At 38.0% G+C, this 57,671-nt stretch carries 37 protein-coding genes, 1 tRNA gene and 1 pseudogene (1 of these 39 running past the window's edge); 20 read left to right on the top strand and 19 right to left on the bottom strand.

The genetic code is table 11. From position 1 onward, the window contains the following. From NEOC95_RS06640 to NEOC95_RS09880, 3 genes and pseudogenes are all read left to right on the top strand, one after another. Nucleotides 1-183, top strand: a pseudogene (locus NEOC95_RS06640) (hypothetical protein); the annotation flags it as partial. A gap of 252 nt (nucleotides 184-435) precedes the next feature. Continuing rightward, a complete protein-coding gene (locus NEOC95_RS06645; RefSeq protein ID WP_213152239.1) occupies nucleotides 436-6,150 on the top strand; it encodes a hypothetical protein in 5,715 nt (1,904 codons plus the stop codon). 867 nt (nucleotides 6,151-7,017) lie between these two features. Next, a complete protein-coding gene (locus tag NEOC95_RS09880; protein WP_502710278.1) occupies nucleotides 7,018-7,152 on the top strand; it encodes a transposase in 135 nt (44 codons plus the stop codon). A 199-nt stretch (nucleotides 7,153-7,351) separates the two neighbouring features. Here the strand turns inward: NEOC95_RS09880 and NEOC95_RS06655 are convergent, their stop codons facing one another. From NEOC95_RS06655 to NEOC95_RS06665, 3 genes are all read right to left on the bottom strand, one after another. Next, the gene (locus NEOC95_RS06655; RefSeq protein ID WP_213152240.1) at nucleotides 7,352-8,689 is read right to left on the bottom strand and encodes a leucine-rich repeat domain-containing protein; all 1,338 of its coding nucleotides are present in this window, start codon (nucleotides 8,687-8,689) and stop codon (nucleotides 7,352-7,354) included. Between the two features lie 529 nt (nucleotides 8,690-9,218). Beyond that, nucleotides 9,219-11,117, bottom strand: coding sequence for a leucine-rich repeat domain-containing protein (locus NEOC95_RS06660; RefSeq protein WP_213152241.1), 1,899 nt, complete (start codon nucleotides 11,115-11,117; stop codon nucleotides 9,219-9,221). Nucleotides 11,118-12,270: 1,153 nt separating this feature from the next. Continuing rightward, nucleotides 12,271-13,053, bottom strand: coding sequence for a class I SAM-dependent methyltransferase (locus NEOC95_RS06665; protein WP_213152242.1), 783 nt, complete (start codon nucleotides 13,051-13,053; stop codon nucleotides 12,271-12,273). A gap of 742 nt (nucleotides 13,054-13,795) precedes the next feature. Between NEOC95_RS06665 and NEOC95_RS06670 the strand changes: the two genes are divergently transcribed. Together NEOC95_RS06670 and NEOC95_RS06675 are read left to right on the top strand one after the other, a co-directional pair. After that, nucleotides 13,796-14,206, top strand: coding sequence for an OsmC family protein (locus NEOC95_RS06670; RefSeq protein ID WP_166154956.1), 411 nt, complete (start codon nucleotides 13,796-13,798; stop codon nucleotides 14,204-14,206). A gap of 117 nt (nucleotides 14,207-14,323) precedes the next feature. Next, nucleotides 14,324-16,063 (top strand): hypothetical protein, encoded by a 1,740-nt coding sequence (locus tag NEOC95_RS06675; RefSeq protein ID WP_213152243.1) that lies wholly within the window; start codon nucleotides 14,324-14,326, stop codon nucleotides 16,061-16,063. A gap of 174 nt (nucleotides 16,064-16,237) precedes the next feature. On the opposite strand, the gene NEOC95_RS06680 is transcribed toward NEOC95_RS06675, so the two are convergent. The 5 genes from NEOC95_RS06680 to NEOC95_RS06700 form a co-directional block, all read right to left on the bottom strand. Continuing rightward, nucleotides 16,238-17,788, bottom strand: coding sequence for a DHA2 family efflux MFS transporter permease subunit (locus NEOC95_RS06680; protein ID WP_166154960.1), 1,551 nt, complete (start codon nucleotides 17,786-17,788; stop codon nucleotides 16,238-16,240). 2 nt (nucleotides 17,789-17,790) lie between these two features. Next, a complete protein-coding gene (locus NEOC95_RS06685; RefSeq protein WP_213152244.1) occupies nucleotides 17,791-19,083 on the bottom strand; it encodes an HlyD family secretion protein in 1,293 nt (430 codons plus the stop codon). Continuing rightward, nucleotides 19,070-20,575: an efflux transporter outer membrane subunit gene (locus NEOC95_RS06690; protein ID WP_213152245.1), complete on the bottom strand. Its 1,506-nt coding sequence runs from the start codon at nucleotides 20,573-20,575 to the stop codon at nucleotides 19,070-19,072. Before NEOC95_RS06690 ends, NEOC95_RS06685 begins: the two co-directional genes overlap by 14 nt. 510 nt (nucleotides 20,576-21,085) lie before the next feature. After that, nucleotides 21,086-22,585, bottom strand: a complete 1,500-nt coding sequence (locus NEOC95_RS06695; protein ID WP_213152246.1) for a hypothetical protein — start codon at nucleotides 22,583-22,585, stop codon at nucleotides 21,086-21,088. 346 nt (nucleotides 22,586-22,931) lie between these two features. After that, nucleotides 22,932-24,398, bottom strand: coding sequence for a hypothetical protein (locus tag NEOC95_RS06700; RefSeq protein WP_213152247.1), 1,467 nt, complete (start codon nucleotides 24,396-24,398; stop codon nucleotides 22,932-22,934). Nucleotides 24,399-24,741: 343 nt separating this feature from the next. Between NEOC95_RS06700 and kdoO the strand changes: the two genes are divergently transcribed. Then, the gene (gene kdoO, locus NEOC95_RS06705) at nucleotides 24,742-25,632 is read left to right on the top strand and encodes a Kdo hydroxylase KdoO (RefSeq protein ID WP_213152248.1); all 891 of its coding nucleotides are present in this window, start codon (nucleotides 24,742-24,744) and stop codon (nucleotides 25,630-25,632) included. A 109-nt stretch (nucleotides 25,633-25,741) separates the two neighbouring features. On the opposite strand, the gene NEOC95_RS06710 is transcribed toward kdoO, so the two are convergent. The 6 genes from NEOC95_RS06710 to yidC form a co-directional block, all read right to left on the bottom strand. Beyond that, the gene (locus NEOC95_RS06710; protein WP_166154972.1) at nucleotides 25,742-26,323 is read right to left on the bottom strand and encodes an iron-sulfur cluster assembly accessory protein; all 582 of its coding nucleotides are present in this window, start codon (nucleotides 26,321-26,323) and stop codon (nucleotides 25,742-25,744) included. A gap of 16 nt (nucleotides 26,324-26,339) precedes the next feature. Then, on the bottom strand, nucleotides 26,340-26,606 hold the full coding sequence (locus tag NEOC95_RS06715) for a 2Fe-2S iron-sulfur cluster-binding protein (RefSeq protein ID WP_166154974.1): 267 nt from the start codon (nucleotides 26,604-26,606) through the stop codon (nucleotides 26,340-26,342). 69 nt (nucleotides 26,607-26,675) lie between these two features. Beyond that, entirely contained in the window at nucleotides 26,676-27,572 is an 897-nt protein-coding gene (gene lgt, locus NEOC95_RS06720) for a prolipoprotein diacylglyceryl transferase (protein ID WP_213152249.1), read from the bottom strand. Between the two features lie 55 nt (nucleotides 27,573-27,627). After that, a tRNA-Pro gene (locus tag NEOC95_RS06725) sits at nucleotides 27,628-27,702 on the bottom strand. A gap of 547 nt (nucleotides 27,703-28,249) precedes the next feature. Beyond that, on the bottom strand, nucleotides 28,250-29,653 hold the full coding sequence (locus NEOC95_RS06730; protein WP_213152250.1) for a DnaA ATPase domain-containing protein: 1,404 nt from the start codon (nucleotides 29,651-29,653) through the stop codon (nucleotides 28,250-28,252). An 81-nt stretch (nucleotides 29,654-29,734) separates the two neighbouring features. Continuing rightward, nucleotides 29,735-32,251, bottom strand: a complete 2,517-nt coding sequence (yidC, locus tag NEOC95_RS06735) for a membrane protein insertase YidC (protein ID WP_213152251.1) — start codon at nucleotides 32,249-32,251, stop codon at nucleotides 29,735-29,737. Nucleotides 32,252-32,758: 507 nt separating this feature from the next. Here yidC and NEOC95_RS06740 point away from each other — a divergent pair. From NEOC95_RS06740 to NEOC95_RS06780, 9 genes are all read left to right on the top strand, one after another. Beyond that, entirely contained in the window at nucleotides 32,759-33,664 is a 906-nt protein-coding gene (locus tag NEOC95_RS06740; RefSeq protein WP_213152252.1) for a tetratricopeptide repeat protein, read from the top strand. Between the two features lie 10 nt (nucleotides 33,665-33,674). Beyond that, nucleotides 33,675-35,576: a bifunctional serine/threonine-protein kinase/formylglycine-generating enzyme family protein gene (locus tag NEOC95_RS06745; RefSeq protein WP_213152253.1), complete on the top strand. Its 1,902-nt coding sequence runs from the start codon at nucleotides 33,675-33,677 to the stop codon at nucleotides 35,574-35,576. 12 nt (nucleotides 35,577-35,588) lie between these two features. Beyond that, a complete protein-coding gene (locus NEOC95_RS06750) occupies nucleotides 35,589-36,077 on the top strand; it encodes a low molecular weight protein-tyrosine-phosphatase (RefSeq protein ID WP_166154986.1) in 489 nt (162 codons plus the stop codon). 152 nt (nucleotides 36,078-36,229) lie between these two features. After that, nucleotides 36,230-37,168 carry a 4-hydroxy-3-methylbut-2-enyl diphosphate reductase gene (ispH, locus tag NEOC95_RS06755; protein WP_213152254.1) on the top strand — a complete coding sequence of 313 codons (939 nt, stop codon included), beginning with the start codon at nucleotides 36,230-36,232 and terminating at the stop codon, nucleotides 37,166-37,168. A gap of 232 nt (nucleotides 37,169-37,400) precedes the next feature. Further along, entirely contained in the window at nucleotides 37,401-37,739 is a 339-nt protein-coding gene (locus tag NEOC95_RS09445) for a DciA family protein (RefSeq protein ID WP_213152255.1), read from the top strand. Between the two features lie 21 nt (nucleotides 37,740-37,760). Beyond that, nucleotides 37,761-40,265 (top strand): DNA topoisomerase (ATP-hydrolyzing) subunit B, encoded by a 2,505-nt coding sequence (gene gyrB, locus NEOC95_RS06765; protein WP_213152256.1) that lies wholly within the window; start codon nucleotides 37,761-37,763, stop codon nucleotides 40,263-40,265. 29 nt (nucleotides 40,266-40,294) lie between these two features. After that, entirely contained in the window at nucleotides 40,295-42,877 is a 2,583-nt protein-coding gene (gyrA, locus tag NEOC95_RS06770) for a DNA topoisomerase (ATP-hydrolyzing) subunit A (protein ID WP_213152257.1), read from the top strand. Next, nucleotides 42,874-43,530, top strand: a complete 657-nt coding sequence (gene tmk, locus NEOC95_RS06775) for a dTMP kinase (RefSeq protein ID WP_213152258.1) — start codon at nucleotides 42,874-42,876, stop codon at nucleotides 43,528-43,530. Before gyrA ends, tmk begins: the two co-directional genes overlap by 4 nt. Before the next feature lie 68 nt (nucleotides 43,531-43,598). Beyond that, a complete protein-coding gene (locus tag NEOC95_RS06780) occupies nucleotides 43,599-44,603 on the top strand; it encodes a DNA polymerase III delta subunit-related protein (protein WP_213152259.1) in 1,005 nt (334 codons plus the stop codon). Nucleotides 44,604-44,857: 254 nt separating this feature from the next. Here NEOC95_RS06780 and NEOC95_RS06785 read toward each other — a convergent pair whose 3' ends face one another. Then, nucleotides 44,858-48,226 carry an NACHT domain-containing protein gene (locus NEOC95_RS06785; RefSeq protein ID WP_213152260.1) on the bottom strand — a complete coding sequence of 1,123 codons (3,369 nt, stop codon included), beginning with the start codon at nucleotides 48,224-48,226 and terminating at the stop codon, nucleotides 44,858-44,860. Between the two features lie 629 nt (nucleotides 48,227-48,855). On the opposite strand from NEOC95_RS06785, the gene NEOC95_RS06790 reads away from it, so the two are divergent. Further along, on the top strand, nucleotides 48,856-49,308 hold the full coding sequence (locus NEOC95_RS06790) for a pentapeptide repeat-containing protein (protein ID WP_207391774.1): 453 nt from the start codon (nucleotides 48,856-48,858) through the stop codon (nucleotides 49,306-49,308). Nucleotides 49,309-49,361: 53 nt separating this feature from the next. On the opposite strand, the gene NEOC95_RS06795 is transcribed toward NEOC95_RS06790, so the two are convergent. Then, nucleotides 49,362-50,834: an RNB domain-containing ribonuclease gene (locus NEOC95_RS06795; protein WP_213152261.1), complete on the bottom strand. Its 1,473-nt coding sequence runs from the start codon at nucleotides 50,832-50,834 to the stop codon at nucleotides 49,362-49,364. A gap of 115 nt (nucleotides 50,835-50,949) precedes the next feature. Between NEOC95_RS06795 and NEOC95_RS06800 the strand changes: the two genes are divergently transcribed. Beyond that, nucleotides 50,950-51,336: a hypothetical protein gene (locus NEOC95_RS06800; RefSeq protein ID WP_166155004.1), complete on the top strand. Its 387-nt coding sequence runs from the start codon at nucleotides 50,950-50,952 to the stop codon at nucleotides 51,334-51,336. Between the two features lie 506 nt (nucleotides 51,337-51,842). Here NEOC95_RS06800 and NEOC95_RS06805 read toward each other — a convergent pair. From NEOC95_RS06805 to NEOC95_RS06815, 3 genes are all read right to left on the bottom strand, one after another. After that, complete coding sequence (locus NEOC95_RS06805) at nucleotides 51,843-52,619, bottom strand: 2'-5' RNA ligase family protein (RefSeq protein ID WP_213152262.1); 777 nt, start codon at nucleotides 52,617-52,619, stop codon at nucleotides 51,843-51,845. Nucleotides 52,620-52,726: 107 nt separating this feature from the next. Then, nucleotides 52,727-53,875 (bottom strand): branched-chain amino acid transport system II carrier protein, encoded by a 1,149-nt coding sequence (locus NEOC95_RS06810; RefSeq protein WP_213152263.1) that lies wholly within the window; start codon nucleotides 53,873-53,875, stop codon nucleotides 52,727-52,729. A gap of 239 nt (nucleotides 53,876-54,114) precedes the next feature. After that, complete coding sequence (locus NEOC95_RS06815; RefSeq protein WP_213152264.1) at nucleotides 54,115-55,113, bottom strand: hypothetical protein; 999 nt, start codon at nucleotides 55,111-55,113, stop codon at nucleotides 54,115-54,117. Between the two features lie 174 nt (nucleotides 55,114-55,287). Here NEOC95_RS06815 and NEOC95_RS06820 point away from each other — a divergent pair, with 174 nt between their 5' ends. The 3 genes from NEOC95_RS06820 to menD form a co-directional block, all read left to right on the top strand. Beyond that, nucleotides 55,288-55,890 (top strand): hypothetical protein, encoded by a 603-nt coding sequence (locus NEOC95_RS06820; RefSeq protein WP_213152265.1) that lies wholly within the window; start codon nucleotides 55,288-55,290, stop codon nucleotides 55,888-55,890. Between the two features lie 63 nt (nucleotides 55,891-55,953). Beyond that, entirely contained in the window at nucleotides 55,954-57,024 is a 1,071-nt protein-coding gene (locus tag NEOC95_RS06825; RefSeq protein WP_213152266.1) for a chorismate-binding protein, read from the top strand. Then, on the top strand, nucleotides 57,021-57,671 hold the beginning of the coding sequence (gene menD, locus NEOC95_RS06830) for a 2-succinyl-5-enolpyruvyl-6-hydroxy-3-cyclohexene-1-carboxylic-acid synthase (protein ID WP_213152267.1). It continues 948 nt past the right edge of the window; 651 of the gene's 1,599 nt are visible here — the first part of the coding sequence; it begins with the start codon at nucleotides 57,021-57,023; its stop codon lies off the right edge, out of view. Before NEOC95_RS06825 ends, menD begins: the two co-directional genes overlap by 4 nt.

Genomic DNA, 57,671 nt, shown 5'->3' on the forward strand with positions numbered 1-57,671 from the left:
CAAGTGCAACAGCACTGCTGCAGTATGTTTTTAGCTGCTGTCAAAAAAGCTGGCTCAAGAAGTAGCTTATGGATGCTTATGCGGGCTTTTTTTGTCTCTTACTTTATCGATAGCTGGCAAGATCTTTATCACTCAATTGCCTATGGATTTAAAGGAGCAAGACTTACTCCGAATACTTCTTAACATAAAAAGCTTGAAAGTGCCCTTTGAACCCTTGAGTGTAGAAATTCTTAAATTTAAACTAAATATTAACTTCGGCAAAGAAAGCTTAAGGTACCCTTTTGCTTTTAGATAAGCAGACCTTAGGATTATCTTTAAATAATGTTAAAATTTTTATTTGCGGGAATGGCTGACTTAATCTACTGTTAATTTACTTTAAAGGTTAAATCTAATATACTACAATGGTAAAACTATAATTTAAATTTAAGTGAATTTATGCATCCTCTTCCTTCTATCAAGCCTGCTAAGCTAGCTGTACCTGCGCCAAGTTCTAATCCTCAAAAAGATCGCCTTCACCCTTCTTTTTCTCAGGGGATTGCTAGAGTATGGCGCCACACTACGCGCTTTTTAAGCTGTGGAAAATTATATAACGTTCCTTTAACTAAAAGAGATTTAAGGATAATTGAGAAATTTAAACACACTCAACTTTATAAATTTCCCCATAAGCTTGAAGTTGTTGCTTGTTCTAATAAAGAAGCTCCCTCACATTTTAATGAGTCATTGGAGGGTATGAGGGATTTTTCCCGCCAACTCGCTCAACTAGCGATGGAATGCATCCATGAACAGTACATCGCTTCCCCTGTAAAATGGGTAAATGAGAAATCGGAAGAAGTACCTCGTATTGTCAGCGATCTAGCCCAACAAGCTATTAAGATTGGCAGTCTTTCCGTAAAGCCTATTTTTGAATTAATTCAAAAATTTGAAGTTAATCAAAAGGCTATAGAGCAAATTGATAAATTGCTGGGCTGGGCAGTGCAGGATGTTCAACCTCTAGATTTTAAGGAGCGTAAAGAGTTTCATCTGGCCTTCGAGGCAGAATTGTTAAATAAGATGGATAGTAAAGTTGATTTTGTGCTTCCACCTGCTTCTGAAAGTTTACCTCAAAAAAATATTAAAGAACACTTAGAGGTTTGCAGTGCTAAAATTGTAGATTGGCTTTTTGAATCTAATCATACACAATCACTTCTTAGCTTGTTTAATGATGAGCCTTACAAGCCTTCAGAAGAGATGATTAATTATGTTTTCCAACAAGCTTTACATTTGCTAGTGGAAAAGAAAATTATTTTTTACAAAAATAAAGCCAATCACATTCTCCAAAACAGGCTCCCTCTCATTGTTGAAGCTTCCCTAAAAGAGAATGCTAGAAATATAACTGATTTGGTCTCTGGGCGCCTAGCTGAAATTTTAGACAATATGGGCGATGAGCAATTTACTGTGCTATTCGATAAGATAGTCGAGGTCATAAGCAATCACCTTACAAATGTGGCTGATAGCTATGAAGAAGCAGAAAAAGCTGCTAGCGAGCATGCAAAACTTGAAAAGTATGCTCAACGGGTTATTACATGCAAGCCTGAAACTCAAAAAGAGATTAGAGACTATAATCTTTGTAAAAAATATTTACAAAAACTTCACGAAATGGGGGGAGTACCTGCAATTGAGGAAGATGTTTTATTTAAAACCTTCCTCGCGCTTAATGGCAGCAAAGAATTTGTAATAGAAAATAACACGACAGAAGAAATTTCTAAGCTTTTTTTAAATACTCTTTTACCTGATGTTATCGAAAATGGTAAGCATGTCAAGGGCTTAGAAAACCTATTATCTACCATAAAACTTCCTGAAGAATTTACTGAGCTGTTCAATGAAGCTAAAGAGATAGCTCAAATGGTTTTAACTCCTGAACAATACACTGAATTGGTTGACTTAGGTAAAACCGCCAGTGATTTTAAAGAGCTAGCTTTAGATGGGTGCTCTGAATTAATCAAAATAGGCTTTAACGAAGCATTAGAGCTCCTTATTAAACAAACGTCGAATCCTGAAGAGCTTAATCTTGTAATGACAAGCAGCATATTACCGGCTACGGTAGATATGATGGTGCAATCTTTTGCAGATGATCTCATTTACCATAATCTTAATAAGCTTGCTCCTTATTTTTACAAGCTTCCCCATGCAGCAGTGGAGAAAAAACTTTTGCAGCTTTTGTTTCAATTGGCTAACGAAGAAGGAAAACTTTACGGATTTTCTAAAGAAAAAGAAGAGGCCTTTTTTAATATTGTTAAAATACGTCTAGATGAAATCGTCAAACTGATCCAAAAAGTAAAGAAAAGAGATCCTAAGAAAGATGGAATAAGATCAGTTGTTGCAATTATCAAAGCCTATTACAAAGAAGAAAATGCAAAAGGCAATAACCCTCATTTTGCCAATTTTATTGACGTAGGTTTGCGTGTAGGCCAATTTGGCAATTTTCTTCCGCGTTTGTTTAACCTAAAAACCATACGCAATATGTCCAGTAAGCTGATTACTAGCTCTTTGCATAATCTTCGTCAATCCTACAGGCCTGGTCTTAATCGCCTAATTCCTTTGATGGAAGAAAAATATCTTGATCGAGAGGTTATGAAGAAATTGATCAAGCAATATCCTTCCTTGGAAGAGCTTGAATTAGATATACAGGCTATAGAAGAACGAATAAAGCAAGTAGAAGAAAAAGTTGGCTTTAATAGCAATGATGACAGATTGCTTAATCAGTTGCTAAGCATGAAAAAACTTTTACAACATAACTTGAAGTTAAAAGAGGAAATATTAGCAGAAGATAATAAGCATCAAAAAGAAGTAATCCAAGCTCAGAAAAATCTTTCTGTAGAAGTAGATAAAGTCGCAAGACTGGGTTACGACATGATGCTTTACAAAGCAAAGAAAAAAATGCCTCTAATTGGCAAATTTATTTTTCGTTACCTGGTAGGAAATACTGCTGATAAGATTGGACAAACAGCTCTCAGAGTCATTGCTAAGGCTATTGGCTGCCAGTCATTTAATGAGCATTTGCTCAATAAAATTCTTTTAACCTCATTATCAGCTATCCATATGACCACGGCGCTCAACCGCGAAGTAAAGCCTTTATTGCATCCCAACAATCAGCTGAAAATTGATCATATCACTGTGCCTGTGACCGCACAATCTCGCCAAACTCCACCCCTAAAGATTGAAATTCCCCTGACAGGGGAAAGATTATCTACATGGGGAAAAATTCGCCGTTTTATAGTTGGAATATTTGCCCGTTTATTTAACTTATTTAGAACAAAGAAAATAAGCTTAAGCGGTAAACAAATTAAACTGATGGAATACATAAATAAGGACAAAGAAGCAACTCCTGCCCCCGCTCTAACTGTTCCCTCTACGCCTTCGGTAGAAGCAGTCAGTGCCATCCAAGAGATAAAAATAGTGGAGAATGAACCAGAGACGGGACAACTAAACTACAACTTCTTTTTTAAGGAAGACATTCATGATTTAAATCCTTCTTTACAAAAAGTAGGCAAGTTTGTTGATGATTTCATGTCACGAATTAGCCAAGAAATCTTTCAGGAGAAAATACGACCCCTTACCCATACCGTAGAAAGGAATGCTCAAAATCTTCCGCAGAGCATCCCTCAAGTATTAGATTGGATAACCAAAATCATTTCTCCGTGGGTCAATACTATTCTTAAAAAAGTTATAAAGCACGGTTATAAGTTTGAGCTTGATACCTCCACCAAAAGCTTTTTTAATATTTTACTTAAAGAGCTAAAAGATAAAGATGGGGCCCTCAAAGAAGGCGTGTTCGATAAGATGGAAGCTTATGTGCGAAAAATGAATCTCGTAACAACGAATGATGATTTACAGCTTTATTTGGAGCCCATTCGCCAATGGGCAAGCCAAAAGTATAACCATTCGGAAGAAATTCATTCTTTAGCAGAATATACCGGTCCTCGTGATGTAAAATATGATATTATGGTTTCTAAATTTTATGTTGCGGCCGTTCAGTGGCTTATTAGATATAAATTGGAAAGTCACATAGATGAATTTCAATACTTTTTAGAAAATAAGCTCTCTGGTATGGTAGAGCGCCATTTAACTAATAATATGCAGCGCTTATCTTCGCTGCTTTTTAATCGTATAGCTACTTTAATTAATCTTATTACTGACGAAGACTATAAAAACCTTTTTGATAATTCAGCGCAAATGATTAATAACCAGTTAGTTAATTTAATTAAAGCAGAAAAAATTTTTGGCGGCAGCTTATCCCTAGTTAAAGGAAAAGAAAATGAAGCTGTTTGGCGCAAGCATATAGCGAGAGAGCTAATAGCTAAGGATACGACGGGAGAGCCTCGATACAATCTACCTGCTTTAGCACGCGCTTTAATTGATATTCCTTCTCATATAAAAAAAGAAGATATAGAAGGGTATAAGGCTGTAGAAGAAAATAAATTTTTCTTACCCCTTGTTGAAAAGCTTCTTAATTATGCTTTACCAACAGGCCATCAAGAACTTGTGGAAGGGAAGGTTATAGTACTAGATGCTTTTGAAGAGCTACTAGACAACATCATTATCGAGCCTGAAATTCAAAATATGGGGAAAGAGCTTCACCAATTTCTTAAATCTTTGCTTCCACCAAAATTTGCTAGCAAAATTGATACCATAAACACCACGGTTGTTAAGATTAGCAAAAAATTTATTCTTAATGTAGTTAGACAAAATGCCACCAAAGTCTTAGCTCAGCAATTGAAAGGAATTTTTACAATTTTATCCGAAGAAAAAAAACGGATGGAGTTCCTGGCAGAAACTTTTTCTCTTATTCATAAAGAAATAATAAGATCTTTTGTTTCTTATACTATGACTATCAATGAACAACACTCCACCTACTTTTTCGCCATGATGCTTGAGAGTCATTTGCAGCCCCGGCTTAAAGGAAGGCTTGTTGAGGAATTATGGGAGTCTTGTTCAAATAGACTTAAATGTTCGTGGAAGGCGCTTAAAATTAGCGAGGTGGATTTTCTAGAAAACCATCTACCTAATATTTTAATTGATTTTACCCTAGCATTTTTAGCAAAGTATCATATTGGAGACATTTCTCACTCCCAACTAAGGCTCTTAATTGAAGATCCAACTAGCGGAGCAGCTGTAAAAAGGATTGCTGAGATCCTGCTGCAGAAAATCTACGAAAAACATCCTGAAATGGAATTAGACCCTGCAAGCCATGAATACTTTCTCATTTATCTTAATCCCCTATTAGAAAAAATAGTTACAGAACTTAGAGAAAAGCAAAAAGTGCTGCGTAAAATCTCTCCTGATGCGACCTTGGAAGCTGTGGATATTGATACTACTTTAAACAACTTCTTCATAGGAGCCAACGATAAACAAACGGTTTACGTAAACATGATTGCTAATATTATCAAAATGGGTAAGCTAGGAGGCGATCCCACCGCATCTAAGATTACGTTCCTAGAGACGTTTATACAGCACATTACACAGACTTCTCGAGTTAGAAATGCGTTAACAGCTGTTTTAGTACCAGCCATGCATCCTGTTCGAGCTTCTATTTTAGGAATTACTGATTTAATGGCTCAAGCTCTTAATAAAAATTATCTAAATGATCAATTTATAAAAAATTTATTAAATCCTGAAACTTTGAATACCTTAAAGGTTAAAAAACAACAATTAAAGCGTCAGATTGAAGATAAAAGAAATCTACTGAAGGCGGCAGAGGATAATCATAAAGCTGAGCAGCACAACAAAAAAATTATAAGACTGAAAGAGGAATTAGAAGAAATTCGGCGAGCGGTAAAGTTTAAAAAAATGGGCACCTCAGCAGAAAAAATAAAAGAGAATGAAGCTAAGATGGAAGGAAAATTTCAGCAGGGTTTATCACTGACTGCCACCATCTTGTACGATTTAATTAATTTCTTTGTTAATGAAAATCAAAGCTTTTGGGCTAATCAATTGGGTAAATGGGGTTTGTGGATGGCAAGCGTGGATGAAATTCATCTCCAAGAAGTATTAAGAACTTTTTACGATAAATTTTTTCATAATGATGATTTAAATGAGGGATTATTTTTAGAAATTATGCAAATGCTTCTAAAACGGATAGAAGAAAAAAGCGCCCTTGCGCTAGAAAGGTAATTCCTACTAAAGGAAAAATAAACCTGTATCCCTTGGATGAGAAAGTAATAAGATTCTATTCCAATAATCTTGCTCATGAAAATACTAGAGAAAGAAATAGAAAAAAAGCTTTAGAGGGTAAAATTTTTTCATTTAGGGCAATTAATTTTGATCATTTTTATTTTTAATAGAAGTAAGAATAAGCTAGGCTGTATTCGTACAAGCTTTAGAAGCTTTCCTTCTTTTTTTAACTTTTTCATCCCTTTAAATTAGCCCTCAGTTGTTTGATTTTTGTATTTGCATCTACTACCTACTCCACCTGCTAAAAACGTCGAAAAGAAATTTTTGGTAAGTTAACACGAGTTATCGAATAAGGAAATAGTTGGAAAAAAGGCCTTCACAGGTTTTAAAAGTATTTTGCACTTAAAAAACTTAAAGCTAGAAGGTCGAAATGTTTGAAAAAGATGTCCATTGATTAATCTCCATTTTTTGCGATAAGGATGATTTTTGTAAGCAATCAGAGGTTAATGGCACACAATATGGTTTGAAAGCTATTTAAGAATCGCTAGTGGGAAAAACAATAAAAGAAATAGAGGGCCAAAATTATCATTAAGCGAGGCGATGAGTAGTGTTATCGTTTCATAAAAGTGGCTATAGAACATTTAAAGATTACCATAGGCGATAAGTCATTCCGTCGCTGAAAAAATATCTTCCTCTTGTTCTTTCCTATCATAAGTTTATCACTTTAAAGAAGACATGCTTGTTTTCCCTTTTTATTTATTCACAAGCTTGTTTAAAGGAGTGTACAGGCATTTAATTTATCACTTCTACTCTATTGGCAGTATGTCATACCCGTCGTATCCACTCCCTTCCTAGTTTTTAAAAAAAATAGCAAAAAGGGAAAAAAATTCTATAGGGCACTTCTATGGATTTAAATTACACTTAGCTATTAATGATAGAGGGGAAATGTTTGGTTTATATGTTAACACCATGAAATGTGGAGACCCAAGTCCCTGTGTCTGATCTGTCGGCAGACATTTTTGGCAAAATGTTTGCCGACAAGGGAGAGATATCCCACCAATTGGATAGCTGCCCGATTTCTGCTGTCAGACTGGTGAACTGGTTTTGATTTAAGTTTGGATGGCTTGTTTAAAGATAAGATGGCTAAAAATTTTTTATTTCATTTTAGCCCTCCCCAAATTAAAAAGTACTTACAACCATTCTACAATGGAAAACGCTGCCTTATTTTTTCAGCAATATCTTTCAAAGGATTTTCTGCTAATTCAAGTTTGGTAAGCTGAGACAGCTGCCCGATTTCTGCTGGCAGACTGGTGAGCTGGTTTTGATTTAAGTCAAGGCATTCCAGCTCAGACAACTGCCCAATTTCTCCAGGCAGGCTGGTAAGCTGGTTTTGAGTTAAATCAAGCCATTGCAGCTGAGACAGCTGCCCGATTTCTGCAGGCAGACTGGTGAGCTGGTTTTGAGTTAAATCAAGCCATTGCAGCTGAGACAGCCGCCCGATTTCTCCAGGAAGGCTGGTGAGCTGGTTTTGAGTTAAGTAAAGCGCTTGTAATCGAGACAGCTGCCCGATTTCTCCAGGAAGGTTGGTGAGCTGATTTTGATTTAAGTAAAGCCAGTGCAGCTGAGATAGCCGCCCGATTTCTGCAGGAAAGCTGGTGAGTTGGTTTTGATTTAATTGAAGCCCTTTCAGCTGAGACAGCTGCCCTATTTCTGCAGGAAGGTTGGTGAGCTGGTTTTGATTTAAGTAAAGCCAGTGCAGCTGAGATAGCTGCCCTATTTCTGCAGGAAAGCTGGAGAGCTGGTTTTGATTTAAGGCCAGCGTTTGCAGCTGAGACAGCTGCCCAATTTCTGCAGGCAGACTGGTGAGCTGGTTTTGAGTTAAGTAAAGCGCTTGTAATCGAGACAGCTGCCCGATTTCTGTAGGCAGACTAGTGAGCTGGTTATGATCTAACATAAGCCATTGCAGATTAGGCAATTGGCCTATCTCCGGGGGTAAATAAGTCAAGCCTACTCTAGATAAATCTAAAGCTGTGGTATTTTTACAATTTTCTTCAATCCAACCTCTAAAAAGCTCCCCTTGTTTTTCTAAAGGTAAATACTTGATTTTTTCTTGACTTAGGTATTTTTTCCCGCTAGGAAGTTTTTTCCAAAGCAAAAGGCGATTAATATTTAAGAGATAAGAAGAGTAGTTAGCTAAAGTAAAATAATTTTTTTCAGTCTTTCCTTTAAATTCTAGAGGAGAAAGAGAACTAGCTAAAGTAAAGATTTGCCTAAAGATTGCATTTACCTTTGCTGTTTCAGAAAGCCTAATTTCTAGCTTATAAATCCTACCTAAGATAAAAGCCTGCTTGTTAATATCCTCTTGGGAAACATGTACTTTACCTATTTGTTTATAAAGAGAAGGCATCACTTCAGAAGCCAGCAGATGATGCCATCTTTTACAGACGCTAAATAAGGAAGGAGCTGCGCAAGCCTCTAAGATAGGGAGCAGCAATTCATTGGGCAAGCTTCCAATAGAGGCTGAAGAGATAAGATACATTTTATTTCCCGGGGTAGTAATGACTTCTCAGCATTATTATTTTTTAAAGGCAATATAAAAAAGTTAAAAAAGCAAGTCAAAACAATTCGTATCCTTATTAAGAAAGACAACTCACAGATAATTTACTATGCTTCTATTTCAGATAGATTAAAGGAAAGGGGGGACCTTCCAAGCACTCAGGAGTAGCCCCAGGTTTTGGAGATTAAGTGACACGGCAATTTTGATTTGGCCAAAAGAATGCCATTGATTCTTTGCCTTATTTGAGAAAAACGGCTTTTTTGGCGCAATGTCTTAATTCTTCTATCGAATGCTGGAATACATACGCCTAGCTTCTCCCTGTCAAGAAAGGTTGTTCTCCCAACCTAGTAATCTGCAGAAAAAGAGAAAAGCTTTTTGTCGTTATAAATCTGTAGGTTAGCTTAAGCTTACTTAGTTGCCGGAAGAACAGCGGATGACTTGTTTAAAGATAAGATGGGTAAAAGTTTTTTTATTTTAGCCCTCCCCAAATTAAAAAGTACTTACAACCATTCTACAATGGAAAACGCTGCCTTATTTTTTCTGCAATATCTTTCAAAGGATTTTCCGCTAATTCAAGTTTGGTAAGCTGAGACAGCTGCCCGATTTCTCCAGGAAGGCTGGTGAGCTGGTTTTGATTTAAGTCAAGGCATTCCAGCTCAGACAACTGCCCAATTTCTGCAGGCAGACTGGTGATCTGGTTTTGATTTAAGTAAAGCCATTGCAGCTGAGACAGTTGCCCGATTTCTACAGGCAGGTTGGTGAGCTGGTTTTGATTTAAGTCAAGCAATTGTAGCTGAGACAGCCCCCCGATTTCTGCAGGCAGACTGGTGAGCTGGTTTTGAGTTAAGTCAAGCACTTGTAGTTGAGACAATTGCCCGATTTCTTCTGGAAGGCTGGTGAACTGGTTTAGATTTAAGTAAAGCTTTTGCAGTCGAGACAACTGCTCGATTGTTTCAGGCAGACTGGTGAGCTGGTTTTGATTTAAGTAAAGGTTTTGCAGCTGAGACAATTGCCCGATTTCTGCAGGCAGACCGGTAAGCTGGTTTTGATTTAATTCAAGCCCTTGCAGCTGAGACAGTTGCCCGATTTCTCCAGGAAGGCTAGTGAGCTGGTTTTGATTTAAGTAAAGCGTTTGCAGCTGAGACAATTGCCCGATTTCTGCAGGCAGGTTGGTGAGCTGGTTTTGATCTAATTCAAGCCATAGCAACTGAGGCAGCTGCCCGATTTCTGCTGGCAGACTGGTGAGCTGGTTGTGATTTAAGCAAAGGTGTTGCAGTCGAGACAGCTGCCTGATTTCTGTAGGCAGGCTGGTGAGCTGGTTTTGAGTTAAGGAAAGCTCTTGCAGCTGAGACAATTGCCCGATTTCTCTAGGCAGGTTGGTGAGCTGGTTTTGATTTAAGTCAAGGCATGCCAGCTCAGACAATTGCCCGATTTCTGCAGGCAGACTGGTGAGCTGGTTTTTGCTTAAATCAAGCCCTTGCAGCTGAGACAATTGCCCGATTTCTGCAGGTAGGCTGGTAAGCTGGTTTTGATTTAATCCAAACCATTGCAGCTGAGACAGTTGCCCGATTTCTCCAGGCAGACTAGTGAGCTGGTTTTGATTTAAGTAAAGCGTTTGCAGCTGAGACAATTGCCCGATTTCTCCAGGCAGACTCGTGAGCTGGTTTTGGCTTAAATCAAGCCATTGCAGCTGAGACAGTTGCCCGATTTCTGCAGGCAGACTGGTGAGCTGGTTTTGATTTAATTCAAGCCATTGCAGCTGAGACAATTGCCCGATTTCTCCTGGAAGGCTGGTGAGCTGATTTTGGTTTAAGTCAAGCGCTTGCAGCTTAGATAACTGGCATATTTCTGAGGGTAAATAAGTCAAGCCAACCCCAGATAAACCTGAAGCAGTGAAGTTTTTACAATTTTCTTCAATCCAACCTTTAAGAAGCTCCCCTTGTTTTTCTAAAGGTAAATACTTGATTTTTTCTTGACTTAAGTATTCTTTCCCGCTAGGAAGTTTTTTCCAAAGCAAAAGGCGATTAATATTCAGCAGATAAGAGGAGTAGCTAGCCAGAGTAAAGCACCTTTTTTCCTGAGTTTTCCATTTAAATTCTAGCTCCGCAGGAGCAAGTGATTTAGCTAGAGTAAAGGCCTTCTTGAAGATTGCCTTAGCTTTTTCTCCTTCAGAAAGCCTATCATCCAGCTTATAAATTCTATCTAAAATAAAAGCCTGCTTGTTAATATCTCCTTGGGAAACATGTACTTTACCTATTTGCTTATAAAGAAAAGGCATCACTTCAGAATTTAGCAGATGATGCCATCTTTTACAGACGCTAAATAAGGAAGGAGCTGCGCACGCCTCTAAGATAGGTAGCAGCAGCTCATTGGGTAAGCTTTCAATAGATGCCGAAGAGATAGGATACATTTTATTTCCCGAGGTAGTAATGACTTTTCAGCCTTTTTATTTTTAAAGGCAATATAAAAAAGCTAGAAAAGCAAGTCAAACGAATTCGTATCCTTATCACCAAGGGGGTATCGGCTAACTTGTTAAGCAAAGAGCAAGCTACTATGCCTTATAGGCGACAGCTAGAGATAGAAGGTTTTGCTCAGCTTTGGCCGACTAAACGCAGTATGCTTTTAAGCTGCAATAAATCTAGGTTCTAGAATCTGTATATATTTAAGCCTTTCTAAAACTTATCTAATTGGCATTTTCAGCATCGTTTGGACATGAAAATTCTTGCCGCATGAGGTTCATAAAGGCTTTGACTTCTTTTGCATTGCCCTTAAGGTAAGGCTTAGCTAAAGTATGGCATTCTCTTTGATAGGTCGCTTGGTTGAGGATCACTACCCATCTTTGTTCAACGCCTACATAGCAAGAGGTAGTCTTAAAAGCTCGATAGCCTTCTACTATCGTTACAGTTTTGTCGTAAGGCTTTTTACCTCTTTACTTTGCAGGGGCACACGCGCAGCAAATAAGCCTTGTTCTCTTTTAAAGGCTTGTAAGGAAGTTGGTGTATAGAGAGCACTATCTCCTACTATATAGTTCAATATGATTTAAAGTATTTTTGCCTTAAAGTAGGATTCTAGGAGCTTTTTTTTTAATGCTATATTTTCTTTACAAGTAAATCATTACAAAGCTCTTAATTTCTTGCAAAGTTTACTATGGAAACAAACAGGCTAGATAGCCAACAAGGCCGCCTTTTTAAATTCCGTCTTAGCGCTGAACTCACTCAAAATCATCCTTTTTATTTAAGCTATCTTAAGTGGATTGGATGGAAGTAGCTAGAAGAAGAATTTGATAAGTTGTTTGTAGAAAAATTAGGCCAACCAGCTAGGCCTGTAATTAGTTGTAGGGCTCCTTCTATCTTGTAACACATCTGCTGGCTTACAGTTTAGGTATAATTGAAGCTGTCTTAGAATGCTTTCTTATCCGATAACTCGTGTTAAGCTAGGTAGCATTTTAGATCTTTTCCTAAAGATAGGGTAGCTTCTTTAAGCAAAAGTTTCCATGCAGCTTTTTTTTACAAACTTAGATAATAAAGTGGAGAAATATGAGACCTCTTTATCAGTAAAGTCTCTTATTTCTGAGCACATAAAGTCATAAAAAGAGGAAATTCTTGGCGACTACGATTTTCCATTTTAGCATTTGCACCTGTGCTAATCTTATTAGAGCACCACTCTTCCATATCGTATACGCTAAAACCAGCTTCTCTTAACCAATGAAAATAGTTACAGAGAGGGAAATGGTAAGAGGTGAGCTGCGCAGAGTGTTGTCCCTTACTAGGATGGGCACAGATAGGAATTTCTAGAGGAGACATGTATCTATCTACGCGACGGTATTGAAGCTTTTTGTCCTTATCTATCTGCCAGGAAGTCTGGCGAGGAAGCCGAAAATAAGGGTGATTAAGAACCATTATTAATACACCTTGCTTTTCCAAGTGTCTATAAGCATTGTGGAATACTTGCAGAGGAGATGAAATATTTTGCAGAGCTAAAATAATGGTAGCATGAGTAAATTTCTTGTCATCTAAAGAAAGGTTTTTTGTAACATCCGCTACCTTGTAATGATGCTGAAGGTTAGTATCCAATTTTTTGGCTTCTTTGATCAAAGTAGGAGAAAGATCTATACCCATATAGTTTGTATGGGTAGGAAGATGACGAGCTAACACGCCTGATCCGCAAGCAATATCTAATATAGCAGGAGAGGAGCAAGCTTGAAGGTTTAGCAACCGCAACAAATTTGGAATGATAATTTGCTGGTGATAGTAATGACCTTCTGCGCCGACAAGGCTTTTATACCATTGGCTGGCAGGCTCCCATGAGGCAGCTTTTGGATGCGGTAATTTGGTAGGTGTTTTCATGAAAAAATCAACTCTCTAGGATTAAGTAAACATAAATTTTTAAGATAACTTCTTGTGTTTCCTTTAAAGGGGGACAATAGGAATTTAACTTGTTATGCGAAGAGTTTACAAGGTAGCAGATTTTACTTTCTACAGATATGATGAACTAGTAGCTTGATAGGACAGTACAAAAGTAGTCTCTTAGGCTCAAGAAAATTAAAGTGTATACGTTTTTTAATCTAATCCTTATGCAGTCACGTACTTTATGAAATCCTTTTTGTTAAGCAGAGGGACATCTTTCAGAGGCTTAGGTATACAGACTAAGTTTTTTTAAACGCACTATTAGGAAAATTATTTTTACCAAAAGTGGAAATGCTTGGAGGAAATTTAACCAAGAGACAAGAAAACTTTTAACATCCTACTCATTGGACCCCATTTTTTTAAAGTGACAACATTAACCGCTTTTAATAGAGCACATCTTCAAGAGAGAAAGAAAAAGTTAAAGCCAAAGGAATGCATGGCGTGAACAAGAAGAAGGCAGAGATTGCGAGGGATAAGAAATTTTAAGAGTTGTAATACTTGTAAATTGTAAAAGGATTATTAAATTTTAAATAATAGAGAATTGATCAATCATTTGAAAAAGTCCTACCTTCTTTATCTGATGGCCTGTTTGAAAGAAACTAAGAGGAAAAATAGTGAAAAATGTTATAAGAAAGCAAGCTAGGAAGATATCAAGTTAATGAATGCATATTAGAGGATGTCCATGGTTAAAGTGACTGTTTTATATACGGGTGAGCTTCACTGCCAAGTAATTCGTGAGAATCCACGAGCTACGCTGGAAACAGATGCTCCTGTAGATAGTGGGGGAACAGGGGTATCATTCTCTCCTACAGATTTGATGGCAAGTGCTTTAGCAACTTGCATAGCGACAACTCTAGCTTTATACGCGCAGAGAAAAAGCTGGGATGTAACAGGGATGCGACTGGAAGTAGAAAAAAGCATGACTACTCAACCCATTCGCCGCATTGGAAAAATTATAATCAAGATAGGGATTCCTCAGAATTTTTCTTTCGAGCAAAAGCAAACTTTAGAAAGGATAGCTGCTAGTTGCCCTGTTCATCATAGCTTACATCCCGAGGTAAAAGTAGAGCTTATTTTTTGCTGGGGTAGCTAGAACTTTATCAAGGATGGCTGTAAAAAATTATAAATTTTTTTAAGCTCCTCTGAAGTTTTGGGATAGGCTAAAAGTAGTAAATAAAATATAGAAAAGGATATCTTATGGAGAAAGCAAATGCTTAATAGCCTGAATCCTTTTGAAGATCCTTTTCTGATCCAAAAACTAAATCCTCTTCTAATTGAATCGCTACATAGTTACTGGATAGCTTTAAAAGAGGCAAAAGTTTCTGCTGAAGAAAAGTTACAAGTAGAGGATGCCTTATATAATTTGGTAGGCTTTGCTTTTCTTCACCTGTTCCAACCTCTTTATCACCAACATCCTCCTAAAATTTCTGGGTCAGTTTTTTTACTTTCTGCCGTGCATTCTGATGGAATAGGCGATTATATAACATTATTTAAATGCGCTAAAATTTTAAAAGAACATCACCCTGCTTTAGAGGTTTATCTTGCTTATACTCATAAGCAATCTTTGCCTTCCATCGATCCTTACCTTTATCATATAAAAAAAGAAAATATTTATGCTTTTAAAGAAACCGAGGAAGCTTGCAGTGTTATCTTAGAACCTATTTTAGAGGGAAAAAAAAGTTTTTTATGTGAAGCGCAGCTTGACCAATTACTACTAGAGCACGATAGGCTTTTAGCTGAGTATGAAGCTTTGCAAGAAACCCACCCTCAGATAGCCCTAGCTATTCAGGAGCTTTCTAATGAAGTGGATCGATCTATTCAATCGCACTATTATTATCAGCAAAAAAAAGTAGAAGCGGAAAAGCTTTATCTTTTAATGAAAAAAAGCTTAGCTATTGTGCACATCGCATTGGCTTTGAACACGTTTGATAATCCTGAGTTAGCCTCGAAATCTCTTTATTTTGCAGAAGCGGGAAATTTTCAGGGGATAGCGAACTATCTTCAACGCCATTGGTTTAGCATAGGATTAAACGCCTTTGAAGAAGGGGTTTTCCTTAATAATCATCATACAACCTCTCATTGGAGCTGCACAGCTTTATGTCAATATCTATGGCAAGTTGATCAGCCCCTTGCTGAGCATCTTGAAAATTATTTAAAGGATTATGCTATAGAAGTTGCCTACTTGCCGCATTCTTCTGCTCATCAAGAGGTTTTTATCGAGATGATGTGCCGCTTTCATCTACATGATAGCCGCCATCTTACCATTATTCTTCCTCAGCACAAAAAAGAGCAACTTCTTCACTTTAGCGATAGTTGGATGCTTGCTTACGGATTTTCTAAAATCCTTGTAGTCGATTTTGTACCTTCTGCCCGAGAAACAGTATTAAATCAAATTAATTTGGCGAAAAGAAAAATTTTACGGCTAGTTTACGTTCTTCCTTTACCAGCTTCAGATTTTACCAAACTAATAAATCTGAGTGGAGAAATTATAGGCTGTACGGGTGATGGATCATTAAGTGATTGCATTCAATCAGGCAAAATTCCTTTTTATGAAGTGCGCCGACATAAAACAGGAACTTTAGAGGCTTTTATACAGTTAGCGCAAAAATTAATGCTGCCGGAGGTTTTGAAGTATTGCGAGCTCTTAAAGCAGTTTGCAGATTGGCCCGTCCCTTCCTTTCTAGAAAAATTTGAAGCAATACTTCAGGATAGCTCTTTTAGAAAGCAGTGGAAGACGTTAGTGGAGTTTATTAAACATTATTATTGCTTAGAAGATTCCTATCTTGCTCTTATCAATCGCTTTTTGTGGATGTCTCTATCTAAGGAAGTTAAAGAAAAAGAAAAAAGCCTGATCAATAGCTATTTCGAAGGAACAATTGGTGCAGAAAGTGTTTATCTAAGCTTAGAAGAAACATTAAAAAGCCAACTGCCTAAAATTGTGGAAAGTTAAGGAGTAGTTAGCTTTATTTCTAACGTTTATAAGAGCAATATACAGAGGATAGCATCGAGCTTGTAGACATCCCTCTGGCGCTCATTAGCAACAGGTAGTTTTTAGCAGGCGCTCAGCAGGTTCCTTTATTAGGATAAGGCTAAATAAAGTTTGATTAGAGCCAACCATCTTGCTTTAATGAGCAGTCGTAGTAGAGGATCTACTATTAGACATCTTAACTTTTTTACACAAAAAAATTAAAGGGATCATAGCTAAAAAGCCCCAAGCTGCTAGCCAAGCTAAATCATTGGTAGAAAGCATATAGCTTTGCTGCTCAATCAGCTTTTCTAAAAGTTGATTAGAAACATCTGATGTAAAGGAAGGATGATAATTTGCTAGAGTTTCATAAAATTTTTCTGTAGAAGAGTTGAAAATTGTTAAAGCCTCTGTAAGGCGAGCACGATGAAAGGTTTTAAGGCGCGTCCATATTTCAATAGACAAAGATGTTCCCAATCCACTTCCGACAAGAATACGGATAAAATTGTAAAGACCCGAGGCGCTTGCATAGCGGTCTTTGGGAATATTACCCAAAGAGAGTTGTACAAGAGGTAAAAAGAAAATAGCTACCCCCAATCCTTGGAGAAAACGAGCGAGCATAATCGCTTGCAAGCTAATAGCCGTAGTAAAATGAGCTTGGTAGAAAAAACTTAAAGCAAAAAACAGAAAACTTAATGACGAAATCAAGCGAAGATCAAAGCGGTTCATATATCTTCCTACGAGAGTAGAGAGTAGAAAAGGGATAATCCCTACAGGAGCTACCGCCAAACCTGCCCAAAAAGGAGTATAGCCTTGTTCTGTTTGCAGCCAGAGAGGAATGGTTACAGTACTTCCAAAATAAAATAAAAAGCCGATCGTAGTTGCAAGGCAGCCCAAAGCAAAATTGATATTTCTAAAAAAAGAAAGATCGACTATAGGATATGGTTGATAATAAGTCCATATAATAAAATAGCTTAAGGCGATGATAGAAGCAATTGCGAGTGCGAGAATAGTGTTGGACTTAAACCAATCCAAATCTTTGCCTTTATCTAACATAATCTGTAAGCATCCTACTCCTAGCGATAACAAAGCAACCCCAATCCAATCGATTGGATTTCTTACCACTTGGCTGTCTTTATCTTTAAGTAAATACCAGGTTACACTGGCAGAAAATAAGCCAATAGGAACATTCATATAAAATATCCACGGCCAACTATAAAAATCCGTCAAATAACCTCCTAGAATAGGTCCTAGAATTGGAGCTATAATGACAATCATTCCCCAAAAACCTAAAGCGTTCCCCTGCTTTTCCGGAGGATGATTAGCTAATAACAAAGTTTGGGATAAGGGAATTAACGAGCCCGCCACAGCGCCTTGCAATACACGAAAAAAAACAAGCATGCTAAGAGATGAAGAAAGTCCACAAAAGAAAGAGGTAATGGTAAATAAAGCGATAGACCAGCAAAAAAGGCGTACTCGGCCAAAATAATCAGATAGCCAACCCGTAAGGGGAAGAATGATAGCATTGCTAGCAGAAAATGAAGTGATCACCCAAGTACCTTCCTCAGTACTTACATTTAAATTGCCAGCAATATAGGGAATGGCTACATTTGCAATCGAAGTATCTAGCACTTGGATAAATGTTCCTAAGCCTAGTGCTACATTAAGCAAAGTAAGCCTATATCCTTGCTCGTATTGTTCACTCTTCATTGCTAATCATCTTTTTTCTTTAAGTTTGCTTGAATTACTTCTTCGATTACATGATCGATGGGTTCTAAATGAACATTAAACACTGTAGTAGTAGCTAGAGGGCGGCTAGGAGAGGTGCTAGCAAGCATAGGTAAATCTTGATTGCTAATATCTACTTTAACTTCAGCAGAAATTCCTAAGCGCAAAGGATATTTTTTCATTTGCTCCGGCTCAACGCTTATACGTACAGGTAGGCGTTGAACAATCTTGATCCAATTTCCTGTCGCATTTTGAGGAGGGATTAAAGAGAACTTACTGCCGCTACCTGAAGCTATGCCCACCACTTTTCCTCTATATTCTATCTTTGAACCATACATATCAAAACTAATCGTAGCCGGTTGGCCAATACGCATAAATTTTAATTGAGTTTCTTTAAAGTTTGCTTCTACCCAATAATCATTCTGGGAAATGATAGCCATAAGAGGCGTTTGCGGCCGTACGGATTGTCCTACGTTAACGGTACGTTGCGCTACATAACCTGTAGCGGGTGCATAAATGTAGCAATGCTGTAAATCATAATAGGTTTTACGGACTTGAGATTTGGCTTCAATAAGCAGAGGATGGCATTCTAAAGATGTATTTCCGACAGCTGCTATAGCTGCCGCTAGCTCTGCCTCAGCAATTTGGTGAGCCGCTTTTGCCATAGATAAGCCGGCTTTAGAATGAGTATATTCTTCTTTAGAGACAGCTTGTATTTCTACAAGGTGCAAGCGATTTTCATAGTCATAATTTGCTTTTGACAAAGCAATCTTGCGTGCTTCTAGGGTCGACTGGCTTGCTTTTACTTTCTCATAAAGCTGACGTACTTTTAAGACCGTGGAAGCCAAGGAGGCCAGAGAGTGCTCGTGTTTAAGTAAATATTCTGTTGGGTCGAGTTTTACTAAAAGTTGGCCTTCGGTCACAAAATCCGTATCATCCACATAGTAAGCAATTACAGAGCCGGTGATAGCAGGATTGACGTTAATCATATTCCCACTCGCGTAAGCATCATCTGTGGTTTCATAACCTTGAAGGTAGAGTACATAGAGTAAACCCCAGCTTAGGCTTGCTAAAGCCAAGATTAATGTAAATCCCCAAAGCTTTTTATTTCTCTTGATAATATTAGAGGAAGATAGAGGGGAAGAGGAGGGCTCTTGGCTATCTAGACTATCGGGATTAGGCGATTTTTCAGAGGATTTATTAGCCTTTTGCGGCCGGGCTACTAAATCTTTTATTGTATCTACTCTCATTCTGGGCGTTTCTTTATTGGCTTTCATTGTCGTATCCACCCCCTAATGCACTGATTAAACTTGTAAATCGCATGTAATAATTTTCTAAGGCCACTAGCTTTTTATTCTCTTTGGAGGTTTTGTCAAATTCGGCGTCTAATACATCTAAGTAAGAAGCTAGATAATATTTAAAGTTTTCTTTAACAAGTAATAAATTTTCTTCTGCTAGCTTGGCAATTTGTACAGAATCTTGCATTTCTTCAAAAGCATATTTTAACTCCGCTATGCTATCTAACACAGTTTGGACTGCTGTAAGAATAGATTGATTATATTGTTCGATGGCAATGTAATATTCTTCATGGGCTGTGCCTAAATTAGCTTGAAGGAGTCCTCCTTCAAAAATGGGCAAATTAATGGCAGGGCTTGCTTGCCCATAAACACTTCTCCATTTAAAAAGGTCATGAGGATGAAGAGTTTGATAGCCAAGAAGCCCCATTATGTTAAAGCTTGGATAGTAAGCTGCTCGTGCGACTTTAATTTTTTTTGCCGCTTCTTCTGCTCGCCAGATGCTTGCTGTCACATCAGGCCTATGCGCTAAAAGGTTAAAGGGTAGATTTGTAGGTAACGAAAAGAGAAAAAGCTCTTGATTTTCAATCGCAATTGCTTCTATGGGTTGGCAGAAATCCCCTGCGATTAAGGCTTGCAGTTGATTTTCATAGGCTTTAATTTGAAGTTGAACTTGCTTGAGTAGCAATTGCGCTTCTAAATGATATGTTTGAGCCTTTTTTAGAACACGTGGGTGCTCAATATCATTTTTAACGCGTTTTTCTACCAATAGTAGGTACTCAGCACGATTATGAAGTTTCTTTAAAGCCAATATTTTTCGCGCATAGGAAACCTGCAAACGGAAATAAGTTTGGGCTATAGAAGTACTTAATATGACGGAGGAAAAAGCTGCATCTGCTTTGCTAGCTAAAATTTCGCCTACAGCAGCTTTAAAGCTATTGAAATTCTGCTGCCATATATCGAGCTGGTAATGGGTGTCTAAATTAATTTCTGTCTGCGTAAAAATAAAGCCTGCGGAACGAGCAGGAGAAGCTGAAGAAGTAGTAAAAGCTGAGGCTGGGGGGGAGGTTGAAGCAATAGAGGCAATTGTACCTGTTTTACTCGTGCGCGACCGCGTTATATCGGTTTCAAGTTCTAGCGTAGGCCATAAAGCAGAACCTGCTGCTCGAGCAGCATAATTGGCTATTTTTACACGAGCCTGAGCAATTTTAATACTTGGATTATCAGATAACCCCTTGCTTATAAGCTTATCAAGTTGGCTATCGCCAAACATTAACCACCAGTGGGCCTGGGGCCATTCACCGGGAGTAAATGGCTCTTCATTAATTGTTGAGAGGAGCGATCCTTCAAAAGCTTTAGTAGGAAATTCATAAACATTGGGCTGGCGTTGTTTTAAACAGCTCGTGAAATTGATTGTGGTAAGGGATAAGAAAGCTAAGGTGCAAATTAAGGAAGGTATCTTATATTTTTTCATAAATATAGCAAGCATGAGATAGATGTGTAATTTTTCAAACCTTCTTTATTTACGTTTTTACTAAAATAAATTCTAGATATTTATTCCTGCCTAAGCAGATTAAAAGATAGACTTGGTCCTTCAGGAAATTTTTTGATGATGCAGGCGCGAAGGAAAAGGCTCTCTTCCTTTAATTGTTGATTAAAAAATCTTCAAAATTTGTTTTAAGCGCTAAAAGGAGACTGTGAAAATTTCTCTTTGAAGAAAAATTGTAGCAAAAGGTTAACCTATAGGGAGGCTTTATTATCAAAAATCACTTTCTATCTGTTGCTCGTGATTGTTTAACGGAGTAGTTTAGGGAAAAATTTTTTTTCTTCTGAAAAGCAGAATTGTTTTTTTAGCAAAAAGCTAAGCTAGCGATAGCTAGCAGTTGAGACGATGTGCCATTTCTACAGCTATTTTCTTAGGGGCTTTTAAAGATGGCAGATAAGTATGTTTAGCCAATTGTAACGGGAAAAAATCCGAGCGATGTTATTGATAAGGTTCATCCACACAGCTTTTAATAATATCGGTACATTTAATAAAAAAATTAATTAAATTCTCATTTTTTTCGATTTCCCTAAGAGCTTCTTGGCAGGCTTCTTGGTGAAGGTTGGTAAAACTTTGCTGTAATAAAGGCCCATGATAAAGGGCTCCAGCTAAGCTTACAATATCTTTAAATAGCTCCTCAATAAGTTTAAGGCGTTCTTCTGCTAGAGGATGCGCATAAAGGTCGTAATTTCCTGTTTTCAAAAGCTTATTAATTAATATATTTTCTTCTTGAACGGAAAGCTGAGCAATCCTTTGTCTAGCACTGGTAATGAGCTGCTTTCTTTTATTAAAAACTTGCAAGGAGGGAGAGTTAAATTTAGCAGGGCATACAATCTGGCTAATGATTTCTTGAAATTGCGCATAATTAGCGACTTGGCTTGTGGCTAAAAAGCTTGCCAAAATTTCACGTCCTTCCGCCAAAGCTTTCTTTTCATCTAATGTTTGACTTAACGTACAAACTAAATCTGGATTTTCGTAAATATTTTTATAGGTAAGTTTGATTAAATATTTAAGGTTGTGTTGATAAGGTGCATCCTTTTCATCCTCAATTAAATTTTTAGGAATAAAAGAGGTAGTTTCATCTTCAAGAATGTTCGTTAAAATAGGTGAAGACTTTAAGATAAGTTTTTGAGTAATCCCTTGCAGGTAAGAAGTTTGGTAAGCATTTAAAAGAAGACTCAATAGATAATGATAGTATTCCCCATTTAACTGGCGCTCGGGAGTGTAATGTCGTAAAAAGGTAGAAGGAAAAGAATCATTTGAAAGAGGGTAGCGGGTAGATAGTTTACCTGCTACAGCATCCATTACATAATCCTTTTTAGCTCCTTGGGTGATATTATCAAGCAGTGAAGGAGCGTAGTCAATAAGGAAACGTAGAGCACGGACTTCTGCGTAAGAGAACAGGTTTGTAGGAGTTTTTTTTACTTTAGACAGTTGGGTTTTGTTACCAAAAGGAAGTACCGATAGCATGGCAAAGATAGGAAGGCCATCATTTAAAAAAGCATTATAGCTATGGTATTTGGAAAACGACAGATTGATTATTTGTAAAAACTGCTTTACCATAATAGCGCTTATGTTTAGTGCATAAGCAAAACTTTTAAGAGTTGTCTTTTGCATAGAAAGGTTATTGTCTTTCCTAAGAGCTTGTAAGGAATAGGCAAGAGTAGAAAAGAACAGGGCTGAAATTAGCTCAATACTAGCAAAAACGGTGTTTAAAAGATAACCACCAATAAGAATCCCTTTAGTTATGCCTCTTTTTAAAGCCCCTTGATCGTTTATGGCATCAAGATGTTGCAACGCATGGGTTCCGAGGTTACTGATTACATAATGGAGACGGTGGCATAAAGGCTTTGGATGCAACATATCCTTTTGACTAGAATCGGCTTGCATAATCTGATGCATTAAAGGAATTGTAGAGTTGATGTCATATAATTTATTCATGAGGTCCCAATATGATTAAAGCTGTGCCTTAATACTAGCCGATTTATTAGTAATAAAGATAGTATAATTATTTACTTAAAATAAATTTTTATTGATAAAAAGAAAGGTTGTGAAAAGGAAAAAAATCTAGCATCCTAAAGAATATTAACAAATAGGAATAAAACTATTTCTCCTAAAAGGCTTTTTTGGTGAAATTTTTACCTCAATGAAAACTTATAACTTTTTTAAAAAGCCAAAGTACATGCGGAAAAAGTATAAGAAGTCAAATTAAGTGGCGGCCCTATAATAAAGAGAGAGCAACAGGTAGAGGCCAAACAGCCTATAAAAAGTTCTGGATAGGGAGATGTTAGGGAGCATCCTTCCTTGTTCTATCTTGAATCTCTTGAATAGCTTTTTGACAAGCTCGGGCAAATAAGTTTTCTGTTCCAAAAGCGTTGTAAACATCCCCTTGATTTAAAAGATTTGTATTAACATAATTTCTACAAAGCAACTTGCCTTGATGTAGCTCTCCTGACAGGGTGCCAATCTTATTGAAAAGTTGCTGAATACATTGGACACGTTGGAGAGAAAGACCCTGCTTTTCTATTTCATAGGAGCCAAGTTGCAGCAATTTTTTCGTAAGAATTGCTTGTTCTTCAGAAGAAAGTTGGCTGAAGCAATTTTTAGCATGCACAAGGCGTTGGTACCTTTCATTATAAGGTTTTAAGGCAACTGCTCTAAATTGGGTGGGGCATACGATTTCACTATGAAGCTCTTGTAATTGAGCGTAATTGGCAAGTTGCAGATTTATATTATAAAGCGTTTCTAACATTTCTCGGCCATCTTCTATTGCTTTTAACTTATCAGCTTCTTTACTAAGTAAGTAAACTAGCTCTTCATTATCATACAAATCTACAAAAGCAGTTTTAATAAGGCTTAAGATGTATGTTTGATATTTTACATCTTCTTTATGAATGCTTACATTATAGTAATGAATATGATGAGCATCTTGATATCCTTCTAAGAAGCTTGTATGCATCAGATAGCTTCCGACTAAAGTTAGCAAGCGTAAACGATAATGCGTATCACGTAAATTAGCAAAATTTAAACGATTCAAAATATCAATGCAATCAGGATTTTGGTGTAGGAATCTTTCTAAAGTGGGGTCATCGGTGAAATTACTTCTAATGTTAGAAGAGAAATCCCTGGCTAGCCCTCGTGCGATATCTTGCAAAGCTGAAGGCGCTAACTCTATAGCTATTCGGGCAATTTTTACTTCAAAAGGCATTAAGCTACCGCCAATAGGTATCCTACCAGCCTGGCAATCAAAAATATGACCTATAAAGAGAGGAATAAAGGCAGAGGCTCCATGGATAGCATGGCTAGCCGTTGCATTGAGACTGTGATACTTCGAAAAAAAGCCTCGCTTTAGGCAGGTCACTTGAAGAGCAATGATAATAGCGCAATTTAAGGAGTGAGCACATAGTTTAAAAGTAATCTTTTGAAAAATGGGCGATCGGGTTTTTAAAAGCAGGTGGCCGGTAAGGGCTATAGCCGATAAAGCTGCCGTTACCAATCCTTCACTTATGGCAAGCGGCGTATTTAATAGATAGCCTGTAGCTACAAAACTTTTACTCAACACAATGACAATCTTTCCATGCCAGCGCTTACTATTGGCGCGTTGCTGCATGGCTGTTCCCACATAGGTGATCCCGTGACAAATCTGATGCACTAAAGGTTTGAGGTGAAGCACGTTTTTATCAGAAGCCGCTGGATACCTTAACTGTCTTAAAATTGGGTCTGTATCTAGTGCATTTATTGCTTGAAAATTCATAAATACTCTCCCCATAAGCTTTTCTAAAAGCTGCTTTAATAAGATTTACACTAATCCTTTATTTTAAAGAAAAGATAAAGATAAGAAATATAGGAGCTTTTAATTTATCCTCCTTAGTAGATTGCTAATATTATCCTGGAACAGATATTTGCTTGCCGCCCAGTCGCCATAAACGCTTGAAGCTCTTTATATGAAAAATGCAAGAAAGAAGAAATGGAGGCCATTGCCTTTCCAATTGATTTGCCTACACCTTAATCTTTTAGCTATAAAGGCCAAAAATAGATTAGCAAATATAATCTCTCTTCTTTAACATCCTTTTTATTCTTATTTATGGAGTGCCAGTATGCAAGAAGTTATAAAAACATTTGAAGTTACCTCTTTTGAAAACGTCATAACTGAAGAAATGAAAAAGGAGGCTATTCAAACTTTAGAGCAGGGTAAAGTAGTCTATTTTCCTCATTTACCTTTTAGCTTACATGAAGATGAGTTCCAATTTCTCTCCCCCCACGTAGTAGCCCCTAATTCAAAAAACATTAGCTATGATGCAATAAAAGATCGATTAGGCGGAACAATTTGTAGAGGAGAGAAAGAGCAAAAGTTAAAAAATATGATGGAGCGTTATGCTTTGCAAAGTCGTCTCTTTATTGAAAAGCTATTTCCTCATTATAAAGAGCATTTAATCCAAGGTCGTACAAGTTTTCGCCCAGCAGAAATAGCAGGAAGATCTAGCTCCTGGCGTAAAGATGATACTCTACTCCATGTGGATGCTTTTCCTTCTTCACCTGTAAAAGGGAAACGAATCATGCGTTTTTTTTCAAATATCAATCCAGCTCAGCAACCTAGAGTTTGGAAATTAGGGGAGCCTTTTGCTGAAGTAGTACAAAAATTTGGAATAAAATTAAGAAAGCCGGTCCCCGGACTAGCTTGGTTATTAAAAGCAGTAGGCATTACCAAAGACTATCGCACTCTTTACGATCATTATATGATCTGTCTGCACGATTTAATGAAAAGAGATAAAGAGTATCAAGAGAATGCTAAACAGCAAGAAATATTGTTTCCACCTGGGAGTAGCTGGATAGTTTATACCGATCAAGCTTCCCATGCAGCGCTTGCAGGTCAATATGTTATGGAGCAAACCTATTACCTTCCTGTAGAAAGTCTACAAAATCCGGAAACCTCACCATTACACGTATTGGAACGCTTTTTTGGACAAAAATTAATTGAAAAGGGTTAAAGCTTAAACGTTTACTTAGCCTAATCTACCTAAAAAAGTAAGCCCTTAACAAGTTAAGGGCTTTTTTTCAAATAATCTTAGAATTTAAGCTAAAAAGCCATGTTACCTTCTAGTAGTTATGCGAGGAGCCGCAGCCACAGGATGAACGTGCATTGGGATTACTGATTTTAAAACCTGCCCCCTGAAGTCCATCCACATAATCAATTTCTGAACCTAAAAGTCGAGGCACTATAGCTTTTTTTACGTGAATTTCGATAGCATGGGAAACAAATATCTCATCATCTTCAGCAGCTTTTTCAGAGAAGTCTAACACATATTCAAAGCCACTGCAGCCTGCCATTTTCTCTTCAAATCTAATGCCCCAGCCGGTTTTACCCTCTTCGGTTAAAATCTCTAGATATTTTTTGGCAGCACGTTCAGTAATGGTAATGGTAGATAAATCTGCTTCTTCTTGTAAAAGGTTGTTAAGTCTTTCTACTAACGTATTAATTTGCTCTTCATTCATCCCATGGCCTAACATGCCAGCTTCTAGAGTTTCCCAAGTGGCTGCATGGCATCCTACGCAATGGAGCCCTGCACGCGTAATTTCTTGCGCTAATTTTTGCGCTTTAAAGGGAAAAAGAGATAAAATTTGTTCAATCGTCATCTGGCGATGGATGATAGTATTTTCTTGATTTTGTGTGCTAGTCATGGGCTTAACCTTTTCATTAAAATGATACTTTTACATTGCCTTTTTTGATGCGACACTGGCAAGCAAGTCGCTCGTCGCAGGTACCTTCTCCAAGAAAATCTTCTTCTTCTTGAGTTGGAGAGGAAAGATTTTCTTTTCCCTCTTTAACAAGGATAACACAGGTTCCGCATACACCCTCTGTACAGGCAAAAGGAACTCCTGCTTCTTCACAAACTTCAGCGATTGGTGAATCATCAGGCAATTCAATTTCTTCGCCATTATGATCAAATATTAACTTGGCCACTTCTAAAGACTCCGCTTATATGATTGCAATAATCATTATAGGCATATATCTAATAAAGAACAATGCCAATTAAATATTCTCCTTTTCTTGTGTAAATGCTCTGGAGACTTTACTAGTATAAATAATAAGAAAAAATCCGCTGAGGATAAAGGGCAGGCTTAAATATTGGCCCATTTGCATTGTTGATTCGTCAATAACAGTACTTTGCGAACTCTTAAAGAATTCTAAAAAAAATCGCGTGGAAAAAAGCAATATAAAAAACAATCCGGTCATGAAGCCAGATCTCTTGCGCACATGAGTTCTTTGCCAAATTAAAATGAGGAGAGCAAAGATAATTAGATAAGCAAAGGCTTCATAAAGTTGGACGGGATGACGAGGTAGAGGCAAGCTATGATCGGCAGGATTTCCAAATATTACTGCCCAGGGCGCTTGAGAAGCTGTCCCTAGTATTTCCTGATTGAAGAAATTGCCTAGGCGAATACAAGCGCCAGCTAAGGCTGTAGGTACGGCTATAATATCTGCAAGTGTTAAAAAAGTTAATTCAGAAAATTTCTTACGGATAGATAAACGATAAATAGCTAGGGCTAATAAAATACCCACAGCACCTCCATGGCTGGCCAAGCCTCCTTCCCAAACTTTTAAAATGTCTAAAGGATAATATTGATAATAAGGCCAATCATAAAAAAAAACGTGACCTAGACGGGCGCCAATAATGATGCCGGTGACAACGTACCATGTGAGGCGATCTGTTAGCCTTAATGCTATCGAGGAGATATCTTTATTGTTTTTTTGAGAGCTATAGCATTCCAGCAACCAAGTGCGCAGAAGATGAAGAACGATGGAATAACTTAATATAAGGCCTAACACGAAAAAGACGCCATACCAGGCGATAGGCCTGTTAACAAGGGGTAGAGTGAAGATATCTTTAGAAGGGTTCCAGTATAGCCAGGCAATCAACAAGTGCATATAAAAGACCTTTAGAAGTCAAAGGCTCCTACTTTTTGCCATAGGAGCCTTTTGATCGGAGTAGAGGGATTCGAACCCCCGACCTACTGCTCCCAAAGCAGCCGCGCTAGCCAAGCTGCGCTATACTCCGAAGAAAAAGTAAACTATAAGCATGAGGGGCTTTTTCAGCAAGAAATTTCTAAGGGACTTGCTGATATTTCGACTTAACAACTTTAAAGTAACCATAGATCGATAGCTTTGATTAGAAGATAAGCTGGATAAGTCCGTAATGACCCAGCTTGGATATTCCCCAAGTTCTCTAGACTCCTTTAAATAAAAATTGAAAGTTTTTTCGAATGAAGAATAGCTTAGTTTAAATCCATTCTAAGAAGGTAGCTCAGTAACTTTTTATGTTAGGTTGTAGGATTATTTTATTGCCTATCTAATCGGTTAGCTAGCTTAGAGAAAACGTTAAGGTGTCCAAAGCTTAAGAGCTGGTTACATATCTTCAGCTAATAAATACAACTTCCGGTCTCATTTTGCTCAGTCAGCTTCTTTTTCTACTTGCCTAACTAAAGTGGCTTGAGAAAGAAAAACTGGAGTGAATGTATTTCATCCACTAAAGCTTTATTAATCGTTAAATTAAAGAGCTCAAGAGAAACAGCTTATATGAAATCATTGTAGATAGAATTCATGTGTTAAAGAACGCCTTCCCCTCCCTCTTTATTGCGATTATTAGGTTCATTGAAATCGATTTTTTTCTGAATAGCTTGATAAGCACTGATAATGTCTTTATCATCGGTCTCTATACCTTTTTTTATCAGGCGTACACTAGACATCACGGTGGAATGATCTTTAGAAAAAATATCGCCAATTTTTGTAAAAGGCATTTGAAGTGTCTGCCGACAGAGATACATCGCTAATTGTCGGGGAAAAACACAATCACGGCTTTGCGCTTTTCCCAAAATATCTTCCGACATAATGCCAAATATTTCTGCAATACTTTTAATTATTTTCTCGGGAGTAAGGACATGTTGTTTTTCCTCAAGCAATAAATCACTTAAAATCTGTTTAGCCATAGGCACAGTAATACCTACTGTGGAGTGCTTTGCCATTTGCTCGTTGAGATGTGAGCGCAAAACTAAAGCTTCTAAAGCACGAATCAATGCTTTACTACTGCTAGGAAAATTATCTAACAGAAATTCAATGATTTTAGCATGAATAGGAAAATTAAAAAATTGAGCTTTTTTACGAATAGCAAGGGCTAATTCTTCCCTAGACAAAGAAAATAGATTAAGGACCACTCCCCATTCAAAACGGCTAACTAGGCGCGGTTCAATATAGGTAAGCTCTGCAGGAGAGCAGTTTGCACTTAAGATAATCTGCTTATTATCAAGATGAAGAGTATTAAAGGTATGAAAAAATTCTTCCTGAGTGGCTCCCTTTTTAGAAAACTCTTGGACACCATCAAGGATGAGGACATCACTATTTCGATAGGCCTGACGAAAAATACTCATCTCTCCTACACGAATAGCTGAGACTACGTGTTCAGTAAAAGTTTCAGCTCGTGAGTAAAGCACATGAAACCCTTGACTACGCAAAGCCTGAACGGTAGCCATCAGTAAATGCGTTTTCCCAGTTCCTGAGCTACCATGGATAAAGATAGGATTAAATATACCCAGCTCCTTTGGTTGGTCAGAATGAGCCAAGCTAAGCAACAATTTTTCTACTAATATATTCTTTTCCGAGGAAACATAATGCTCGAATGTACAGTAAGGATCTAATTCGTCAAAACATAAAGCGAAGGGGGCATGGCCGGATAAAGCTGCACTTTTTAATGAAGAACTTTTTGGTTTACGGGGTAAGCTGTTTGCAACACTTAAGTGAACTTTTATTTTCTTATTATTATTGTTAACAAATTTGGTGAGAATTTTTTGACGCATATGCTCTTCAAACCATAGAGCTTGAAAAGAATCTTTAGCTTCTAGATATAAATTAGCTGCATCAAAGCGAATAATTTTTAAGGATTTTAGCCATTTATGGACGGTTTCACTGCCTAGTTCAATTTCCTGTAAGGCGAGAAATTCATTCCATGCACGCATTTCTTAATTATCCCAGCTATAATTTAATCTCGTGCGAGAGGGCTCGCACGAATGTTGAAGAGGAGTATTAGGCAATCCTTTTTATTTTTTTACAATTTTTTGGCTGACTTCTATAACTTGAGGACGTAAGGCTTTTTTCTGAAGCTGCTTTAAAGTCCACCCTTGCTGTAGAATACCTAGTAGCATAGAAGATAACCAATATAGATTGAGGCCGGAAGGAAAATTATAAAACATTACGGCAAATACCCCCGTCATAATTGTACTCATCGAGCGTTGCTGCCTTTGCTGCTCTGTCATCTGGCTAGGATCTTTAGGGCCGGTAGTCATATAGCGTTGCTGGATGAACATCACCCCGCCTAAAAGAATAGGAAGTAAATGAAATTGATTTCCAATAAAAAAGAGGGGGGTATCCCAACTAAATAGCACATCAGGGGCTGTTAGATTGTCAATCCATCCTGGAATAAAGCTAGCTCCACGTAGCTCAAAAGTGGATTTTAATAAATCGAACATTCCAATAAGAAATGGCATTTGTATCAGTAAAGGAAAGCAACCGGATATAGGGTTAACTCCGCGCTCACGGTACAAAGACATAATTTCAAGCTGAGCTTTTTTAGGATCTTTCTTATATTTCTCTTGAAGAGCTGTTACTTCAGGAGCAATTTGTTGCATCCGTAACATGGATTTTGTAGACCACGCATTGAGGGGATACATCATGATGCGTAAAGCAATGGTTAATAAAATAATTGAAAATGCCCATGAACTAGTGAGGCGATAAAAAAATTTCATTAAGATGAACAAAAACTTAGCAAACGGTTCTGAAATAAAAGCAAACCATCCATGAAAAGTTTGAGAGGCAATGTAGTCAGGATTGTATCCCGTGGTAGAATCACTATACATTGCATCGACTTTCTTCAAAATACTTTCAGCAAACGGGCCGCTGAAGATGCGGAAGTTCATAGAACCGCCATCACTAGCAAGCGGGAGTAGTGCCATGTATCCAGGCATATTAACTGCTTTAAAACGATCATATTGCTGATCCAATTGTACCAAACGTGAAGGAACTATCGTTCCTGGAACTTGCTGCACTCTATACCCTGCATCGATTTTGGATAATGGATCAAGGATTATGCCGAAAAAGCCATTGGAATCCACAATCCAATCTATATAGACAGAACTTACCGTGAGGGCATCTTTAGGTAGGTCAATATTTTCTACTGAGGATTTGCGATTACGTGTAATCCTATATTTTAAAGCAGGTGCTGGACTTCCAGATATCCATTCTACTTCAGGAACCCCTGAAGTTAACCATAAGCCACGACTGTCTCCTTTTATCTCGATTGTCAAGTCAAAAGTGTAGGGGGCTGTTTGCTCGTCGTTTCTTAAAGTATAAGTTTTCGTGATGGTCCGATGGGATTGGCTAGCCTCAAATACGATCGTGTGGCTATCAAATTTTTTCACCTCATAGGTAAGCTCTGCAAATTCCGGATACTCTGAAACGATATTAGTTGCATAAAAGCGAGGCGGCAGGCGCGTAGGCTTTTTCTCTCCTTCTGCTATCAAATCGCGTCTTAAAAGCGGATAATATCCCCCTAACGATCCTTTTTGATGTAACGCCCCATCAGGAGTGTAATAAGGATGGGCAGGAAAATGAGCATTAGAAGGATGGTTTTTAACCATGTCACGATCATACTCAATTTCTTTTACCACAGTGGCTGGATGGCTAGCGCTTTGGAAAGGAAGATTAATTTCTACAATAGAGCCTCCCTGATTAGAAAAAACAAGCTGCTGGTAGGCATTTTCTAACACAAAAAATTTTTCCTCTGCCTTTTGCAGCGAGCTAGACGTTTGTTTAGCTTTAGGCATTGAAATAATATTTTCGGTACCCATAAATTCATTCATCAGCTTAAGACTACCATCCTCTTGCTCATAAATGCCTACAGGTAGATATCCCGCGGCTGTTTTTAATAAAGCAATAGCATTGGAAGGAAGATAATTTCTAACCTGATTTTCATATCTTTGCTCTTTCTGCTTTAGCAGGGCTAATCTGACTAAAGGAATAGATAAGCGCCCATCTTTATATTCTCCCCATAGGATTTTCGGAGCAGTTATTGCATGCTGATTTTTTCCACTTACTTCAACAATTTGCAAATCAAAAGAACCAAAATCAGGAAGTTCGCTTACTTGCAATTTTTTTCCATTTTCTGCTGCATAAATGGCAGGTTGTCCGATAGAGCCTTCTTTAAAAAGAAGGTTAAATGCTTGCGATTTGTTGTTTTCTTGAAATTTTTTGCTATAAACAATTTTCGGGAGCTGCTCATCCCATGCTAAGAGCATGACCACATGATTGATTTCTACCCCGGTAGTGAGAAAATTTGTAGCATTCTCATCCGCATATAAATCAATTAGGGGAAGGTTGCTAGGATTTTCGGTCTTCTGGCTAATCTCTTTCTCTAACTGTTGCTCGATTTGTAGAGCTTTGGCTTTTTGCTGTGCTGTCCATTCCTTTAAGCTTTCTTGATTTTTTCCCTCGAAGTACCAATTAACAGCAAATAAGGTTAAGGTTAGACATAAAACAAATAGCGCGGTTCGCTTATCCATAAGTAGACTTTTTTGTTGAAGTTTAAAGATAAATTAAGAACATTAGCATACATCTCTCTAATCATGCAATTTAAATCCCCTAGGTGAACCCCTGATACGTAAGAAAAGATTATAGAGTTTAATCGGATATTTATAAGGCTTAAGTTTATTCTTGCTTTTGTCTCTTGGGAGGTGTATTTTTTATGATGGCGCCCGATATTTAATTTAAAAAGAATAGGCTATCCTACCCTTTGTGCTCATTCTCATGTTTTTTTACTAACTTTATTAATGGGCAACTTTTGAGCAGATAGATAATAAGGCTTCCAGCTTTTATGGCAGCAAGTGTGCATTAACTGCTAGATAGAACTGATTTAGGTCGATAGGGTTTTAACCATGCTAGACTTTAAATTTTATAATTTTTTAAGAAGCCCTCTAAAATTTTGCACAGTGGGCGAGATGATTTTTCTTTAAAGATAGAGAAATATTTAATAGGTTTTCTAGCCCTGTTTATAATCGACAGAGAAGTTTATGAAAAAAAATTTGCTGAAAGCTCTATTACCTCTTCTTCTGGTAGGGAGAGCCGAAATTGCAGCTATGCCAGAAAAGAAATTAGAGACTTTTAACCGGGCAAGCCCACTGCCAGCTGAAGAACAGCCTCCCCAGATTTCCAAGGAAGATAAAGGGTTGACACATAAAAATTGGGCGGTTGCTTATTATAAAGATCAGGAGCAAGAAAAATCCTTTAAAGTTTTCCTTGAAGCTTTAAAAGAAATCCCTGCTACAGAAACTGCTAATATCTTAGCAGAGGAAAAGATAATCTATGCACAAGCTTTAAAGATCTATCTAGAAGATGCAGGCTATGATTCTGGCAAAACAGCAGCAAAACTAATTTCGCAATTTGAACCCCTTTTTGAAAAGAATCCTAATTTCTATCATCTAAGCTACTTATTGGCAATGAGTAAAGCAAATTTGGGTCTATACGATCAATTTTTTGAGCTATTTTACCATGCCTATCTTCATGATCCCCACCATTTTCTCGCTTATAAAGCCAAAGCTGCCCTATACGTTAAACTTTTCGAAAGAGCTAAAACAGAAGAAGAGCGGCAGGCTGCACGTTTACAAATATTAAGCCATGCTAGGAAAGCAGTCGATATAGAGCCTTATGATACGAGCCTCTATCGGATGATCATAGGATTTACTCAGAAAGATGCCAAGCCACAGGCTTTATCGACTTACCTTAACCGCATAATTGAGCAAAATGTAGTATTGTCGCGCATAGATATCCCCTATTATGTGGAGATAGCTCTTGCTTTTCATCAGTATGATTTAGCCCAAAGATTGTTAGATAAAGCTAAGCAATGGTATGCTTTTAGCCGTGTGATTAATTTGGCCCAGAAGCTTTTAGAAGAAAAGCGTGGCCATTCTCAAAAATAATTAGGAAAGTATGGAACCTAGAACAAAAGAAGCGAAAATATTAGGGGATTATACTGTTGTTAAACAGATAGGCCAAGGGTCGCTAGGGAATGTTTATTTAGCCGAGCATCGCTTTATGAAAAAGCATTATATCCTAAAAGTTCTTCCAGAAGAGCTGAGTGCCGATAGAGCCTTTATTCAACGTTTTGAAGAAGATGTAGCTAATTTATCTGCTTTAGATCACCCGCATTTAGTTAAAATTCATAATGTTTCTTACTCGCATGGACAATACTTTTTAGTTACCGATTGTGTAGTAGATGAGCTGGGTGAAACAACCAATTTAATGCAATATATGGGGGGACGAGGCAAGCGATTAGAAGAGGAAGAATTATTCCGTCTACTCAGGCAGATTGCTGAAGCTTTGGATTATGCGCATGGAAAAAAACTTGTGCATCGCGGTCTTAAACTTAATAATATTTTGGTAAGTAATAGACTAGGAGCGCAAATTGATCTTTATCTTTCGGACTTCGGTCTTTCACGTATCGTCGGGGTAGGTTCCGTTTTAACGCGCATTTATAAGAGTGTAGCTGAATCTTTAGGCATTGGATCTGCCGTAAATCCTCTTAAAGCAGGGCAAGAACGCTATGCCAGCTCGTTAGAAAATTCAAAGTTAATTCCTTTGCACGCTTCTTTTCTACAGACTTACTTTTTTTTAGCTCCTGAGCAAAAACGCTTGGATACAACCAAAATAGTAGATGTACAAGCAGATTGCTATGCTTTTGGAGTGCTTGCTTATTATTTATTGATGAATGAGTTTCCGGAAGGCATTTTTGAAATGCCTTCTGAGCGTTCGGATTTGCGATGGAATTGGGATAAATTAATATCAAGCTGTCTACAAATTGATCCTGTTAAGCGTCCAGAATCGCTTGTGTACGAACTTGATAAAATGCAAGCTTCACCTGCTAAAGCTCTCTCGGCTCATGGTTTAGCCGAGGTTTACATACTCGATCAACCTGTATTAAAAGAGACAGAGAGGGCTACTCAAAAAGTAATTAAACATGACGAAAAGCAAGCTGCTGCATTAAGGCCTATTCTTCGTACGGCTCAATTGGAAAGGCCTCAAACAGACCCCGATCCTGCTGCTGTCTTTCAAATCGATACCAGCGTAAAATCTTATCGACCCGAGTATAAAGAAGTGAAAAATATTCAGCCTCTTCTAACAGATATGGTAATTATAGCAGGAGGAAGTTTTTATCGTGGTAGCAATGATGGAAACCGCGATGAAGTACCTCGCCATCAAGTGATTTTAGCTGGTTTTGCTATTGACATCCATCCTGTCACTAACGAGCAGTTTGTTCGCTTTTTAGAAGTCATGGGTGGAGAAAAAGATAGCAATCATCAAGACATTATCCGTATGCGTGATTCAAGAATCAAACGTAGCGGTGGTAAATTAAGTATTGAATCGGGATATGCTAAACATCCAGTGGTGGGGGTAACCTGGTATGGGGCTGTAGCTTATGCTAAGTGGATAGGAAAACGTCTTCCAACAGAAGCAGAGTGGGAAATTGCAGCCCGAGGAGGACAAGAAAATTCTCTTTATCCTACAGGTGAAGAGATTGAAAAATCCCAAGCTAACTTTTTTAGCTCGGATACTACCGCGGTGATGAGTTACATTCCTAATGGCTATGGCCTCTATGACATGGTAGGAAATGTTTATGAGTGGTGCCAAGATTGGTATGGCTATAACTATTATGAGATATCTATTCAAGAGCCGGAAAATCCTAAAGGGCCTTTACAAGGTGTTTACCGTGTTTTAAGGGGAGGCTGTTGGAAGAGCTTAAAAGAAGACTTGCGTTGTTCAAGACGGCATCGGAATAATCCAGGTACCGTAAATGGAACTTATGGCTTTCGTTGTGCTGCGGATGTCCAATAATAAAGGATACCTATGATTGCTGTATTATTTGTGTGCCTAGGTAATATTTGTCGCTCACCAGCTGCTGAAGGAATTTTACGTCACCTCATTAATCAAGAGGTTGCTTTAAAAAATGTGAAAGTGCAAAGCTGTGGGTTAGGCTCATGGCACGTAGGGCAACTTCCTGATGCACGTATGAGGCAGGCAGCTTCCAGGCGTGGCATTTATCTAACTTCTCAGGCGCAAGCCTTTCATCAAAAATTTTTAGAAAATTTTGATTACATTTTTGCTGCCGATCAGGAAATTTTGCATCATTTATACTTGCAAGCTAAAAGTGTTAAGCAAAAAGAGAAAATTCATCTATTAACTGCCTTTAGCCAAATCTATCATCATCAAAACATCCCTGATCCTTTTTATAAGGGAGATACAGCTTTTGAGCAGGTATTGGATATGATCGAAGAGGCTTGCAAAGGATTTATCGAGCATTTAAAAGCTTCAAATAAGCATACGGAAGTCCCTTAAATAGTGCTTAATCGAGCTCTTTTTTCTCATTTTTTTAAGCAAGTGTAACCATTAAATTGAATTGATTGCCTAGGGGAATAGCCTTTACTCAATATCAAATTTATGGTAAAATAAGCTCTTTTCCAATGCTAGTCTTATAGGAATGAAAGTTTATGAAATTACTGTTATCTAAGCCTCGGGGATTTTGCGCAGGCGTGGAGCGGGCTATTGAGACAGTAGAAAAAGCTCTTTCTTTATGGGGTCGCCCTATTTATGTGAAACACGAAATAGTTCATAATAAATATGTGGTAGAAAGTTTGAAAGCTAAAGGTGCCATCTTTATAGAAGAGGTGAATGAAGTTCCTATGGGTTCGCGCCTCATTTATTCAGCGCATGGCGTATCACCAGCTGTACGTGCCGCGGCTCAAAAACGTAATTTGATTGAAATTGATGCCACTTGTGGCTTAGTCACCAGAGTTCACTCTGCTGTTAAACGCTTTGCTAATTTGGGATATCAGATCATATTAATTGGCCATCGCCATCATGTGGAGATTATCGGAACCGCTGGAGAAGCTCCGGATGTAACCACTATTGTGGAATCTGTGGAAGATGTAGAAAATCTTACCTTTCAAAGCAATGATAAGCTTTTTTACATTACCCAAACAACTTTAAGCCTGGATGATGTGGGAGAAATTACGCAAGCTTTGATAGCAAAATATTCTCATATTGTTACTCTGCCTAGTTCTTCTATCTGTTATGCCACTACAAATAGACAGCTTGCCTTGCGCGAGATTACGGATGCTACTGATTTAGTTTTAGTAGTTGGCGATCCCCAAAGTTCTAATTCAAACCGTTTACGTGAATTAGCAGCTAATAAAGGAATTGCTTCCTATTTAATCAATGATGATAGCGAAATTGATCCCCAGTGGATGAAAGATGTAAAAATTATAGGCCTTACAGCGGGCGCATCTACTCCTGAGGGAATTGTACAAGATTGTATTAAGAAACTTATTACTTTAGGGGTTAAAGAGGTTGAAGATGTAGTGTTTACTACGGAAGATGTTGTTTTTCAACTTCCAAAGCCTATCGTTAATGCGCGTTTTGGAGCTTAAAGTGCATGCTTAGAGAGAGAAAGCTAAAAACTAGTTTGCAAAAATGCTCATATTTATTCTAACTTTTACTTCCTTAAACTTTTTTATTAATTCTGATCATTTAGCGAAGGTAAATGAAGAGTTTACTTTAGCATTGCCTATAAGTTAGGTAGAGGAAAACAAAGCATAAAAAACGCTTGATAAGACGAGACCTTTTATGTTAAAAAGCTTACTTTTTTAAAGGAATTAAAAGGTGCAAAGAGCAATTCGGAGAACTCCTAAGAATTATGATGGCACTGCAATTACCACGCACAAAATTTCGGATGTGCTTTCTCAGCTCGTTTTTCAAATTCGCGAGAATTATCGTCATCGTCCAGATCTTGTGTTAGCAGCATGGCCTGAAGTCATTGGAGCTAAGCTAGCCTCTATGACACAAGCCATGTCTTTTATGGATGGCGTTCTGCATGTTAAAGTAAAAAACTCTACTTTACACAGTCTTTTAAGCCAAAATGATAAAAATCGAATTATAGCTAGTTTAAAAACCAAGTTCCCTCATATTCATCTTAAGAACATCGTTTTTCGGATTGGATGATAAATATTATAGGATATATGCATGACTAACGATACGTTAAGTTCAGAAGGTGCTAAGCAAGTAACTAAAGAGTACGATGCTAGCTCTATCACAGTCTTAGAAGGGTTACAAGCTGTTAGAGAGCGCCCTGGTATGTACGTAGGCGATACCTCTTCTAATGGCTTGCATCAGCTGGTGTATGAAGCCGTAGATAACTGTATTGATGAAGCAATGGCAGGCTATTGCACCGCCATTTGCGTGACCCTTCATAAAGATGGCTCTGCGACTATTGAAGATAATGGCCGGGGTATCCCTGTGGAAAAGCATGAAAAAGAATCGATCAAACAGGGCCGTGATGTTTCAGCTGTAGAAGTGGTGATGACTATTTTACACGCTGGTGGTAAATTTGATAAAAACACTTACAAAGTCTCAGGTGGCTTACATGGTGTAGGCGTTTCTTGTGTCTGTGCCCTTTCTAAAAAGATGATTGTCCAGGTTTACAAAAACAACCAAACTTATGAGATTGAATTTTCTCAAGGGCATGTGGTAAAACCTCTAGAACAAATGGGCGAGACCACAAAGCGGGGAACTAAGATAACATTCTGGCCGGATGATACTATTCTATCAGTCGTAGAATTCGACTATGATATTTTAGCCAAACGTTTAAGAGAATTGGCGTTTCTCAATAAAGGAATCAATATTTATTTTCATGATGAAAGAAATGAAGATAAAGATGATGTGCATTTTTGTTATGGTGGCGGTCTTTCTTCCTTTGTATCTTACCTAAATGAAAACAAAAACGTCCTTTTTCCTGAGCCCTTATACTTTTCTGGATCTAGATCCGGTGACGACGCTCCTATTGAATTTGAAGTAGCGATGCAATGGAACGATACTTATACTGAGTCCATCTTTTCTTATGTCAATAATATTGCTACACGACATGGAGGAACTCATCTTACTGGCTATTCAACGGCTCTTACAAGGGTATTAAATAGCTATATTAAAAGCCATAATCTCCTTAAATCAGATAAAATATCGATTAGTGGGGAAGACATGCGAGAAGGCTTGACAGCTGTCATTTCTGTTAAAGTTGCCAATCCTCAATTTGAAGGCCAGACCAAGCAGCGTTTAGGTAATAGCGATGTAGGCTCAGTCGTCCAGCAAATTGTTGGTGAAGAGTTAGCCATCTACCTTGATGAGCATCCCGCAATCGCCAAAACTATTTCGGACAAAGCCATTCTTGCTGCACAAGCTCGGGAAGCTGCTCGTAAAGCACGAGAATTGACCTTGCGTAAATCTGCTTTAGACAGTGGACGTCTACCTGGAAAGCTTACAGACTGTCAAGAAAAAGATCCTAAACTATGCGAGATTTATATTGTGGAAGGTGATTCAGCAGGAGGCTCTGCTAAAAATGGTAGGGACAGACGTTTCCAGGCTATCTTGCCTATTCGCGGAAAGATTCTTAATGTAGAAAAAGCTCGTTTGGAAAAAATTCTTCAGAACACCGAAGTAGGAACAATCATTTCTGCTTTAGGATGTGGCATTGGCCTTGATGGTTTTCACCTGGAAAAACTGCGTTACCATAAAATTATTATCATGACGGATGCGGATGTGGATGGCTCGCATATCCGTACTCTGCTTCTCACCTTCTTTTATCGTCACATGCCTGCTTTAGTAGAGAATAACTTTATCTACATTGCTCAACCTCCTCTATATAGAGTATCTAGGAAAAAGACTAGCCGCTATATTCACTCCGAAAAAGAGATGGATGAATACTTGTTGGAATTAGGGATTAGCGATGTGAAAATGAGACTTCCTAAAGATCAAGAGCCTATGTCTATTCCCCAGATGAAGGATTTACTTCAGCTGATGGTAGAGCTAGAATCCTTTGTTTTGCGCATGGAGCGTAAAGGAATCACTTTTCGAGAATTTCTTCATGCAAAAAATCCTCAAGGGATGCTACCTCGTTTTCAGGTTACGCTGCCTGATGGTGTACACTTTGCTTATTCATTAGATGAATTTGAAGAGCTTAAAGAACGTAATGAGTGCTTGCAAAAGACTCAGCATGAACAAACCTTAGCCTCTATTCCTGAAGAAGAAATTACTCCGGAAATGAGAATTTTTAGAGCTACGCGTCTTAATTTTATGGAATTATATGAAGAAGAGCATCTTGAACAGCTAAATAATAAGCTGGCAAGCTTTGGGTATGACTTGACTTATTATCTTATTGCTAATGGAACAATTATGGAAATTAAGGAAGATAACCATACCCATAATTTTTCTACCCTTCACGAAATCCTTGATTTTTTAAGGATAAATGGCCGTAAAGGCATTGAAATTCAACGTTATAAAGGCTTAGGTGAAATGAATGCAGATCAGCTTTGGGAGACGACAATGGATCCAATTAAAAGATCATTGCTGCGCGTGACCCTTCCTGATGTGATAGCTGCTGATCACATGTTTACCATGCTGATGGGTGAGGAAGTGCCTCCCCGGCGAGCTTTCATAGAACAGCATGCACTTTCTGTAAAAAACTTAGATATATAATCTAACAAATCGTCAACTTTAAGGTGAATATGTCGTATACGAAAAATGAGGTGATTATCCCTCGTAATGTCGAAGATGAAATGAAAGACAGCTATTTGCGTTATTCGATGTCTGTAATTATTTCACGCGCCTTACCAGATGTTCGCGATGGATTAAAGCCTTCTCAGCGTCGTATTCTTTATGCGATGCGGCAGCTAAACTTGTCGCCAGGCGCTAAACATCGTAAATGCGCAAAAATATCAGGGGATACTTCCGGAGATTATCATCCCCATGGTGAAATGGTCATCTACCCCACTTTAGTGCGTATGGCGCAAGGCTGGGTGATGCGCTACACTTTAATTGATGGCCAAGGGAACTTCGGTTCGATTGATGGCGACCCTCCTGCTGCTATGCGTTATACCGAAGCACGACTCACTCATGCTTCTATGCAATTAATGGAAGATTTGGATAAAGATACGGTAGATCATGTTCCTAACTATGATGAAACCAAGAAAGAACCGGTCGTTTTTCCTGCTAAATTTCCTAATTTGCTATGTAATGGCTCCTCAGGAATTGCGGTAGGTATGGCTACTAATATACCACCCCATAATCTTAATGAGTTAATTAAGGCAACTTTACTTGTGCTAGACCAACCTTTAACTTCTATCGAAGAAATCATGCAAATAATGCCCGGTCCCGATTTTCCTACAGGGGGAATTATTTGTGGATATCGGGGAGTGAAAGAAGCTTTTCATACAGGCCATGGTAAAATCATTCTACGGGGTGTCATCCGTGTAGAAGAAATGGAAGATAACCCGGACCGCCAGCGCTTGGTCATCGATGAAATTCCTTATAATCTTAATAAATCTCGTCTGATTGAACAAATTGCAGACCTGATCAATAGTAAAACTCTGGCAGGAGTATCTGATTTACGCGATGAATCCGATAAAGAGGGGATGCGGATTGTGTTGGAATTGAAACGAAACGAAGTCCCTGAGGTGACCATCAATCAGCTTTATAAATTCAGCGATATGGAAACTACTTTTGGATGCCATATGTTGGCCTTGGATAAAGGTCTACCGCGTATTATGAATGTAAAAAACATTATTAGTGCTTGGATTGAGCATCGCATAGAAGTTATTCGCCGTCGTACCCGTTTTGAATTGGCTAAAGCTGAGGCACGCGCGCATATCTTGGAAGGTTATTTAAAAGCTATTGATCATTTAGATGAAGTTGTGAGATTGATCCGTGCCAGCAATAACCGCGAGGAGGCTAAACAATCTTTAATTGACAGGTTTGCCTTTTCGGATAAGCAAGCTATGGCAATTTTGGATTTACGTTTATATCAATTGACGGCTTTAGAGCATGACAAAATTAATGAAGAGTACCAAAGTTTATTAGAGAAAATCAACTATTTTAAAGCTGTGCTTGCAAGCGAGCTTATGGTCCGCCAAATTATTAAAGATGAACTTAATGAAATCCAAGAAAAGCATAAATCTCCCCGTAAAACTCAGATAATTGCGGCCGAAAGCGAGATGAATATGGAAGATTTGATCGCTAATGAGCCAGTGATCATCACCATTTCGGAAGATGACTACATCAAACGTATGCCCATGGATACTTTCCGCGAACAAAGGCGAGGGGGTCAAGGAGTTGCAGGCATGCAGATGAAGCGTGAGGACGATACAATTAAAGGCTTGTATGTGGCCACCATGCATGACTACCTATTGATTTTTACGAATCTTGGGCGTTGCTATTGGATAAAAGTCTGGCAGATACCCGAATCGAGTCGTAAATCTAAAGGTAAACCGCTCGTTAACTTGCTAGAAGATATTCAACCTAATGAAAAGATTGCCACCATCATGCGTGTTTCTTCTTTTGATGAGCAAGCCTATATATTGATGGCTACACGTCAAGGCGTGGTTAAAAAATCTGAGCTCAGCCACTTTAGCAATCCACGTCGTAAAGGTATATGGGCGCTAGATGTAGATGAAGGTGACGAGGTGGTAGCAGCACGCTTAGTAAAAGAAGAATATCAAGTGATGATATTTACCCATAGGGGTATGGCCGTTCGCTTTGCTGAGAATAAGGTTAGGCCTATGGGTCGCATGGCTCGAGGGGTAAAAGGAGTTAGCCTAAGAGAAGAGAATGATTATGTCGTCAGCTGTGAAGTCGTAAAAGGAGATGAAACCATTCTTGTCGTTTGCGAAAATGGCTTTGGCAAGCGCTCCCTCGTAGAAGACTTTAGGCAAACAAATCGTGGTGGCGTAGGAGTACGTTCAATTGTGACTAGTGAGCGTAATGGAAATGTGGTGGGGGCCCTTTGTGTAGCTGATGGCGATGGCATGGTCATGATGACCGCAAGTGGACAAGCTATCCGTATTAGTATGCGCGAATTACGCGTGCTCGGACGTAATACCCAAGGAGTTAGGCTAGCCAACTTACGTGATAATGATTATCTTGTGGCTATTCAGAAAGTGAAAAGTGCAGAAGAAAGTATAGAAGATGCGAGCGTAGCTGTAGCCATAGAAGAAGAAAATCCTGATAGAACAACAACAGGCACAGAAATCGATTTAGAAGGCCCTACTACTCCTATAGATTCAGAAACTTTGGAAGAAAATAACAGCTTATGACATTATTTATCACAATAGAAGGTGGTGAAGGGGCAGGCAAAACAACTCTTATAGAGAAGCTAGCTGCCGTTTTAACATCACTTGGGTACGAGGTAGTGAAAACTCGGGAACCGGGAGGTTCTCGATTAAGCACTCATATTAGAGAATGGCTTCTTAATCGAAACGCTGATCTGCCGATTGGGTATAAAGCTGAATTGCTACTATTTTTAGCAGCGCGTGCCCAACACCTGGAGGAATTGATTAAGCCTGCTCTTGAAAAAGGAAAAGTGGTGCTCTGCGATCGTTTTAATGATTCTACAATTGTTTATCAGGGCATAGGCCGGGGCCTAGGAATGGCTTATGTTAAGCAAATTTGTGAGTGTGTGAGTGAAAATTTAATTCCCGACCTCACTTTATTTTTAGATGTCGATCCGCAGATTGGCCTCATGCGCACGCGAAAGGCTTCTAAGGAGAATGCAGGGCGAGGAGAAGTAGACCGCATTGAGGCGGAGCGTTTAGATTTCCATAAACGTGTACGCCAAGGATTTTTGAGTTTAGCTAGGCAATCTCCTGAGCGCATTCAGGTCATTGACGCTAATCAAGCCGAAGATGCTGTCTTTCGTCAGGCTAAGCAGTGGTTGGAAGAAAAATTAATCCATTTAAAAAAACTATAAGTTAATTTGCTTAATAATAGTTTAATTATCCTCCTTTTTAATACGAAGGTTGTAAGGTAACCTTAGGTATGACGAGCAATATGAGAGAAATTTTTGACCACATTCTAGGTAATGAGCACGTAAAAGATTATCTAGTGAATATGGTTCAAAAGCAAGCCATTGGGCATTCTCTCTTGTTTGCAGGCCCTGAAGGAGCTTGCAAGGATCAATTTGCCTTTTCCTTGGCAAAATTGCTAATGGGAGAAAACTCTTATTCAAGAATTGATAAAAATGTCCACCCCGATGTTCATATTTACCGCCCTGAGGGTAAAATGGGGATGCATAGTATTGCTTCGATGCGTCAATTCTGTGAAGAGGTCTATTTGCCCCCCTATGAAAGCCCTTGGAAAATCTTTATGCTCTATGATGCCGAAAGGATGTTAAATTATAGTGCAAATGCTTTACTTAAAACATTTGAAGAACCAGCTTTAAATAGCCTTATTATCTTACTTTCTAGTCATGCTCATGCTCTTTTACCTACCATTTTGTCACGATGCCGTACGATTCGTTTTCAATCTCTCAATAAAAATGTTGCTTCCAAGATAAAGGATCAAAGCCGTAATCAAATTTTGTCATTACTGGCTGAAGGCAAAATGGCTACCTATACCAAACTTTCCTCATATGCTTCTCAAATTGCCCATCAAATTGAAGAGGTTCAAAAGGCAGAAGAAAAAGCTAGAATAGCCGAAATTCAAAAAGTATCGACCGATCAGATGAATGCCTATCAGAAGAATTTAGTTGAAAAAGAAACAGAAGGTGCAATAGCTATGCAGGTAAATCAGCAGGCCATAGCGTTATTAAAAAATATTTTATCTTGGTATCGCGATTTACATTTATTACATGCGGGGGGGCGCTTAGAATTGCTGGAAAACCCTGATTTTCATAAACAGCTTCTTCAAGCTTATCAACGAGGCGAAATTTTACCCTTAGAGTTTGTTGAGGAAAAAATTATGAATGTTCAAAAAAGCCTGGAAAGATCAACTTCTTTAAGCTATTGCTTAGAAAGGCTCTTTTTAGAGCTTCAGCTGCTTTAGATAGAGCTCGTGTTGGATAGATGCAAAAGATTTGTCCGCTTCCATCAAAAAGAATTCCCTTTTTCCAGCTGGCTGAAAAATTCCGCAAGAGGTTTAAGGTAAAAAAAAAAGAGCTTCTTTCATAATTTCTGTAGAGGAAAAACAGAAATTTTTTAATGAAATGAAGCTCTTTAAAGATTTTATTTAAAAGTTAGGTACATTAGCTGGAGTTAAGTTTAAAAAGGGGATAAGCTCCTCTCTTGTTTCCTTGTACTTCATCTGTGATGGCTAAAAAGCTCCTTAAATTTATATTCCTTAACGATTCTCTTCACGAACTCCTCTAATTCTGCCGGCGGCTTCTTTCCTAAAAACTCTAGATATTCTTGGTAATCCTTATGAATAAAAGACCATCCTTCATTTCTTTGAATTAGGCATTCTTTATAAAATTTTTCTCTGCTCTTAGCTGGTTCAAAAAAATCTTTAAAGCTATTTCGAATATCGTTTTTTTCCTGCTCTTTAATTCCAATAAAACTTTCGGGTGGCCAAGGAATAAAAGTCCTGTTACAATTTTTCATTTTCAAGGCTAATTGAACAGAATAAGTCAAATATTTTTCGGGGGCTATATAGCTCTCTCCCTCAGATTTGACACTTGATCGATAAGCTGTTACACAAGCAAAAACATCGAATAATTCCTTCAAAACAACGAATTTTTTTCTTCCAAAAAACATGCTTTCCAATTCTAGGTCGGGATATTCGCTTAAATATTTTCTCACAATAATAGGAAGAACCTCCACCGTAATTTTTAGGTGAAAAGGATTGGAAATAACCTTTCCTAAAGAAGAGTCTTTTATTGCTTGAAAGTTATCCAAATACTCTTGTTCGGTCCAAAGAAGGGTTTTATCTTTTTGGCGCTCTGCCACAAATTTTTTTAGATAGGCCACAATTTGGGCTTCGTCAAAGGGAGTAAGACGCAGTCTTTGCAAGCCTTCACCTTGGGGTTTAAAGCATCTTTTCTTTGCTGTTCCTGTTTTACTGACAAAGATAACCTTGGAAATTTCTTTATCTTTAAATCTATTCGTCACATAGATGTTAATTTTTTTAGGGTCTTCAAATCGACGAGAAAATCTGTCAAAGTTAATTTCATCATAAGCATCGCAAATCAATAAAATTTTGCGACCACTTAATTGATTGGCTTGACCTCGATCCACTCCATAAAAATCCAGAGTATGTTCTAGAGCTCGATGAATAGGATTCTTTAACTTGGGAAGATAGGTATAAAGAGGAAAATAACTTCTATCCGAATAGTTTATTAAAAGCTGATCCGCTAGCATTTTCATAGCAAGTGTTTTCCCGGCCCCACCTTCGCCTTCAAGATGAAGAGCATAAGCACTTTCATTCCCGAAAAACTCTTTTAATTCCTCTGCCAGAGGTTGCGGGTTAGAGAATTGCCGTTCGGAATCGCTAGCTTTAGGAGAGATATAATAGGCTCTTTCTTTCTTAAGTTGATCATCTTTCCTTAATTTTTCTGCAATGCGTTGCATAGTTTCAAAAAGAGGAACTTTTTTAATAGCTTCAGTGAAAAGATCGGTTAGTGGAGCAGGCTCAAAAGAGGTAATTGGACTTTTATCCATTGGCAAAGCATTTACAATTCCCTTAGCTAGCTCTCTAATCTCTTGCTGCGGATGAGTTGTGCAAGTTAATAAATAGCGTTTAGTAATTTCTTGAAGTTGTCTTCTATTCCTCTCTTTCTTTAAGCTAAATGCCTCCTGGGGATTATAATTTTTCTGCGTGTCATTGGCTTGGTAAATTTGTTTAAAAACCTGAACAGCTACCTTTTTTAATTCAAGATCTTCTAAAGAAGCAGAAGGGGGAAAATGAAGCCCTTCCCAAAGTAGATTTACAAACCCCATTAGGAAAAAGGGATGATGGAGCGTCTCTTTTTTTTGAATTTCAACATCTGTACTTAAGGTGTTAATGGCCTTGACAAAGATATGGGGATATTCAAAAAGCGTATAGCGCACTTTAAAGAGCACATTAAACCAATCTTCAGGAAACCACTTTTCTTTAACTTTTTTTACAATTCCGGGTCCCTGAAAGGCAAAAGCCTTTTGAAAATCTGCTGGAGCCTCGAAAGCCGAGGCAATATGCCAAGGTTCAAACAGGTCAACTGCATCTGCTATCTTTGCTACCGCTCTTAGGAAGTAAAAGGTACGAGAGCATACATCTTTAACGATGTCTCCGGTAGTTTGGTCATCTGATATTTTGAGAAAAGAATTTTCCCCATACTTGGCAAGATAAGCCACCTCTAAGTCTTTATCTTTAGTAAATTGGCTAATCGCCTCATAGGCGTGTATGTATATTTCTTTATCGACGCCTTCAACCTCCTTGATTAACATAGCTTCAATTAGGGCAATGATTACCCTGAGGTGTTGTTTGACTAAAGAATTTTTCTTAGGTTGAGCTGTCGGCGCAAGATTATCTGTTAAAATTTTCAACATCTTCGCAAAATGCGTAGGCTCAAGCCTTTCTAAAAACTCTGCTGACATAGAAGAAAGCTGACCAGACTTGTGCAAAGAGATTTCTAAATTATCCTGATAGATAAATTTCTGAAAATGAACCAAAATGTCTGTCAAGGCGTGTAAAATTTTCTTATCGGTGAGAGGGTTATCCACAAAATGCGTGATCAAACTTTTGAGAATGCGAAATTGATCATACTCCTCCAACTTATCAAATAGTTTGATAACTTCCTTAATCGCCTCTGCCGAAGGTTGCTGAAGCTGGGTAAAGCTATCCACCATCTTCTTAACAATCTTGCCAACTAAGGGATCTATATAGCCTTCACCAGCCAGATAATTAGCCAAGTCCTGAGTATTGCGGATAGAGAACAAAGGCACAGCTCGGGGAAGTATTTGAGAAGAAGAAATAGATGCAGACGAAGCGACTTGCTGGAATTCTCCTGAGGCGGGAGCTACTTGTGGTGTAAGCGGGGCTAAAGTAGTCAGCCGTAAGCAGGGTCCTTTTGCTTCTTGAACTAAGTTAACTTGATATTTAGAGTTAAAATTAGGTAAAACATTGTTACGGATATCTTTATATCGATAATCCTTAAGAGGTCCTAAGTTGAGGCTAATTTGTACTGGATTTCCCTGTGCATCTTTAATATAAGCTTTGCTATTTTCAAGGTTGTCAGGGCATAGCTTTAAATAGTATTCTTTTCCCTGGTGGGTCGTGCCTTTTATTCCTATTTCTACCTTAACGGGATATTGCCGATCATAGCTTTCAGCTTCTAAATTTAACTGTTCAATGCTCTTTTCTTTAGATACTTTTACCGCAGGATGCTGTCGAATCATCAATTCGGAAATTTGCTTTAAGGTAAATTCTTTAGGGAAATTTATATACTTAACATTCCAATAGTGAGTATGGTGCTTTATCAAAATTGAATCTTTATGTTTAACGCTCGCTATTGCCTCTTTTTTTTCAGCATTTATGCTTACATCGTAGATATATTTTGGTTTATTCGAAATCTGACCAATTAGGCGAAAAATTACTTTAGCAATAGCTTCTCCTTTTGTTGGCGGTAGATGGGTAGTTATGGGGGTAAAAGTTATAGACTGTTGGGGGAAAATTGTAGGACTTGTGCTTGTCATAGCTTCCTCCTCATGGTTTGAAAACTAAAATTGCATCCATCTTGATTGATGGCCTGCTATTTTGTTTTTTTGAGTTTAAAAAACAACCTTCGCATTTCCATTCTTTATAATTATTTTAAATTATGCAATATTTTTTTTCCTTAAACAGCTAAGGCTCTTGATATTTAGCTATAATTTTGCAGGAGAATTTATCTAGAATATGAGTGACTGAATTCTTGAAAGTAGGTTTTTACATGACATGCCTATATCTCTTGCCTGGTTCCATTAATTTTTTCACTAGAGCTAGTCTTAACCCACTCTTGGCTATCTGTTGCCGATCCTAAGAGAAAAGCTCGCCTTATCTTAAAGTAAAAATCTTGATTAGAGTTTAGGTAGATTTGTTAATTAGCTGCCTACTTATTATTTAAATCATACCTGCCTTAATCGGGTGTGCGGAGTAGTGGAAGGGGGATGGCTTACCTTCATGCTTGTAGCTTTCTCTTATAGCTCCCCAATCCCTCACTTTTAAGAAAAGGATTTTACTACCTTCTTCTAATGCTATCACTTCATTTAAAGAAATAGCGGAAAGCGAGCCTCCACGCATTAAATTGGGGCCTTATGCAGAGATTAGCTCAAAAATATTTGCAAAATTGGGCGCAAAAGATCAAGGTCAAGTTAAGCTGGTTTGTAGGGAATGGAAGCAGCTTATTCAAGAGAAAGAGGACGAGTTTACGCAGAAAATCTCTAATAGCGGTCAATTAATGAACTCCCACATAGTCCATCTTTTTGCGGCAGATTATTTACAGCAAGCTTCCGGACTATTAGAAATCCAGCATATGCTTTTAAAGATTATTAAGTTTTCTAAAGATTGCTTAAAGTTAAGCGTTGCCGCAGTCAACGCGATGATGATTTTAAAAAAGACAGACTTCTCTTTTGTAGATCAGAAACTTGAAAGAGTTCAGATTCCGCATATAAAGCTTTCGCATGCGATTTTTGAGGGAGCCGATTTATCAAAGGCTAATTTAAGCTATGCCAAGCTGAGAGATTGCTCATTGACAAAGGATAACCTATCCGAGGCTAATTTAAGCCATATAGAATTATAGGCTTTTGAATAACTCTTTACCTACTCATAAGCTTTTCCTCAAGAGATAAAAGATTAATGCTTTTCTTGTACAAAATCTAAAAAGCCTTTCTCAGCATTGACAGAAACTAGCTTAACTTTCAACCGATCTCCTACCTCAATATTTTGATAGCCATTGATAAGCTTGCCTTCAATAGCGGTGCTAATCAATCGGATCCAGTTACCTTTTTCTCCTTTGCCTGTTAGGAAAGCATCAAAAGTCTTACCGATTGCATCTTCTAAATATAATGCTAAGACAGATTTCATTACACTGCGTTTAGCCTTGTCTGCACATATCTCTTTTTCTGTGCATGTTTGCAGCATGGTTTGCAAAATAGAAAGAGAATAAGGGCAAGCTTGATTTACAAGGCGAGCTTTAATCAGACGTTGGACAATTAGATCAGAGTAACGCCTATTAGGGGCAGTGGCATGCGTGTAGGGCGCTAAGGTCAAGCCAAAATGCTGGCTGGTTTTATCCGTAGGGGCTTGTACAATATATTTCCCCCGTCCTAAAAGCTTCTTAATCACTAAAAAAAGATCGCGCATATTTAAAGAATCCGCCGCTCTCATTTTAATTAAAAAATTTTCAAGAGCTCTTGAATCAGGGTTAAGAGGAAGAGGAAATTTATGTTTCTCAGCAATTTGTACAATGCGCTCCCAGTGTTTGGGGTGGCAAATAACCCGTTTAATTATCGGGCACTTATTTTTTTGTAGAAATGCAGTAATACAGGTATTTGCGGCAATCATTAAATTTTCTATTAACTCACGCGCACGATTAATTTTTACCTCTTGAAGATCTACTACCTGGCCTTCTTTTATAATGGGTTGTGGGTCGTAAGTTTCCCATGTTAAAAAGCCTAAAGATTGGCGATGTTTTTTTAGGCGTTGAGCTACTTCATCTTGCAAGCGTATTTGAGAAGCCAACTCTTTTATTCTTTGAATAGGCTCAGGCGGTAAAGCTCCCGTTTCCAACCACACATCCACACTATTATAAGCAAGTTTAGCATAATTAAAGACGTAGCTTTGAAACAGATGGTAATCCGCTACTCTACCTGATTCATCTACATCCATTTGGACCACAATAGAGGCTCTTTTTTCATTCGGATTAAGCGAGGTTAAATTAGTTGATAACTTCTCTGGCAGCATAGGAAATACGATCATGGGCATATAAACAGAGGTGGTATTTGCCAAAGCATGCCGATCAAGAGAGGTATCTTTTTTAACTAATGCATCTACATCCGCAATGGCTACATACACTCTTATTAAATGATCGTTTATACGCTCGGCATAGGTTAACTGGTCTAAATCTAACGAATCATCATTATCAATTGAAAACCACAGTTTATTAGTCATGTCGCTACGTTCATTAGAGCTATCAAGCATCGGCGCTTGTAGCTTATTTAACTGAGCTTGTACCTTTGAGGGGAAATCAGGAGATAACCCTTTAGCTAGCATGGCTTGGCGAGCAATTTCTAACAAATTTACCCGGGAATTCATTAATTTTTGCATAGCTTTGAAAATTTAAATGAAAAGGTTAAAAAGTTATGATATAACAAGGATGGAATTTCCGTGCTAATTTATTTTGCGGGGATATCAAATAAATTTTTAAGTTAAAGAGATATATATGCTAAAAACAATTTTAAAAGCCTGCTTTTTTCTTATCCCTTTTCTACTATTTTATTCTCCTCCCCTAGAAGCTATTGTTGTAGCCAATAAAGTTGAAGTGCATTTATCTATTGAAGATAGCGCAATGCCACACGTTACCGTTACTTCTGTTAAATTTAATGACGAAGAGGTGGATTTAGCACCAAAAAGCTTTATGAATCGTAGGATATCAAAAGTTTTTAAGCTTTTACCAGGCCAGTATGAGATTCAATGGACCACACAAAAAGCTGGTGATGCATGGGGGGGAGAAAAAGAGACAAAACAGCATCAGCGCATGATTATTATAGAAATTAGTGATGCGGTGGTGTACATAAATGTACGTGGGGAAGTTTTAGCGACATATTAGCTAGCCTCCCTTTTGCACTCATAAAACTTTTTTATAGGCTATAAAAAAATTGAGGGGGTTATAAAGCAACAAATTGTTAAATAGCTTTCTTTGCTTTTTAAACTATTATACGCTTTTGAGCTGCTTTTTATACGAAGGCAACTATTATACAATCATCTTCGCAAAGTAGAGAGTATCTTTTAAAGAATTAGGTAGGCAAGCTCAAGTTTCTTTAAAGTATGTGGCTTAATAAAATTTATACTCTTGGTTATAGCTAAAATATCAAGTAGATGGCCAGAAAAAGCGCTGAGAGATCGCTATTTAATAAAGAGCTGCTTAGAGAGCTAACTTTAACCTCATCATGCAATGAGCATGTGAAAAGATTGAAGCTTATGTGCCTTTGCTTGATTCCTATACCTTTCTTATTTGATAAGATCTTACTGCCCTTTAATCTTTCCATTCTTCCTTGGCTCACATCTGCTCTTTAAATAAAATTAAATAAGATAAAACCCTTTAGTCGTTCTAACTTATTTATCTATTATCATTTCAAATTGAAAAATAGACTCTTTTATCTGGATGTCTTTATATACATGAAGGGTGTTAAGGGGACAGTCTTGATCAGCTTTTACCTGAGCAATCAAAAAATTTAAATCGGCAATAATTTCTTTTAAGTGACTATAGTTCTTTGTATGATAGTAAGAGGTAAGGGGCGGATGATAAAAAGCTAGGGCAGCAAACGCATGCTGGTAGATCTGATTGAAATTTTCTGCATTAATTAGATAAACAGTCTTACTAGGATGCTTAATTTCCTGAAAAGGGGGAATGAATGAATGGGACCATAAAGGCTGATAGTCTAAGTGACCTAAACTAGCATAAAGATGAAGAGATTGCGTAAGCATGGGTAGAGGTTTAAAAGCTGCTTGCCACTCTTTTTTCTCAAAAGGCTTTCTGGACAAAGTTACATGATACAGCCAATCTTTAGGGTTATCTCGCAGGGGATAGTGATGCATATTCAGCCAATTTAAAAGTTTTTGGCGATACTCCCTTAATTCCTTAGTTTCATCATACCAATCAAATTTCCAAGCTACGACATTAGGATGGTGAAAAGGCAAAAATAGGCATTCATTAAAAACCCCTACTAGGCCTACTTTGAAGGAAGGGTGAGGAAAGGCATGTTGAAACAAATCAGAAAGAGAAATTTCTCCTACAAAAGCTAAGGTAGCATGACGCGTGTGAGGATCTAAAACACGCCCCTTAGGCAATTTTTCAGGCCAAGGAGCCTTAACTTCGAGAGCAAAAAACACACGTTTTTCATCTACTTTCTTGTTGATAATATTTACCCATCTTAAAATTTAATATAAGCAAAGCGCCTATTTGATAAGTAAAATTTCAAATATGAAGGCGATGGTTATTATTCTATCAAAAAATATAACTTTACTGCAAAGGTGAGCATTACAGGCCATCGACGTAACTTTATGCCTCCTAATTTGTGGGCAATATTGATCAACGTTAATACGATGAGAGCGGGGTATAATGTCTCTAAAATAGGAGCTAAAAAGGTAGCAATACCGGAAAATTCTCGGGTAGATACCCCGAAAGCAATAAGTAAAGTGAATAGAAGGGAAAGAGAGGAATGAATGCTTTCTCGGCAGACTTGTTGCTTGAAAAAATCAGCAAAAAGAGAGGTCAATACTACGGCAGTAGTAAAACATGCCAAGATAACAGCAGAGCAAACAATAGGGGCAGAGAAAGCTCCAAGCGTTTTTTGAGAGATAATTCCAAGGAGCATTTGAGGAGCTATTCCCTTCAAATCGGAAGCAAAAGCCGCTCCCAAGTAAACAAGTCCACAGTAAACTGCAGCAAGTAAGCCACCGCCAAGCAAGGCTGATTTTATAAAGACTTTGACAAGCTGATTATTATCAGAAGCTGCCGAAAATTGAGCGGAGAGATGCTTTATAACAAAAGTCGAAAAAAAGAAGGCAGCTAAAAGATCCATCGTTTGATAACCTTGCAAAGCTCCTTCGTGGAATGCAGGCCAGTAGTTTGGATTGAAAGGCTCGAGTAGCTGGCCATACCACATACCTGCTAAAATAATTGCTAATAAAAAAAGCAGTAAAAAAGGAGTTAAAGCAGAACCTAAGAAAGGAATAATCTGACTTTTATTGGTGGTGAGCAAAAAGAGGATGACGCAAAAAGCTAGGCTGAAAAAGATAAGAGAGCAGCCAGGGAAAAGCAGCGTAAAGCTTCCATGCGCGACTGTAATGCAACGTGCAAGTACACCAAAAGGTCCCATCAAAGATAAAGCAATAAGGGGAAACCAGAATTTTGCAAAGCTTCCCATCGTGCCTAAAAATTCATTGGTTTCCCCTTTGTATAAAAGCATAGCAAAAACGCCTAAGAAAGGAACAAGCACGCCTGTAAAAATAATGCCTAATGAGGAAATTAAATAATGGCCCTGACTTTCAATACCTACGAGTAAGGGAAAAACTAGATTTCCTGAACCAAAAAACATAGCAAATAGCGCAAAGCCAGTACTCACAAACAAAAATTTTGTATTCATTTTATTCCTATTGATAATCGAGGGTATAGGCAGAAAGCTTACCTTGCTATCTGCTCTTTAAACGATAAATATAAGTATGAAGAAAAGTATATATTTTGGCAGTTAGCTGCCAATAAGAGGAATAAAAGTTTCAGACAAAAGATAGGTAAATTTTTTCATAGAAATTAAATTAGCAAATCTCTTCAATTTCAGTCAATCACCTAATTTCTAATAGATTTGCTCAGGAAAAATTAAAACTTTTAGATAGGCTGAGCATCTAATAGTAAAGTGTTATATGAAGAGCCTTGATATCCCACATTATTATTTAAAGCAATCTTTTCTTTTTCGTTAGTCTTTTCCTTTTGGCTACCTTCATTTCGATGATAAAGATAAAAACCTACTCTTATTAATATAGGTAGAGCGACGATGGAGATAGCCGCAACAATCGGAGATAGCCCAGCAGCCATTAAATTGACAAAATCATGTGCTTGTATTGGGGTAGTCGTCCACAAAGCAGACAAAGCATATAAGAAATGCTGACTAATGGTGCTGAGAGTAGCTGTTTTAAGATATCTGCTAAGCTCAGGATGAGATTTGTTTAATGCAAGGGAAGCACTGTAACCAGCAGTGGCTGCTAAAATTGCTAAAGCCGGGCCTGCAGCTATGATTAGCACTTCAGCATTAGCGCGTCCGATATATTGCCCTATCGTTGTTAAAGATCTAACGTAGTAAGTGGTATGACCGCCATCAAAAGGAGTAATAGAAATGCTTACAAGAGGATTTTTTATTAAAATTTTTGCTGCTAAGGCATGTCCTCCCTCATGTACGATTACTTCGCGTGTATTAGCATCCACTAACTGACGAAAAGCCGTGGGGATAAGAGTGTTGATAAAACCTAACCAAGAGGTAAGTTGTGCTTTCTTTTCAAGTGCCTTCCCAGAAGTAGAATGCTTTAACTGAAATAAACGGAAGATACAGTATGCCCGTACTAACCTCAGCAATGTAGTAATAGCCAAACTGGCAATCGTAGAAAGCAGCAGCGTGGCCATACCTAATGGAGTAGCTACAAACAAGCAAGCTAATCCTGTGAAAGATAAAGCTATGGATAACTCCAGCAAGCTTTTTTTTACAATTTCTTTAATGAGGGCTGTTTTTAACGCTTGGCAGGGATTATAATTTTTTTGTATGGGCGATTGGAGCTGTTTGCGTGCGAAATTTAAATGATAGGGTTCTTTAGGAATATTTAAAATACTAGCCATAGTTGAAAAATCCTTACATCAATGAAAGCCATATAATTCGAAATACTATATATAGAAATGAAATTAAACTAAATAAAAAAACAAATTGCATTTAATAGACTGTTAATAAAATTGGTACTTGCCAAAAAAAAATTGAAATGGCATCAGGTAAGCCAACTAACAAAGAGGTACGCAATGAGAAAATATCAGCTTTTACTCCGCAGCGGAGCAATGACTTTACTATCTTTTTCTCTCTCTATGAGCATGCAAACGTTTAGCTTTGTCTTTCCTTTGACTAACTTATGCCAATTACATGCAGCTAGTGTACAGTCATTTACGGATGCAGATTTACAGCAAGAATTGCGCCACTTAAAGCTGGAGCCCCCCACCATTCCAAGCATGCCTGTAACGCGTGAGCCTTCCTCTTCTCATGAGAGCAAAAATCAGCCTGTAGCTTTCAAGTACCCTTCTCTCACCCTCGAACAGACTAAGCAGATAAACCAGGAGATAAATGTACGAGTCAAAGAGGCCGAACAGCTTATGCAAAACCAATGGAGAATCGTACAAGATAAAACAAGAATGCCTATGAGCATTGATAAAGTTCAGCTAGAAAATGCTATCACTAATTTAGAGGTAAAAAAAACGCTAGCCGCTAAATTTTTCGATTCACCCTCTCTTAAAAGTCCAAACGTACGCGCCATACTCCTACAAGTTCTCAGCAAGGATCTAATCCAAGCATCAGATTTAGCTGCTTTACAAAATGTAGTGGATAGAGAAAGGCCTTATACTTATCCTTGATTTCCTAATTTTAGAAAAGAAATTATTCTTTAAGAGAGAAAAAGAAAATTTAATGGAGGCAACATGAGGTTGGCCCTGCAAGATTGGCGCTGCTTTATAAAATCTGGGAGCCTAATCCGTCTAAATAAAGATAGCTATTTGATTGGCTGGGGAACACGTACCTGGTTAGAAGACATTGATGACTCAGCAAGCCCTTTTTTTTATTTTCCTGATTTTTTTCTTTCTTCTCCTTGCCCTTGGTTTCAACAGGAATATACAGCTATCGTCAGCCCCCATGAACTTCTAGCTGCTATGCATAAATATTCCGATAAGCCTCTGCCGCTAAGCTGGAAAAATCCTTACTTAAGTCATTTTGAAAATACTTGGAAAGAATTACATAATCATTTTTACAATAAAAAATTAAAAAAAGCTGTGCCCTATGTTTTTGAAGAGAGTTCAAGTACTATGACACCGAATAGGTTAGGAAGTTCTCTTAAGCATTTAATTAATTATGTAAAAGATCAACAGCTCTATGTCTATGGATATTGGGAGGAAACAGAAGGGATATTAGGTGCTTCTCCTGAAATATTATTCAATTATCATAATGCTTTTGAAGGCCTGATCGAAACAGTAGCTTGCGCAGGTACTAAAAGATATAGGGAATCTGACTCTACTTTCATGCAGGATTCAAAGGAATTATATGAGCATCAGATGGTTATTGAAGGCATACAAGAATCTTTATCTTCTTTAGGAGCGGTAACTATTGGAGAATTACAAATATTACAGCTTCCTAAAATTTCTCATCTTATGACTCCTATCTATTTAAAAATAAAGGGGGCTGCAGATTTTTTATCTCTTGTAAAAGCTTTACATCCTACACCTGCGTTAGGTGTTTTTCCTAAAGAAGAAGGGAAGGAATGGTTACAGTTATACAATAAAAAAATCGATCGTTGGCGTTATGGTGCACCAGTAGGCTGCCTTTTCGATAGTAAAAAACAAGCTAAATGCATTGTAGGTATCCGCAATGTTCAATGGAATAGTCAAGGGGCAAAAATTGGAGCAGGATGCGGAATCGTGCCCGCTAGCCAATGGCACCATGAATGGCAAGAAATTAATTTAAAGCTTCTTTCGATCAAAGAGATGATATCTTTATGAATATGAATATCCTTTTCACAAAAGATAATGAAGAGTTAGTGATACAAATCTTGCAAGAGCTGCTTTACAGGGGAGTTAAAGAAATATGTGTTTGCCCCGGCGGCCGCAATGTCCCTTTTATCACGGCTTTGGAGAAAACTGGGCGGTTTAAACTTTATTATTGGCCCGAAGAACGTTCAGCTGCATTTTTTGCTTTAGGGCGTAGTAAGCGTATGCATCGCCCCACAGTAGTTTTAACTACCTCCGGAACAGCAGCCGGCGAGCTTTTGCCAGCTGCTATGGAAGCTTATTATACCGGCCTCCCTTTGATTTTATTGACAGCCGATCGTCCTCGCCGTTTGCGCGGCACCGGATCGCCCCAGGCAGCTGAACAAGTAGGCTTATTTGGGCATTATGCTGTCTTTGAACAAGATATTGCCGCTGGAGAGTTGTGTACACTTCAAAAATGGAAGCAAAATGGGCCAGCCCATATTAATGTTTGCTTAGAAGAACCTCTCAATCAAAATTTTAATGCATGGAAAGAGCTAGATAATAAATGTATACCAGTGACCCCTCAAAAGGGAGACATGGAGGCTGCAAAAGCAGCTCTCGATCAATTTATCCAAACAAATCGATATCCTTTCATAGTGGTAGGCGCTTTATCTTCT

Origin of the sequence: Neochlamydia sp. AcF95 (genome assembly GCF_018342455.1) — a bacterium.
Lineage (GTDB): Bacteria > Chlamydiota > Chlamydiia > Chlamydiales > Parachlamydiaceae > Neochlamydia.

What these genes read in the sequence shown, in the direction of transcription:
- NEOC95_RS06645 (WP_213152239.1), top strand. Translation starts at nt 436, where the DNA reads ATGCATCCTCTTCCTTCTATCAAGCCTGCTAAGCTAGCTGTACCTGCG.
- NEOC95_RS06655 (WP_213152240.1), bottom strand. Translation starts at nt 8,689, where the DNA reads ATGTATCTTATCTCTTCAGCCTCTATTGGAAGCTTGCCCAATGAATTG.
- NEOC95_RS06660 (WP_213152241.1), bottom strand. Translation starts at nt 11,117, where the DNA reads ATGTATCCTATCTCTTCGGCATCTATTGAAAGCTTACCCAATGAGCTG.
- NEOC95_RS06665 (WP_213152242.1), bottom strand. Translation starts at nt 13,053, where the DNA reads ATGAAAACACCTACCAAATTACCGCATCCAAAAGCTGCCTCATGGGAG.
- NEOC95_RS06670 (WP_166154956.1), top strand. Translation starts at nt 13,796, where the DNA reads ATGGTTAAAGTGACTGTTTTATATACGGGTGAGCTTCACTGCCAAGTA.
- NEOC95_RS06675 (WP_213152243.1), top strand. Translation starts at nt 14,324, where the DNA reads ATGCTTAATAGCCTGAATCCTTTTGAAGATCCTTTTCTGATCCAAAAA.
- NEOC95_RS06680 (WP_166154960.1), bottom strand. Translation starts at nt 17,788, where the DNA reads ATGAAGAGTGAACAATACGAGCAAGGATATAGGCTTACTTTGCTTAAT.
- NEOC95_RS06685 (WP_213152244.1), bottom strand. Translation starts at nt 19,083, where the DNA reads ATGAAAGCCAATAAAGAAACGCCCAGAATGAGAGTAGATACAATAAAA.
- NEOC95_RS06690 (WP_213152245.1), bottom strand. Translation starts at nt 20,575, where the DNA reads ATGAAAAAATATAAGATACCTTCCTTAATTTGCACCTTAGCTTTCTTA.
- NEOC95_RS06695 (WP_213152246.1), bottom strand. Translation starts at nt 22,585, where the DNA reads ATGAATAAATTATATGACATCAACTCTACAATTCCTTTAATGCATCAG.
- NEOC95_RS06700 (WP_213152247.1), bottom strand. Translation starts at nt 24,398, where the DNA reads ATGAATTTTCAAGCAATAAATGCACTAGATACAGACCCAATTTTAAGA.
- kdoO (WP_213152248.1), top strand. Translation starts at nt 24,742, where the DNA reads ATGCAAGAAGTTATAAAAACATTTGAAGTTACCTCTTTTGAAAACGTC.
- NEOC95_RS06710 (WP_166154972.1), bottom strand. Translation starts at nt 26,323, where the DNA reads ATGACTAGCACACAAAATCAAGAAAATACTATCATCCATCGCCAGATG.
- lgt (WP_213152249.1), bottom strand. Translation starts at nt 27,572, where the DNA reads ATGCACTTGTTGATTGCCTGGCTATACTGGAACCCTTCTAAAGATATC.
- NEOC95_RS06730 (WP_213152250.1), bottom strand. Translation starts at nt 29,653, where the DNA reads ATGCGTGCATGGAATGAATTTCTCGCCTTACAGGAAATTGAACTAGGC.
- yidC (WP_213152251.1), bottom strand. Translation starts at nt 32,251, where the DNA reads ATGGATAAGCGAACCGCGCTATTTGTTTTATGTCTAACCTTAACCTTA.
- NEOC95_RS06740 (WP_213152252.1), top strand. Translation starts at nt 32,759, where the DNA reads ATGAAAAAAAATTTGCTGAAAGCTCTATTACCTCTTCTTCTGGTAGGG.
- NEOC95_RS06745 (WP_213152253.1), top strand. Translation starts at nt 33,675, where the DNA reads ATGGAACCTAGAACAAAAGAAGCGAAAATATTAGGGGATTATACTGTT.
- NEOC95_RS06750 (WP_166154986.1), top strand. Translation starts at nt 35,589, where the DNA reads ATGATTGCTGTATTATTTGTGTGCCTAGGTAATATTTGTCGCTCACCA.
- ispH (WP_213152254.1), top strand. Translation starts at nt 36,230, where the DNA reads ATGAAATTACTGTTATCTAAGCCTCGGGGATTTTGCGCAGGCGTGGAG.
- gyrB (WP_213152256.1), top strand. Translation starts at nt 37,761, where the DNA reads ATGACTAACGATACGTTAAGTTCAGAAGGTGCTAAGCAAGTAACTAAA.
- gyrA (WP_213152257.1), top strand. Translation starts at nt 40,295, where the DNA reads ATGTCGTATACGAAAAATGAGGTGATTATCCCTCGTAATGTCGAAGAT.
- tmk (WP_213152258.1), top strand. Translation starts at nt 42,874, where the DNA reads ATGACATTATTTATCACAATAGAAGGTGGTGAAGGGGCAGGCAAAACA.
- NEOC95_RS06780 (WP_213152259.1), top strand. Translation starts at nt 43,599, where the DNA reads ATGACGAGCAATATGAGAGAAATTTTTGACCACATTCTAGGTAATGAG.
- NEOC95_RS06785 (WP_213152260.1), bottom strand. Translation starts at nt 48,226, where the DNA reads ATGACAAGCACAAGTCCTACAATTTTCCCCCAACAGTCTATAACTTTT.
- NEOC95_RS06795 (WP_213152261.1), bottom strand. Translation starts at nt 50,834, where the DNA reads ATGCAAAAATTAATGAATTCCCGGGTAAATTTGTTAGAAATTGCTCGC.
- NEOC95_RS06800 (WP_166155004.1), top strand. Translation starts at nt 50,950, where the DNA reads ATGCTAAAAACAATTTTAAAAGCCTGCTTTTTTCTTATCCCTTTTCTA.
- NEOC95_RS06810 (WP_213152263.1), bottom strand. Translation starts at nt 53,875, where the DNA reads ATGAATACAAAATTTTTGTTTGTGAGTACTGGCTTTGCGCTATTTGCT.
- NEOC95_RS06815 (WP_213152264.1), bottom strand. Translation starts at nt 55,113, where the DNA reads ATGGCTAGTATTTTAAATATTCCTAAAGAACCCTATCATTTAAATTTC.
- NEOC95_RS06820 (WP_213152265.1), top strand. Translation starts at nt 55,288, where the DNA reads ATGAGAAAATATCAGCTTTTACTCCGCAGCGGAGCAATGACTTTACTA.
- NEOC95_RS06825 (WP_213152266.1), top strand. Translation starts at nt 55,954, where the DNA reads ATGAGGTTGGCCCTGCAAGATTGGCGCTGCTTTATAAAATCTGGGAGC.